Here is a 54208-nt window from a genome sequence, read left to right as displayed (position 1 = left end):
AACAGGCGAGGCTCCCGCTGAAGGGGCCATGCGCACCGTCGGCGTGCGGCCGGAGGATCTGCTGGCGGCCACCGAGGCCGCGATCGGCACGGCGCCGGCGCGTGTCAACAGCATCGTCTTTCACGGTCGCACGCTGCGCCTGCATGCCGAACTCGGGCAGGGCGCACCTGTCGTTATCGACGCGCCGCGCCAGGCCGAGGGTTTTCAATTCAGCGTCGGCGACGTCGCGCATATCAGCCTGCGCCGTGGCGCCAACTGCCCAGTGCTGCCGGGCTAGGCTCATCGACGTAACAATCGGAGCACACATTCGCGCCGTTTGGGCCACAAGCAGTCCATGGCCGCAAATGTGACGACTGGGCGACCCATGATTTTCTCGAGGTCATGGACATCATCGGGTATGGGGCTTGGTGGGTTGAGGGCCAAGTTCGGGTCGGCGGTTGGCCTGGCCTATCTGGGACCCTCCTGCCGGTCGTGAACAAACAAGAACATGAAATTAAGTATGATTTGACTGCCATGGAATATATTCCTAAATCTGATCGATGCCGGAACCTAGCAGCCGACCGCGCCGAAATGTGCAAACCCTGTGCCTGGCGCACGACGTCGGGCAACTCGTTCGCGTCCGATGCCGGAACTGCAACATCACTCGGCACTACCTGCCCGGCGACCTCGCAAAGCTGGTCGGTGACATTCCCTTTTGGGATGTGGAACGGCATATGCGGTGTGAACGCTGCAAACTACGCGAGCTTGACGCCGACATCATCCTTCCGAGTGCTGCTGAACGATTGAAAATTCATGTCAGGCGCCTTGTCGAGATCCGCATGGTTCGCCGGGTGATCTGGCGAGACGAGGGTTGAGAAGGGGCTGACACGGCGATTCTGCAACTTAGAAAAGTGATCCCTGGGCTGGCACGTGCTGCGGGAACTTGATCTGTGTGGCTGGTTTCTCGACGATCACCAACGCGTCGTCGAGCGCAGTCCGCTGCAAATGCCGTGCTTCTGACCATGGCGCTGTCAGCCAGGCCTCGGTCTCTTCCGACGTCGTCAGGATCACCGGCATGGCCTTCTCATGGATCGGCGCGATGAGCGCATTAGGCCTGGTTGTCATGAAGGCATACAACTCGAAGTCACCAGGACCATCCTTGACTTTCCGCACGCCATGCCAACTGGTCCAAAAACCGGCGAAGAAAAACAAAGGTCGGCTTTGGTCTCGGGCAAACCAATAATTGCGCTGGATTCCTGTTTCCGGGTCCTTGTCGTTCGGTGTGGGGCTGGGTTCTGCAAAGCTGGTCACGGGCACGACGCATCGATGCTCGACGCCGACAAACTGTTGCCAGTGCGAATATTGCGGATTGCGAACGTTCGTGGTGCCGTAGTCGGCCCTAGCTTTCATGCGCTCTGGCGGCGTTGGCAAACCCCAAAGCAGTTTCGCCAGCTCACGCGTCCCGTCTGGCGTATTGCGAACAACCGGGCCGGCCTGATTTGGATAGATGTCGACCGAAGGTTCAAGGTTGCCGATGACGTCGCGCAGTGTGCGTGTCCATTGGCGGACCGCCTCTTGCGTTGTGGTGATGTTGTAGAGGTTGCACATTTACCTAGGATCGCGGAAATGGCTCGTGTCCGCAACCGAATGTGCGGGGATCCGGTCCCGCGATATCATCCTGACGTGACGTGTCAGCTACGACCGGCCAGACGATGGCAAGCCAGCAACCTGTCCCCTATTTGCAATGCGTCGGAACAGGAGGAACACAAATGACCATCGCGGAAATTGCCAAGGATTTCACCGAACTGCTCAAGCAGGGCGAACACGAAGCGGCCGCCGAAAAATACAATGCCGACGATATCGTCAGCCTCGAAGCCATGGAGGGGCCGATGGCCATCGCCCGTGGCAAGGAGGCTCTCAGGCAGAAGGGCCAGTGGTGGCAGGAGAACAATGAAGTGCATGGCGGCTCGGTCGAGGGGCCCTATGTCAACGGCGACCAGTTCGCGGTGCGCTTCAAGTTCGACATAACGCCCAAGGCTACCGGCGAGCGTGTCACCATGGACGAAGTTGGCCTGTACACGGTCAAGAACGGCAAGATTGCCGAAGAGCGCTTCTACTATTGAGGCCGGAGCGGCTTTAGGGAGCTTGCTCCCTTCGCAGTTGGGTGGAGATCAGGGTGGCGGTCAAGACGATGTCTTGGCCGCCACGTGCGAGGTTCAGATCGTCTTCACATACGCCAAACCAGCCGCTCGTTCGGCACGATTTCGAGAAAGCAGCAATGGCGGTCGTTGACCTCATTGCGGTCTCGCGACTGCATGCGCGTCCGGAACAGTCCGCCGGGGCACCGATGCGGCCGCTGGCAAAGTGCGCTGAGCGTCCTTAGTCTGCGATCAGATTCGAATCCGAAGGGCGGCCACTGTTTTGACGATCACCATCTACGGCATCACCACCTGCGACACCGTCAAGAAGGCGCGCGTCTGGCTGGAGGGCCATGACGTTGCCTACCGGTTTCACGATTTCAGGGCAGAGGGGCTGGACGCCAAGCGGCTCGACGGCTGGGTTGGCAAGGTCGGCTGGGAAAAGCTGCTCAACAAGGCAAGCACGACGTTCCGCGAACTGGCTGACAAGGACAAGCAGGGTCTGGATGAAAAGAAGGCCAAGGCGTTGATGCTGGCCAAGCCGACCATGATCAAGCGGCCGGTGCTGGAGGTCGGCGAGCGCGTCCTCGTCGGCTTCAAGCCGGATGTTTATGAGCAGGCGGTAGGCGAAAAGTAGAGCCAACGGAACTGCGAAGCTGCCAATCTCCCCCTTGCGGGGGAGATGGCCGGCAGGCCAGAGGGGGGTGCGAAGGATCGCCATCCTTGAAGAAATTATTCTGATGCAAAGCTGTCGAAGCATCTTGCCGGGAGTGGTTGCCAGGTCGGTGGGACAGCACCCCCTCTGCCCTGCCGGGCATCTCCCCCGCAAGGGGGGAGATTGGCCAATCGCCGACCTTGCAGATTGTGGGCGCCCTTCAATCCGTCTTTCTGAGATACGCCGCCAGCGCCAACGCATTGTTGTGGGCCTCGTCATGCGCGCCATAGAGCAGCGTCACCTTGCCGTGGCGAAGCAGGCCGCGCAATTTGTCCACTGCCTCGCCGTTTCCATCCAGCTCAGCGCGATACCGCTTCCGAAACTCAGCCCAGCGCGACGCCTCATGGCCGAACCATTTGCGCAAATCATCGCTCGGCGCGATCTCCTTCAGCCACAGCGTCAGCGCCGCGTCTTGCTTGCTGACGCCACGTGGCCAGATTCGGTCGACCAGAACCCGCTGCCCATCGTCGGGCGCGGGTGGTTCGTAGATCCGCTTGACCGCCAGATCGAAGGCCATCGGACCCTCCGCAAACCGGTCAGGCCCACTCGCCCTTGCGCATGACGGGCACGCGGGCGCCGTCCTTGTGGACGCCATCGATATCGATCTTGTCCGAACCGATCATCCAGTCGATGTGGATGAAACTCTTGTTGCCGCCACGTGCGGCGATCTCGTCCTGGCTGAGCGAGGCGCCGTCGACGAAGCACTTCGAATAGCACTGGCCGAGGGCGATGTGACAGGCGGCGTTCTCGTCGAACAGCGTGTTGAAGAACAACAGCCCGCTCGCCGAAATCGGCGAGGAATGCGGCACCAACGCCACCTCGCCGAGACGGCGCGCGCCCTCATCGGTGTCGAGCACCTTCTTAAGCACGTCCTCGCCCTTCGAAGCCTTGGCCTCGACGATCCTGCCTTCTTCGAAGCGCACCGATATATCGTCGATCAGCGTGCCCTGATAGGACAGCGGCTTGGTCGACCTAACATGGCCCTCGACGCGCCTTGCATGCGGCGTGGTGAAGACCTCTTCGGTCGGGATGTTGGGATTGCAGGTGATGCCGTTCTTGGCGGTCGAAGCGCCGCCCATCCATTCATGGCCGTCCGCCAGCCCGACGGTCAGGTCGGTACCCGGCCCGGTGAAGTGCAGCGCATGGAAATTATGGCGGTTGAGCCATTCGGTCCGGCTGCGAAGCGCTGCGTTGTGCGCCTTCCAGTTGCCGATCGGATCCTCCACATCCACCCGCGAAGCGGCGAAGATGGCATCGGCGAGCTTCACCACCGCAACATCGTCGGCATCGCCGGGGAACACCTGCCTGGCCCAGGCGAGGTCCGGATAGGCGACGATGTTCCAGTTGATGTCGAAGCCGGTGATCTTCTCCAGCGCCGGCTGATAGGCCATCGAATTGGCCTTGTTGGCGCGCGCCACTTTCGCCGGGTCCTGTGCCGACAAAAGCGACGGATCCTCGCCGCGCACGGCAAGCCTGGCCGCATTGTCGGCAAAGGCTTTCGCCATGCCTTCGTAGAGCCAGCCGGCGGCGCGGTCGAAGCTCGCATCGGCGCCAAAGCGATAGCGCGCCAGCGTCATCTCGTCGTCGTTGAAGATCGGCGTCACCAGTCCGGCGCCGGCCTTGTACGCATGCTCGACGATCCGCCTGGTCAGCGGCAATGCCGCGATCGACGATGTCACCACCAGATCCTGTCCCGGCTGCAGTTGCAGCCCAATCTTGATGGCGACCTCCGCCAGCCTGTCGAGCTTCACCGGGTCGATCGATGCGGAAACGCCGCGCGAATGTGTGGTCATGATCCTGCCTGTCGTAGTTTGATATCCGACTTTACATAGACCGGTGCCACGGTCGTTTCCACCGCGATCGCGCCGGTAGCGCCCGTGGTCGTAGACCCGAACTGCTCCATGGTCGCCTCGATCTCTTCCTTGATCCAGGCCTTGAAGTCCCGGACCTTGCGGCTTTCGGTCTTGGCAGAGGAGGTCACCAGCCAATAACCGAGGCCGCTCTGGGCGCGGATTCCGAAAGGCGCCACCAGCCGGCCATCGGCGAGCGCATCGGCGGTGAGCAGTTGCCAGCCCAGCATCACGCCATGGCCGGCAATCGCCGATTCCAGGCACAGCATCGGGTCGGTGAAACGCGCGCCCTTCAAGAAGGTGACCGGCGGGACACCGGCCGTCTCGAACCAACTGTCCCAACTGATCATCGCCCGCTCGTCGGTGATCGCGCAGGTCTGGGCAAGGTCCTCGATCGACCTCAGTTTTCTGGCGATCGCCGGCGCGCAGACCGGGAAGACTTCCTGCGCCAGGAGCAGTTCCTTGCGTCCGCCCGGCCACTTGCCGTCACCAAGCCGGATGGCGATGTCGATGTCGGAATGATCGAGATCGGCCAGCCGCACCGAAGCGTCGATGCGCAACAGCACGTTGGGATGCCGGGCGAAGTGACGCGACAGTCGCGGCAGCAGCCATTTTGAGGCAAAGGCCGGCGCCACCGAAACCACCAGGGTGCATTGCGTGGCTTCGTCCGCCAGCGCCACGGCGTGGGCAAGCTCGCGAAATCCAGCACCAAGGCGGGGCGCGAAGAGGGCGCCGAATTCGGTCAGCACGAGACCGCTCGCCGTTCGCTCGAACAGCGTCTGGCCGAGTTGCTTCTCGGTACGGCTTATCTGCTGGCTGACGGCGCTGACGGACACGTTGAGTTCACTAGCGGCGGCCGCCAGAGATCCAAGACGGGCAACGGTTTCGACGGCGCGGAGGCCGTTGAGATGGACGCGGTTGAGCATGGTCATTGAGATTTTCTAAACCGGCCCGGCCGAAATCTCAATTGAAACACCCGTCGAAACGGCAGATTTTATGCAAGGGAAGACAGACCCGCGGAGCCAAAAATGCTAAGGATCTTGTCGTCGTCGCTGAAGGTGTTTTTCGCTGCAGGTTCGGCATATGGGCCCCGCCGCGAGAGCGAGGCGCAGGGATGGCTGGCCGATCCGCTTTCGCATCCCGTGCTGAACGCCATGTCGGAGCGCGAACTTGGCGACGTGCCGTTCAGGCTGACGGCGCGGCGAACCGTGCATGAAACCGCTTCATTGCGAACCGGTTTCGGTGGGCGCTGCTGAGCGGGCGCCAAGCGGTCCGGCTTGAGGAAAGTCGAGGCGAGGGTCGCACTGGCCTAACGGATGGCGGATTGTTTCAGCGATCACGGCAATTATTGTGCGCTGCAATGACATCAGCCACCTCGACAGCGCTCCGTTTTACCTTCGCCGGCATGATTGCCATGGCCGTTGCCATGGGCATCGGCCGCTTTGTCTACACACCGATCCTGCCCGGCATGATGCAGGAACTGCATCTGTCGCCGGCCGATGCCGGATGGATCGCCTCCGCCAACTATCTCGGCTATCTCATTGGCGCATTGGCGGCGGCGGGTGGCTGGGCGCATGGGCGCGAACGCCAGCTGATGTTGGTGGGGCTCGGCGCCAGTGTGGTCCTGGCCGCGCTGATGGGGCTGACCGATATGATGGCCGCCTTTCTCGTTGTCCGCTTTCTGGCCGGCCTGGCCAGCGCCTTCGTCATGGTGTTCATGGCCAGCATCGTTTTCAGCCATATCGCGGCTGCCGGCCGCGGCGACCTGCAGGCGTGGCACTTCGGCGGCGTTGGCCTCGGCATCGCAATCTCCGCGGCGATGATGGCGGTGCTGGTCACCGAACATGCCGGCTGGGCGGCGGGCTGGTTGTGGTCGGCGGCAATCTCGGCTTGCGGTTTCGTACTCGTGGCGCTGATGGTCGACGAGGGTCCGCTCACCAATGGCGAAGTCGCCCGCGAGCCGGCATTGCAGATGGACCGGTCATTGATCAAGGTCATCATTGCCTACGGCCTGTTCGGCTTCGGCTACGTGGTGACGGCGACATTCCTGGTCGCCATCGTCCGGCAAGGCGGCGGCAGCCGCGTCTTCGAGACCATGGTCTGGATGGTCGCCGGTCTTGCCGGCTTTCCCTCGACCTGGCTCTGGCAGAAGATCGCCGCTCGGACCGGCCTCTATGCCGCCTATGCGCTGGCATGCTTCATCGAGGTCGTCGGCGTCACCGCCAGCGTCGCCATCGGCGGACGTACCGGGCCGCTGCTCGGCGGCGTGCTGCTCGGCGGCACCTTCATAGCCATCACCGCATTTGGCCTCCAGGCTGCCAGACAGCTTGCACCGCGGGCGCCGCGGCGGATCTTTGCCCTGATGACGGCTGTGTTCGGCGTAGGCCAGATCATCGGCCCCATCGCCGCCGGGCTGCTGGCGCAAATGTCCGGCGATTTCTTCCTCGCCTCGATCGCCGCCGCCATCATGCTGGTCGTCTCCGGCGGCCTCACATGGTCGGCTGCGCCAAAATCGCCATGATTGTGGGGTTGCTCGGTGCGGGCATCGGGCACGGGCATTTTCTTTCCAGCTAATGTGTGACTTTATGCCCGCCGTAGTCAGCTGATTTGCGCCTAGATCGAGGAATTCGTCACAGTGTTCGTATCATTTTTCCCGCAGCCGAAGCTCTTCTTCACTTCGGCCGCCGCCTGGAGCCTTGCGGCGATCCTGTTCTGGTTTTTCGGTGGTGAACAATTGGGCGCGGTTTTCGGACTGCCGCCGGCTGCCGCTGACGCGCCACCCATTATCGGCATCGCCATTCTCATGTCGCCGCCGTTTCTATGGTTTTATCTCTATTTCGCGTTTTGCGTGGCCGTCTTCTATGCGTTTTGGAGCTGGTATTCGCCACATCCCTGGCAGCGCTGGTCGATCCTGATGACCGCAGTCATCCTGTTCTTCATCTATTTCAATGTGCAGGTCAGTGTCGCCGTCAATGCCTGGTACGGGCCTTTCTTCGACTATGTGCAGGGATTGATGTCGGGGACAGGAAAGTCGACGAACGGTGAATTTTATATCGGATTGGCAGATTTTTCGTGGCTCGCGTTGGTCGGCATGAATGTGCAGGTGGTCAATGCCTTCATCGTCAGCCACTGGATCTTCCGCTGGCGCACGGCGATGAATAACTATTTTGTCGAGAACTGGGGTAGGCTTCGACATATCGAGGGTGCTTCGCAGCGTATCCAGGAAGACACGATGCGGTTCTCGCAGATCATGGAGGATCTCGGCTCCAGCTTCGTCCAGTCGATCATGACCCTGATCGCATTCCTGCCGGTCATGATCCAGTTGCAGGCTCACATCAGCGAGTTGCCGATTGTCGGCACGATCCCGCAGCCATTAGTGGTCGCAGCCCTTGCCTGGTGTCTGTTCGGAACGATCTCGGTCATGATTGCCGGCCTGAAGCTTCCGGGACTGCAGTTCCGCAACCAGCGTGTAGAGGCCGCCTATCGCAAGGAACTCGTCTACGGCGAGGATCACGCAGACAGGGCTCAGCCAGCCACCACTGCCGAGCTGTTCGCGAACGTTCGTCACAATTATTTCAGGCTCTATTTCCACTACATTTATTTCAACGTCGTCCGTTACACATACCTGCAGGCCGACAACATTTTCTCGCTGCTGATCCTGGGTCCGTCGCTGGTTGCGCACAAGATAACGTTCGGCGCGCTGAACCAGATTTCGAATGCATTCGGTAAAGTGACGGGGTCGCTGCAGTTTCTGCTCACCTCCTGGTCGACCATCGTCGAGCTTCAATCGGTCCACAAACGCCTGCGCGCCTTCGAGGCGACCCTGCTCGGCGAGCCGCTGCCGGACATCGACCAGCGCTATCTGGCAAAACAGGGCGTTGAAGATCCGGCCTAAAGGCCGAGGTTGGAAATCGAACCGGGTTGGCGGCTCAGCCGCCGACCGAAGCCTGCTTCTGGGCAGCGTCTTGCCGCGAGACATAGTCGCGAAAACTGATGCATTCGACATCGGCTTTGACGCAGACCTCGCCGGCAAAGCGCTCCAGCGCATTCCAATAGGCGCCGTCATTCATCAGCGCGAAATGGAAGCCGAGCTCCAGCGGAATGCGCTTGCCCGCATACTGCTTGTCGAAGGCGGCGCGGAAGGCATCATAGGTGCGGTTCGCGAACTCGTTCGACTTGCTTGGCTGCTCGAAGCCGCCGGAATGCCTGACATAGAGATTGTAATCCATGGCGATCACCAGCCTTGACTTCGGTCCTTCCGGAATCTGCGGCAACGAAAACTGCATGATGCCGTTGCCGGCCACCGGCCGGGCGGGCCCCTGCGAGACGCCGCTCGCGTCGAACTGATAGCCGGCCGCCGCCAGCGCCTCGTAGAGGGCCTTGTTCGCCGACAGATACGGGGCGCGAAAGCCGACCACCGCATGCCGCGCGAAGTTGCGCCAGCCCTGGGGTTCGGGCGCAACGCCGTTGATCGCATAGGCGTTCTCAAGAATGCGTTCGAACGAACTGAACTCTTTCAGCCAATCGGCCTTGCTCCAGTCCTTGCCGTCGAAATGGCCGCAGCCATGGCCGGCGATGTCGTGACCCTCGGAGGCGGCAAGGCCGATCTGTTCGAGCCGCTCGGTGACTTCCTGTTTCGAGGCGGCAAAGCCGATATTGGATTTGCCGGCGCTTTTGCCGGGTGCGTTGTATTGCATGCGTGTTTCTGGCGACAGCAGGAAGACGCAGGAGAGAAAGTAGGTGAAGTGCGCGCCGGTGCGCTCTGCCAGTGCCCGGCTACGCTTCCACTGCGAAATGTCGCGGGCGCTGTCGAACGAGATGATGACGGCCTGCTTGGGCTTTGCCGGCCTTGGCGGCGCGGGCGGATCGGCCAGAGCCTGCCCGGCAGTGGCGAGCGCAGCGAGGGAAAAGGTAGCAAAACGGAACGGAAGGTACATCGGCAATCTGATCTGCGCTTTTCTGAGCTGCACTTTGGGGGGAGACGTCTGGAAGCCGGCTATCCTCGAAATGTGGCGCTGGTGCGATTGGCCTTTTCGGCTGCTTGCCCGGGGCAAACATCCGTTTGCCCTAGGGAATGGGCGATTTTCCGGTTGAACCCCTTCCATGCCGACAAAATTTCGCTAAAACGCGGGCTGACAAAGGCCCGACCGGGCAGGAATGGTTTTGATTGATGTCTGACGACAGTTTTATCCGTGAAGTCAACGACGAGATGCGTCGCGACCAGGCGCAGGCGCTGTGGGACCGCTTCGGTCCCGCCTTGCTTGTCCTCGCGATCCTCGTGGTGCTCGGCACCGCCGCCTTCGTCGGCTATCGCTATTGGGACGAGACGCGCGCCAACCGCTCCGGCGATGCCTTCTCGCAGGCGCTGAAGCTTGCCAATGATGGCAAGAACGATGAAGCGCTGACCGCGCTCGATCAGTTGGAGACGGATGGCTACGGCGCCTATCCGTTGCTCGCCCGCATGCGCGGCGCAACCGTCAAGGCCGACAAGGGCGATGTCGCCGCCGCCGTCAAGGATTTCGACGATGTCGCCGCCGACACCGCCATTCCCCAGGGCATTCGCGACATGGCACGTCTCAGGGCAGCGCTCCTGCTTGTCGACCACGGTTCCTTCGCCGACGTCTCCAGCCGTGTCGAGGCGCTTACATCGGACACCAACACCTTGCGCCATACGGCGCGCGAGGCCCTCGGCCTTTCTGCCTGGAAGGAAGGCAAGACCCAGGACGCGCTAAAGCTGTTCGACCAGATCGCCGCCGATGACGGCGCCCCTCGCAACACCCGCGAGCGCGCAACGTTGATGTCCGAGCTGATCCGTGGGTCGGGCAGTGCGTCGTGACCTTCAAAGCCGCCATCATCGGCAGACCTAACGTCGGCAAATCGACCCTTTTCAATCGGCTGGTGGGAAGGAAGCTGGCGCTTGTCGACGACACGCCCGGCGTCACCCGCGACCGCCGCGTCCATGCCGCCAAGCTTTACGACCTGCATTTCGACGTCATCGACACCGCCGGCTTCGAGGATGCCGCCGCCTCGACCTTGCCGGGCCGCATGCGCGCGCAGACCGAGATCGCCATCCGCGAGGCGGACCTGATCTTCTTCACCATCGACGCCAAGTCCGGCCTGCTGCCCGACGACAGGACCTTCGCCGAGATCGTGCGCAAGTCCGGCAAGCCCGTGGTGCTGGTCGCCAACAAGGCTGAGGCGAAAGGTGCCCAGGGCGGCATGCTGGAGGCCTGGGAACTCGGCCTTGGCGAGCCGATCCCGGTTTCGGCCGAGCACGGCCAGGGCATGCCCGATTTGCGCGATGCCGTGATCGAAGCGCTCGGCGAAGCGCGTGCTTTCGGCGAAAATGAAGCTGGCGAAGACGAAGAAGTCGCTGCCGGCGAGGTTCTGATCGGCGAGGATATCGCCGATCCGGATGCCGAGCACAGCTATGACGATACCAAGCCGATGCGCATCGCCGTCGTCGGCCGTCCCAATGCCGGCAAGTCGACGTTGATCAACGCGCTGATCGGCGAAGAACGGCTGCTGACCGGACCGGAAGCCGGCATCACCCGCGATTCCATCTCCGTCGACTGGGATTGGCATGGCCGCCGCCTGAAACTGTTCGACACGGCCGGCATGCGCCGCAAGGCCAGGATCCACGAAAAGCTGGAAGTGATGTCGGTGCAGGATGGCCTGCGCGCCATCCGATTCGCCGAGATCGTCATCATCGTGCTCGACGCCACCATCCCCTTCGAGAAGCAGGATCTGCAGATCGCCGACCTGATCATCCGCGAAGGTCGCGCGCCGGTGATCGCCTTCAACAAATGGGACCTGATCGACCATCCCCAGGAGCTTCTGGCCGAATTGCGCGAGAAGACGGAACGGCTGCTGCCGCAGGCGCGGGGCCTTCAGGCCGTGCCCGTATCGGCCGAGACCGGCCGCGGCCTCGACAAGCTGATGGATGCCGTCATCAGGACCCATAAGGTGTGGAACAGCCGCGTTTCCACCGGCAAGCTCAACCGCTGGCTGGAAGGCATCCTGGCGCACCACCCGCCGCCCGCCGTGGCCGGGCGCCGGCTGAAGGTCAAATACGTCACCCAGGCCAAGACCCGGCCGCCGGGTTTCATCGTTCAGTGCTCGCGTCCCGATGCGATGCCGCAATCCTATGTCCGCTATCTCTCCAACAGCCTGCGCGAAGCCTTCGACATGCCCGGCGTGCCGATCCGCATTGCGCTGCGCACCTCGGACAACCCATTCGCCGGCAGGTCCAAGAAACGCAGTTAAGCGTCGGCGCCCGTCTGGCGATCACGCCACGTCGCGCAAGCCGCTGTCGCTGGCCTGCGCATTTTTAGGCAATGCCTGCCGCGCTCCATCCAGCAATATGTCGGCGAGGCGGGCCGTCACTGGCTCGGCTTCAGCGTCCTTGCGATACAGGAATAGCGCCAGCTTAGGCAGCGCCGGCAATCCGGCGATCTCCGGCGTCATCGCGCTGACGCTGGCTGGCAGGCCGATATCGGTGCGGATCGTCAGCCCCAGCCCCGCCGCAACGGCCGCCCAGATGCCGCCAAGGCTCGGGCTGGAAAACGACATTCGCCAGGACAGGCCGGCGCGGTCGAGCGTTTCGGTTGCAACCGTGCGCAAAAGGCATGGCGCTTCGAGCGCCACCAGCGGCAGTGGCTCAGCGTGGCGCAGGCTGGTCTCGATGCGCTTTGCCGGGCCGATCCAGCGCATCTGCACATCGGCGACATGTTCGCTGTAGGGCAGCGTCTCTCCGCTGTGCCAGGCAAGCGCGATGTCGAGATTGCCTGATAGGATCCGTTCGGCAAGCTCGTGGCTGCGCGCGATCCTGGCTTCGATCTTGACCTTGGGATGGGCGCGGGCGAAGCGACCGAGCACGTCAGGCAGCACCGCCTCGCCGAAATCCTCCTGCAGGCCAAGCCTTGCCCAGCCTTCCAGTTCGACATCGTGGATGGCGGATGCCGCTTCGTCATTGAGCTCGATCAGCCGGCGCGCATAGCCGAGCATGGTCTCGCCGGCCTCGGTCAAGGCGAGGCCGCGCCCCGACTTGCGGAAGATCGGCGTCGCCGCCTGTTCTTCCAGTTTCTTCAATTGCGCACTGACCGCCGACGTCGACCGGCCAAGCCGATCGGCCGCCTTGGCGAAGCTGCCCAGCTCCATGCCGGTGACGAAACTGCGGAGGACGTCGAGGTCGAATGTCACGCGTCGCATAGATAATCCCGATTTTCAGGATAGTTTGTTTAAAACTTCCTGATTTTAAGGATGAAACTACGGCGCTAGAGACAGACCGTCAAGGCCCAGGCCGCTGGCCAAGCACGGGAAACAAATCATGTCCGCTATCGTCAATTGCACCGATCGACAGTCGCCGGGACTTTTGAAAGACACGGCTGCCGGCTCCGCCGGGAAGGCATTCAAGCCCGGCCATCGCTGGAAAGTTCTCGGCATGGGCGTTGCCGCCAATGCCAGCTTCTCTGCCACCTTCGCCGGCATACCGGCAACGGCGGTCGTGCTGCGCCAGGGGTATCATTTGGCCAACGCCGAACTCGGTCTGGCACTCGGCCTTCTCGGGCTGGGGGTTGCACTCAGCGAACTGCCATGGGGCCTGCTCACCGATCGCTGGGGCGATCGCCGCGTGCTTCTGACCGGGCTTGGCGCCACGGCTGCGTGGCTCTTCGTCATGGCGATGCTGGTTGTGCCGACAAAGGCCGGGATTCCCGATGTCACGCTGCTCTGCGCGAGCCTGCTTATCACAGGACTGCTCGGCGGCAGCGTCAACGGTTCGAGCGGCCGTGCCATCATGGGCTGGTTCCGGGAAAACGAGCGCGGCTTTGCCATGAGCATCAGGCAGACGGCGGTGCCGCTCGGCGGCGGTCTTGGCGCGCTCATTTTGCCCTCGCTTGCCCTGGCTTTCGGCTTTGCCGCGGTTTTCGGCGTCCTGGCGGGTGCATCCGCCCTCTCTGCCCTGTTCGCTTGGCGCTGGCTGCACGAGCCGCCGACGACGGACGAGGGCCATCGCGCTGCGGCGGCTGTGCCCGGACCGGCGCCGCTGCGCAATCGCGACGTTTGGCGTATCGCGACCGCCATCGGCCTGCTCTGCTTTCCGCAGGTGGCGGTGCTCACCTTCGCCTCCGTGTTCCTGAACGACTTCGTCGGTCTGGGAACGGCAGCGATCAGTGCGAGCCTCGCCGCCGTGCAGATCGGTGCCATGGTCATGCGCATCTGGAGCGGCCGCTTCACCGACCGCCACGGCAACCGCCGCCAGTTCCTTCGCCTCTGCAGTGCGCTGAGCGCACTTGCCTTCGCCGTGCTTTGGCTGCTGGTCTTGGTCAGTTCCGCCATGTCAGGCGGACAATTCTTGCTGATGGCGGCCCTTCCCGCTGTGCTTATTGTCGCAGGAGTCTCGGTCTCCGCCTGGCACGGCGTCGCCTATACCGAGCTTGCCACGCTTGCCGGTGCCGGCCATGTCGGAACCGCGCTCAGCCTTGCCAACAGCTTCGTTTTCGTCGGCTTCTTCCTGGTGCCGGTGGCCATTCCGGGCCTCTTGCACCTCTGGTCATGGTCCGGCGTCTGGCTGTCTGCCGCCATTTGCGCGCTGATCGCCTGGCCGATCTTCCTGCGGCCGGCCTGAAGGCTCGCCGCAAAACCGCCCGAGTTCGGAACCACGACCTCGGGCAGACCGGGAAAACCCGATCGAACCCGTTAACGTCCCATCAAGGTTAATGCATCATTTTGCTCTCCAGTGGGGTCTGTAGCGTTCCTGGAGAGAGTTCCGTGCATCGACGTGTGTTGACGCGGCTTGTTGCCGCCGCCGGTGAGAGACGTGGCTTTTTGGCTCCGTTCGTCGTCGGCCTCGGCATCTGGATCGGCTTTCCGACCGTCGCCGCCTACCAGGACATGACGAGCCTCGTTTCCGGCCTCGAAGCATCGAGCACCCGCTGGAATTCCTATGTCGAGAAATCCGTCGCCGGCTCGACCCACGCGGCCGAAATGCCCTTTGTCGATTCCGATGTCACCGACTCCATCTCCGGATCGGGTGTCCACCTGGCCGGCGTCGGCAACGTCTCTTTTCGCGGCAAGGGCGGCAAGGTAAGCGCCACGCCCGACGAGGATCGCGTCACGCGCGCCGACAAAAAGGGCCGCATCGTTATGGTGTCGCCCGTCGCACCGCCGAAGAACTTCAATGCCGGCTCGATCTTCGAGCGCACCTCCTCCTTGCTGCGGCCCAGCATGGACAGCGGCCTGAAGATGGCCTTCGCCAAGCCGCAGATCAAAGGCAAGGAAATCCAGATCGCCGCGGCATTCCATGCGCGCGAGGACAAAAAGCCCGATCCCGGCGTGCCGGCGATGCTTGCCGCACTGGTCAACAACGACCATCCGGACGTGCTGGCGACCGCCTATGCGCAGTCCGAGCCCGATTATGCCAAGGCATCGCCGTTCGAAGCGCTGCTTCAGGACGAGCAGCCCAATGAGGGCCGCTTCATTCCGCCGATGGTCAAGGGCGATCATTCGTGGATCCAGAACCCGCTGCCCGCCAGTGTCTTCTCCAAACCGGAACAGGCATGCCTGGCGAATGGCATCTATTTCGAGGCGAGGAGCGAATCCGTACGTGGTCAGGCCGCCGTCGCCCAGGTCATACTCAACCGCGTCCGCAACCCGACCTATCCGAATTCGATCTGCGGCGTCGTCTACCAGAACGACAGCTGGTTCAACCGTTGCCAGTTCTCCTTTGCCTGCGACGGCAGGAAGAAGCGCATCGACAGTCCTGCGGCCTACAAGACCGCCCAGGATATCGCCATGGCCGTCACCGCCGGCAAGATATTCATCCCTGAGGTCGGATCGTCGACCCACTATTACGCCCAATATGTCCATCCCGGCTGGGCGCGCACGATGGAGAAGATGACCAAGATCGGCCTGCATATCTTCTATCGGACCTATGGCGGCGGCTGGAGCTGAGCGCGCAACAGATCGCTGATCTTTGGCACGGCGCGCTGTCGATCGAAGAGCCATTGCTCGGGGGATTCGCGCAACGCATCCCCGTCATCGTGGCGGGCACGATGTCGCACCTTTCTAATCCATTGATTTTGCTGCCTAAAATACATGGCAATGAACTTCCGCCCGTGGCTTGACGGGCGCAAACCCTCTAACTATGTTGCCGGCGACTTTAGAAGCGGACGGACGGTGACGGTCTGACCGGGCAGGGGGGTTGCGATGGCCGACAAGAATGGGCCAGGCGGAACCGGAGAAACCGGCCGCGGCAAGCAGCATGAACCCGACATCCGCGACGACGATCTTGAGCGCCGCCGGCGTGACCTTGAAGCATCGCTCGCGACAAGGCGGCCGGACCGGCTCGAGGGGAAAGACGACGCGAAAGCGGGCAGTGTGGCCGGTTATGGCCAGGCGCTCAAACTCTCTAGCGAGTTTATCGCCGGGGTGGTGGTGGGTGCCGGCATCGGCTGGATCATCGACCGTCTGGCGGGAACATCGCCATGGGGTCTGATCGTGTTTCTGCTGCTTGGTTTTGGCGCCGGCGTGCTCAATGTGATGCGTTCCGCGGGCGTTGTGGCAGAATTCGGACAGGGCGACAGATCGCGCCGTGACCAGGACGACAAGAAATGACCGCGCTTCATGGCGGTAATGGTAACGAGGCCGTACGCGGCATTGACGGGGTTTGAACGTGGCAGCTGACAAGGTCGATCCGATCCACCAGTTCCATATCAACAAGCTGATTCCGATCGACATCGGCGGCTACGATCTGTCATTCACCAATTCGGCATTGTTCATGGTCGCGACAGTTGTCGTCGCGGCAGCGTTTCTGTTTCTCACGACGTCGAGCCGCAGCCTGGTTCCGGGCCGCCTTCAGTCGGTCTCCGAGATGGCATACGAGTTCGTTGGCAACATGTTGCGCGATGCCGCCGGCACGCAGGGCATGAAGTTCTTCCCTCTTGTGTTTTCGCTGTTCATGTTCGTGCTGGTCGCCAACCTGCTTGGCCTGTTCCCGTATTTCTTCACCGTCACCAGCCACATCATCGTCACTTTCGGTCTGGCCATCCTGGTGATTGCGACCGTGGTCGTCTACGGCTTCATGAAGCATGGTTTTGGCTTCCTCAAGCTGTTCGTGCCGCATGGCGTGCCGGTGTTCCTGCTGCCGCTGGTGGTGCTGATCGAGGTGATCTCCTTCGTGTCGCGCCCGGTCAGCCTCTCGGTTCGTCTGTTCGCCAACATGCTCGCCGGCCACATCACGCTGAAGGTGTTCTCCGGGTTCGTCGTCAGCCTGAGCGCGCTCGGCGCGGTTGGCGTCGCCGGTTCGATCCTGCCGCTGGCAATGGCGGTGGCGCTGACGGCACTGGAACTGCTGGTCGCCTTCCTGCAGGCCTACGTCTTTGCCGTGTTGACCTGCATGTATCTCAACGACGCCCTGCACCCCGGGCACTGAGAAAAATTTCCGGCCCAAGAGTTTCCAGCATTGGCGCCGGATGAAATCGCAACGGAATTTTTAGATCCAAAGGAGTTGAACAAATGGACGCAGAAGCAGCAAAGTACATCGGCGCCGGCATCGCTTGCCTGGGCATGGGTGGCGCGGGCATTGGCCTCGGCAACATCTTCGGCAGCTACCTGGCGGGCGCGCTGCGCAACCCGTCGGCTGCTGATGGCCAGTTCGGCCGTCTGATCTTCGGCTTCGCGGTGACCGAAGCTCTGGGCATCTTCTCGCTTCTGATCGCGCTTCTGGCCCTGTTCGGCTGAGCCCCTCTTTGGCTAAGCCATGAGAAGATTGGACGGGTCGGCCGCGCAAGCGGCGGGCCCGAATTTCGGGGATAGTCCATGTTCGTGACATCTGCCTTCGCGCAAGAGTCCGCGCCTGCCGATACCAGCCACGCTGCGACGGAAGGCGAGACGCAATCCGGCACCAGCGTGCCTGCAGAAGCGCACGGCACGTTTCCGCCATTCGATCCTGCGACGTTCCCGTCGCAGCTTCTGTGGCTGGCGATCACTTTCGGGCTGTTTTATCTCTTCCTGAAGCGGGTGGTGATGCCGCGCGTCGGGGGCATCATCGATGTCCGCAACGACCGCATCAGCCAGGATCTCGACCAGGCAGCCAAGTTGAAGGGCGAGGCCGACGCCGCTGTTGCTGCCTACGAGCAGGAATTGGCGGAAGCCAAGACCAAGGCCAACGCGATCGGCCAGCAGGCCAACGATGCGGCCAAGGCCGAGGCCGAGACCGCACGCAAGAAGGTCGAGGCCGCGCTCGATGCGAAGCTTGGCGAGGCCGAGGCCCGCATTTCTTCCATCAAGGCCAATGCGATGAAGGAAGTCGGCAGCATCGCCGAGGATACCGCTTCGGCGATCGTCGAGGCCCTGGTCGGCGGCAAGGCCAGCAAGGCCGAGATCGCGGCCGCGGTCAAATCCGTGGCCCGGTGAGGAGCGCATCATGGACTACACCTCTCTCGCAACGCTCTGGGCCACGGTAGCTCTGGTTATCTTCCTCGGCGTTGCAATCTACATCAAGGTACCTGGCCTGATCGCCAAGGCGCTCGACGCGCGCGCCGACAGGATCAGCAACGAGCTGGACGAAGCGCGCCGGCTGCGCGAGGAGGCCCAGCAATTGCTTGGCCAATACCAGCGCAAGCGCAAGGAAGCCGAGCAGGAGGCCGCCGCCATCGTCGCCGCCGCCAAGCGCGAAGCCGACATGCTTGCCGCGGACGCGCACAAGAAGACCGAGGACTATGTCGTCAGGCGCACCGCGCTTGCCGAACAGAAGATCGGCCAGGCCGAGCGTGACGCCATCAGTGAAGTCCGCGCCAGCGCCGTCGATATCGCCGTCGAGGCCGCACGCACGCTGCTCGCCGGCAAGATCGACGCCAAGGCGGGTGCCGAGCTGTTCAAGGCCTCGCTCGTGGACGTGAAGTCGAAACTGAACTAGACGATCCGTCTAGCCAATCATTGAAGCCGCCCGGGAAACCTGGCGGCTTTTTTGCTGTGGAAAACCAGATTGGCGGGGCGGCCGAGCGCGTAATCTCCCTCCTTGAGGGGGAGATGGCCGGCAGGCCAGAGGGGGTCGCCGCGCATGAAGCGCTGGCCTGATCTTTGCTGAAAAATGGCGTCGTGCCCAGTCGAGCCGACCCCCTCTGTCGCCTTCGGCGACATCTCCCCCTCGAGGGGGGAGATCGGCTGACATCGCCGTGGCTCACTCCAATCCGACCAGGCTCTCGTCTTCCACCACTTCCACCCCGCCCAATCTGAACGGCGCGAATGACACGCGGTGCAGCCGCGGCACGGGACCATGAGCCTCGATCGCGGTGCGATGGCGGACCGTGGCGTAGCCCATGTGGGACTCGAAGCCATAGCGGTCGTGATGGTTGCCGCAGCCGCACATCATGCGGTCGCGCATCACCTTGGCGACGATCGAGGCGGCGGCGATCGATTGCGAACGCTGGTCGCCCTTGATCAGCGCGCGCCCCGCGCAGGGCAGGCCCGGGGGCACGTCGCGCCCGTCGGCGAGGGCGAGCTTCGGTTGAACCGACAGCCCGACCAGGGCACGGCGCATCGCCTCCAGGCTTGCCTTTAGGATGTTGCTGCCGTCGATGCCCTCGGCGCTGATCGAGGCCATTGAGACCGCCTGCGCGGAGCCGAGAATGAGCAGGAACAGGGCCTCGCGCTGCAAATGGGTGAGGCGCTTGGAATCGTCCAGCCCGTCAGGAATGTTGGCGGGATCGAGCACCACCGCCGCGGCCACCACCGGTCCGGCCAAGGGACCGCGGCCGGCCTCATCCATGCCCGCAACCGGCCACAGACCGTCAGCCATCGCCTTCGTCTCGAAGGAGAAGTCGGGCTTCTCGATGATCTCAAAGAGAGGCGGAGAATCAGAACGCGCGCGAGCCATGTTGCGGCGAGGTTCGCATCGGCTCCGATTCTCCGCAAGTCCCTCCGGGTCGGGTGGGGCGCCGGACCGGGAGGGCACCGTCTGCAGGCCGGGGCGGGCCGGACGGGATTCCTGTGCTGCGGCAGATCAAGCCGCCGCAGTGAATTGCATTCTCAAAGCAGCGTCAGCTGCAATTGGTCTTTGGCAGCAGCAACGAACTGGTCGGTCCGCAACGTGCGCCGTTCGGCATTGAGGCCGAGCCGCTTGGCTGCGATCTCGAAGCGCCGGCCGATCTGCCAGGCATAGGGACCGGCGCCCTTCATGCGCTTGCCCCATTCCGAATCGTAGTCCTTGCCGTCACGCATCGATCGGATCAGCGACATCACGTGGCGGTAGCGATCGGGGTAGTGGCGCAGCAGCCAATCCTTGAAGATCGGGCTGACCTCCAGCGGCAGGCGCAGCACGACATAACCCGCCTCGCGCGCACCGGCGGCGCGTGCCGAATCGAGGATGCGTTCCATCTCCGGATCGGTCAATCCGGGAATGATCGGCGCCACCATGACCGACGCTGGAATGCCGGCATCCGAAAGCTGCCGGATCGCCTCCAGCCGCCTGGTGGGCGTCGACGCGCGCGGCTCCATGGTGCGCGCCAGCATGCGATCGAGCGTCGTCACCGACAGCGCCACCTTGGCCAGCCCCCGCTCAGCCATGCGCGACAGGATATCGATGTCGCGCGTCACCAAAGCGGATTTGGTGACGATGCCGACCGGATGACCGCGCGCCTCCAGCACTTCGAGGATCTCGCGCATGATCCGGTATTGCTTCTCGATTGGCTGGTAGGGGTCGGTGTTGGTGCCGATAGCGATGGTTCGTGGCTGGTAACCGTCCTTCGACAGCTCCTTGTCGAGCAAGCGCGCCGCATCTGGCTTGGCGAACAACTTGGATTCGAAATCCAGACCCGGCGACAGACCCATGAACGAGTGCGTCGGCCGGGCAAAACAATAGACACAGCCGTGCTCGCAACCGCGATAAGGGTTGATCGAACGATCGAAGGAGATATCGGGCGATTCGTTGCGGGTGATGATGGTGCGCGGCTTCTCGACCTGCACTTCGGTCTTGAAGGGCGGCAGTTCTTCCAGCGAATTCCAGCCATCGTCGAAAACATGCCGGCTGACCGGCTCGAACCGACCGGACGGATTGATGCCTGCCGACCTGCCGCGGTTGCGGTCCGGCCGGACACGCACGCCACTCTGCTCGATCATCGCATTGGCCATCTCGGCCCGTCCAGCTCCGAAAGCTGCAATGTCGGCGCGCACGATCTGTTCCATCTTCGCCCGCTCCCAAGGACTGTCCGTGTTGTGTCGAATCGCTCTGTTCATGAAATTATTCCTATTCTGTTGATGAGAACAAAGCAAGAACTTTTTATGGCTCGCTGGATAACTGGCGCTATGCCGCGCTTTCCGCTATCGGCTAACGATGCTTAGTGTTCTCATCGAAACCTGCAATGACGAGGAAGGGCTTACCCGCACGCTCGCCTCGCTGATTGGCGGCGCGGTTGAGGGCGTGGTGCGTGACGTCATCGTCTGTGACACGGGCTCTACCGACCAGACGCATCGTGTGGCCGAGCATGCCGGCTGTCACTACGTGACGGGCGGCATCGCCACGGGGATCCGGCAAGCCAAGGGGGACTGGTTGCTGCTCCTGGAGCCGGGCGCACGATTGATGGAGGGCTGGATCGACGCGGTCGTCGACCATACGGCCAGGCAAACCATGGCGGCACGGTTTTCGCGGGCGCGCGGCAGCCGCAAGCCGTTCCTGGCTCGCGTCTTTTCCGCAAACCGTGCCTTGGCCGACGGATTGCTGATCAGCAAGCGTCAGGCCTCGGCCAGGAGTGCCGTCAGCGCCGAGGCCATCGCCCGCGGCCTCGCGACAAAGCGGCTCGACATTTGGATGGCGCCGGCGAAGCGGGAACGCCGCTCTCCGCGCTGAGTTTTTTGCACCTGCTCTGGTCATTGTGCATTGCACAAAATCTGACACGCGGTTAGCTTCCGGACAAAGCGGGTGAGTTGGGTTTGGGTCATGCCGAGTGGTGAACACCGATGCAGCATTGGTGGTGCCCTTATATCGAGGACCCGATGAACCTTCCAACGCCCGACAAATCCGGCACGGCCAGCCTAGAGGCCATTGCGCGCAACGGCAGTCTGCTGCGGCGTATCGCCGTGCGCATTCCAACCTATCTGACGGACCTGCGGGAAAACCCTGCCTGGCTGCCGATGTTTGTGCTGGCGCGCACTATGCCCGGGCGCCGCATGCATTGGCTGGGCGCAAAACGCGCCCGTCCGGTCGCGGATACGGGGGATACGATGTTCGCCGGTGTCGAACGTGAGGCAGTAGTCGAAGCGCTGCGGACCGACGGGCTGTTTTCGGGCCTCGTCCTGCCGTCTGATATCCATGAGGAGATCGCCGATTTCGCCCAGCGCACGCCTTGCTTCGGCAATTTCGACCGCCGTCTCGAATTCATGCCGGATGAACATGCGGAAGCTGAGAAGCGCTTTGGCCGCTCGCTGCTCAGCGGGCACTTTTTCGAGCGAATCCTTGATTGCGAGGCGGCGCTCGCCATCCAGCGCGACCCGCTGCTTCTAGACATTGCCGCGCACTATCTCGGCGGTCAGGCAAAACTGATCACGACGCGGGTCTGGTGGAGTTTTCCGACGGGTGCCGCTTCGGACGCCGACAAGAACCTCGCCTCGCTCGGCAAGTATCATTTCGACCTCGACGATTGGCGCATGCTGAAATTCTTTTTCTACCTCAAGCCGGTCGATGCCGAGACCGGTCCACACGTCTATGTGCGAGGCAGCCACAAGCGACGCAGCCTCAAGCATCAACTCACCCTCCTCGTCGGCCATTCCGCGCGAGAGGTCCTGGATGTCTATGGCGAGCAGAGCCCGGTGACATTGACTGGAGAAGCAGGACTAGGTTTCGTCGAGGACCCCTTCGGCTTCCACATGGGCACCGTGCCGTCGCGCAGGCCGAGGTTGATGATGGAAGTCGGCTTCGGCGTATCGCCGCCGTCGCGCCGCCGCTTTCATGGCGAGCCGGTCATCCGCTGAGAGCTGACGACCCGAAGTTCATCTCGACAGGCATCCGGTGAGCACGGCGCCGGGCTTTGCGCAGCGCCCGTGGAGCCGCCGCTTGGCCTCGGCTTTTAGGGAGCCGATTTGCCGCGCCGCAGATGCTCGTCCAGACGCGGCATGATCTCTACGAAGTTGCACGGCATGTGCCGGTAGTCGAGCTGCGCCTTCAGGATGCCGTCCCAGGCGTCCCTGCAGGCGCCGGGTGAGCCCGGCAGCACGAAGACGAAAGTGGCGTTGACGACGCCGCCGGTCGCCCGGCTCTGGACCGTCGAGGTGCCGATCTTGTCGTAGGAGATGCGGTGGAACACTTCCGAAAAGCCGTCCATGCGCTTTTCGAAGATTGGCTCCAGCGCTTCCGGCGTCACGTCGCGCCCGGTGAAGCCGGTGCCGCCGGTGGTGATGACGACATCGATATCCTTGTCCCGCGACCACGCCAGAACCGTGTCGCGGATTTTCTCGCGGTCGTCGGTGACGATATCGCGGGCAGCCAGTATGTGGCCGGCCTCGGCGATGCGGTCGGCCAGCGTCTGGCCGGATTTGTCGTCGGCAAGGCTGCGCGTGTCGGAAACGGTCAGCACCGCGATGCGTATGGGGATGAAGGAACGGCTCTCGTCAATTCTGGCCATCAGCTCCCTCCGAGGCGATGCTACGCGTCGCGGCGACGAACCAGTCGGGCTGGCGACCACGGATCTCGGCGGCGGCGCGCTTGGCGACATTGCCGGTTTCGAACAAGCCGAAGCACGTGGCGCCCGACCCGGACATGCGTGAAAAACCCGATCCAGCCTTGTTAAGCCAGGAAAGCGCCCTGCCGATAGCGGGTTGCATCGCTACGGCTGCCGGCTCGAGATCGTTGCGGGTGATCTCCAGCCAGTTGCGCAGGCTGTGGAAGTCGATGCTGCGCGGCAGCGGCGGTAGCGCTTCATTGTCGCGACGGGCAAGCGCTGCGAAGATGTCGGCCGTCAAGACCGACCTGCCCGGATTGACCAGCACCAGCCCCAGCGTCGAAAAATCCGGCACCATCGAAAGCTCGTCACCAATGCCGCGCGCTACCAACGGCTTAGCCGCCAGGCACATTGGCACGTCGGCGCCAAGCGAGAGGCCGATCCGCGCCAGCTCGATGCCGTCGATGTCCAGGGCCCATATCTCAACCAGCCCGCGCAGCACGGCTGCCGCGTCGCTCGAACCGCCGCCGACGCCGGAGGCAACCGGCAGGTTCTTTTCGAGCTTTATCGAGACAGGCGGGGTTTTGTCTTGCCCGACCGCCTGTCGCAGGGCATCGCGCGCCCTAAGCACCAGATTGCTGGCGTCGACAGGGACGGCCAGCGCGTAGCGGCCTGACACGACAAAATCATCATTTTCAGCCGCCGCGATTTCGACCCTATCGCCAAAACGGGTGAACACCGCTAGGCTCTCGATCAGATGATAGCCGTCAGGGCGCCTGCCGGTGACATGCAGCGCAAGATTGATCTTGGCGTGCGCATGCCAGGTGCGTGAACCGGTGTCGATGTCCACCGCGTCAGTCACATGTGAAATGATGCTCAGTCCTTGGCCAGCCGGTATTCGCCGGTCTTCGGATCCTTGACCAGCGTCCCCATCGCGCCATTGGCCGCCTGCTTTTCGGTGCGCCGCACCTTGGCGGTCACGCGCTCGGCCTCGCGGACGAAAGTGCGGTAGCCGAAATAGGCGGCGACGCCAACGACGGTGAAGAAAATGATCTGCGGCATGCCAAAACTCCTCCCACGCTGGGCCGGCGAAGGCGGCCGGTAGGTCGGTTGATACATGTCGCCCAAAGGTGGATCGGGTTTTGGGAAAACGACATGCATAAGATTTCAAGCTTCTTATGCTAGACGGTTTCGCCGGGTTTTCAAAGCCCGAAGCGCGCCCATAATGCGCGCTCTTCCGCCGCATCGATCACCCCGCTGGCGGCCGCGGCGGCGATGTCGGGCACCGAAAAGCCCATTCTCGAGCCGAATAGGCCGAAGCGGCCGAGGAGACCGCGCGGTGCCGTGATCAGCCGGAGCTGCGTCTTCTCCCCGAAGCGGGTCTTCAGCACCGTCCGCATGTCGCCGAGCGCATCGACCAGGCCGAGCTCAAGGCCCTTGATGCCCGTCCAGAACAGGCCGGTGAACAGGTCCGGATCGTCCTTCAGCTTGGTGCCGCGCCGCTCCTTGACGAGGTCGATGAACGTGCCGTGCACCTCAAGTTGCAACGCCTTCAGCCGTTCGACGTCTTCCTTCTTCTCCGGCTTGAACGGATCGAGCACTGCCTTGTTCTGGCCGGCAGTGTGGACACGGCGCTCGATCCCGATCTTCTTCATCAGTTCCGGGAAGCCGAACGAGGCCGACACCACGCCGATCGAACCGACGATGGAGGACGGATCGGCGAAGATCTCGTCGCCGGCGACCGCGATCATATAGCCGCCCGATGCCGCAACGTCCTCGACGAAGACCAGCACCTTTTTGTCCTTTTCGCTCGCCAGGTCGCGGATGCGCTTGAAGATCAGCCGCGACTGCACCGGCGAGCCGCCGGGCGAATTGATCGAGATGGCGACCGCCGGCGCGTCGTAGGAAAACGCTTTCTCGATGAGGCCGGCGGTGGAGGCCAGGGACAGGGTCGGCCGGAACTGGCCGCCACCGGCCATGATGGTACCGTGCAGCCGGATGACCGGAATGGTGACGACGGTGGAGCGCCAGGATTTCGGCAGCAGGCGGTTGATAAGTCGTTTCACGAGGGCACGGTCTCCGGTCGATGGGTTGCTGGCATGTAGGGATTCCCCGGCCAACAGCAATGTGGGCCCCAAGAATAGCTCAATCTCCGAACAAAGAGGCAAGCCCGTTGGTGATCATTTCACTGCGCTCATCAGGACCGTTGCCCGACTGCGCGTGCAGCATCAGCGGCGGCCGGATGGCAAGTCTTCCCCGTGCGCCGAGCGCCGCCCGCACAATGATGCGGATCGCCGCCGCGTCTGGGCGCGGGTGGACGGCAAGCATCTCGGCATCGCCGAAGCGGCCGGCGATTGCATCGAGAATCGAGCCGAGCTGTTCGGGTCGGGCGATGACGGCAAGCCGGCCACGCGGCCTGACCACCGCCGCGGCGCTCCGGATCCAGCTCTCGAACGCTCCATCCTCCATGACATGCGCTTCCTTTCGCAGGCGATCGGATGTGGCGCGGTCCCGCGCGGCGTTGAAAGGCGGGTTCATGATGACGAAGTCGAAGTCGTTGTCGGCGAGGCCGGCGGACGCCCGCGCCCGGCCCGATACGGTAACATCAGCGACGACCACCGAGGCGCGATCGCTGAGATGGGCATTGCCGGGATGGGCAAGGGTGGCCGCAGCGAAGGCCGCCATTTCCGGCGCGCGTTCGACAAGCACGGCCTCGGCCGCCAGGCAGCGCGACAGCACCGCCAGGCCCGCAGCCCCGGCTCCGGCGCCGAAATCGGCCAGACGCCCGCCAAAGGAAGATGGCACGGACGCGGCCAGCATCATCGCATCCATGCCGGCGCGATGGCCGCCTTGCTTGGGCTGCACGAGCCAGAACCGGCCGCGATGGAAAGCATCGACCGTATGGGCCGGTGGGTCCGGGATAAGGCTGGCCGGCGCGGCGGGCATTATTCTCCACGGATCTCGTTGGCGATGCCGGCATCCGTCAGGATGCGCCGTGCCGCGTCGGCCTTGTCGGCGTCGACCATGACGCGCCGCGGCAGGATGCCGAGCGAGCCGTCGAGCACGCTCATGTTCTGGTCGGCTACGAAGCAGCCGATGCCGGCATCGCGCATAAGCGATTCGACAAAGGAGATAATGACGGCGTCGTTGGTGCGAATGAGCTCTATCATCGGGCGAAACTCTCAGTTTGCAGCGCTGATGTAAACGGGTAGGTGGATTGCCCTGGCAAAGCAGAACTTCCTTCGCCGCCAGTTGACAGCCTGTCATCGCCGCCGCGCCAATTCGCCTCTTGCCGTGGATGTGCCTGCCGCCCTAGAGTCCAAGCAGGGATTAAGGGTGCCGTCGCACGCGTTATACCAAGACGGGAGTGATTGTCGTGGGTGTCGTTCTCAACATCGAAAACGGGAAGCGGGAGCCCGCCTCCATCAAGGAGATGATCGATCTGACTGCGGCCGATATGGGGCGCGTCAACGAATTGATCCTGTCCAAGGCCGGCTCCGACGTCGAGATGATCCCCGAAATTGCCAACCATCTGATCTCGTCCGGCGGTAAACGATTGCGGCCGATGCTGACGCTCGCCGCGGCACAGATGTTCGGCTATGCCGGCGAGGGCCACGTCAAGCTCGCCACGGCAGTTGAATTCATGCATACGGCGACGCTTCTCCATGACGACGTCGTCGACGAAAGCGGCATGCGCCGTGGCAAGAAGACCGCCCGTATGATCTGGGGCAACCAGGCGAGCGTGCTGGTCGGAGACTTCCTGCTCGGCCAGGCCTTCCGCATGATGGTCGATGTCGGCTCGCTGGAGGCGCTCGACATCCTGTCGAGCGCGGCTTCGATCATCGCCGAGGGCGAGGTGATGCAGCTTGCCGCCGCCAAGAACCTGGAGACCACCGAGGACGAACATTTCGCCGTCATCAAGGCCAAGACCGCGGCGCTGTTTTCTGCGGCTGCCGAAGTCGGTCCGGTCATTGCCTTGGCGACGCGTAACGACCGTGCGGCGCTGCGCTCCTATGGCATGAACCTCGGTCTTGCGTTCCAGCTGATCGACGACGCGCTGGATTATGGCGGCACCAGCAAGGATCTGGGCAAGAATGTCGGCGACGATTTCCGCGAGGGCAAGGTGACGCTGCCGGTCATCCTCGCCTACCGGCGCGGCACCAAGGCTGAGCGCACCTTCTGGAAGCGTTCCATCGAGGACAATGCCACCGATGACGCCGGCCTGGAAAAAGCGATCGGCCTGATGACACGCCACGGCGCCATCGCCGACACGATCGGGCGCGCCCGCCATTTCGGCGAGATCGCCCGCGATGCGCTGGCGCCGCTGGAAGCGACGCCGCAGAAATCGGCGCTGATCGACGTCATCGATTTCTGCATAAGCCGGGTGAACTGAAGGCTGGACTTTAGCGACGCTTCCTCTGGCTTACGCTGGAAGTTTGCGAATTCGGTCCCGCCGTCTCGACAAGCTGCCTCGCCGCAAATTATCTATAAAAGATGGCAAAGGGCACAGACGACACCATCGCGGTCCGCATCAGCAAGGTACTGGCGGACCGCATCATCTCCGGCGCGATCGAGCCGGGGGCCAGGCTTCGGCAGGATCATATCGCCGAGGAATTCCAGACAAGCCATGTTCCCGTACGCGAAGCGTTTCGCCGTCTCGAGGCGCAAGGGCTGGCCGTCGGTGAGCCGCGCCGCGGCGTACGTGTCGCGGCTTTCGACCTGAGCGAGGTCAAGGAGGTCGCAGAAATGCGCGCCGCGCTCGAAGTGTTGGCGCTGCGCCACGCCGCGCCGCATCTGACATCGGCCATTCTCGACCTTGCCGAGGAAGCGACCAGGGCCGGCGACAAATCTCGCGACGTACGGTCTTGGGAAGAAGCCAACCGCGCCTTCCACCGGTTGATCCTGTCGCCGTGCGGCATGCCGCGCCTGCTCGCCACCATCGACGACCTGCACGCGGCAAGTGCCCGCTTCCTGTTCGCGGCTTGGCGCTCGGAGTGGGAGACTCGCACCGACCAGGATCATCGCGCGATACTCACCGCCTTGCGGCAGGGAAACACCGAATCGGCAGCCGCGACACTGGGGCGGCATGTCCAATGGATCGGCCGCAAGCCGGTCAGGACGGCCTCTGGCACGACGCGCGAGGCCTTTGCCATCGTGGGCTAGGACGACACCTTGCTCAGGCAGGGCTTGCTATCTCGGGGGATTTGTGGATTCGATAATAGATCGAAAAGAGAAATTATCTATAATTTGCAATCGATCAAAGGAATCCCATGACAGACGTTCCATTCTCGTCCAGCAAGCCCTCGTTCAGTCCGCTCCGGCTTCAGGGCCGCTCTCTTGCCTGGCAGGTTGGAGCCGTCGTGCTCGGCACGCTGTTCCTGGCGCTGTCGTCCTACATCGAAGTACCGATGTTGCCGGTTCCGGTGACCATGCAGACCTTCGCCGTGACGTTGATCGGCGCGCTCTATGGCTGGCGGCTTGGCGCCGTTACCATCGCCGCTTGGCTGGTCGAAGGTGCGGTCGGCTTTCCGGTGCTGGCCGGAGGCGCCGCCGGCGTCCAGCATTTCGTCGGACCAACAGGTGGCTATCTCTTCGCTTTCCCAATCGTCGGCGCCTTGGTCGGCTGGCTGGCCGAACGCGGATGGAACGGCAACCGGGTGATGCTTGCCTTCGCCGCCATGCTGCTCGGCAACCTTGCCTGCCTGGTTCTCGGCACCATGTGGCTCGCCATCATGATCGGCGCCGAACAGGCCATCACCTTCGGCTTCCTGCCATTCATCGTCGGCGGTCTGCTGAAGTCGGCGCTCGGTGCCGCGACACTCATGGCTCTCCCCGGCAGAGCGAAGCCGGCCAATCCGTGACGATCAGGCTGCGCGCCCATCACCTCCTTTGCCTGCTCACCTATGTGGGCAAGGGATACAGTCCCGCCTTCACCGCCAACTATGACGGGATCGCGGAGCGCCTGAGCCGGGGCGAGGGCATCCTCCTCGTTTCCGGCCCGGACGATGTCTGCGGCCCGTTGCTCGACGAGCCGGAGCCGCATTGTCTCAACGAGAGCGTCTTCGAGCGCGATCGGCTAGCGGCACAGGATTTGGAGGAATTGCTGGCGCGCCCAATCCGCGTCGGCGCCAGCCTCGATCTCGATGCGTCGATGCTGGCCCGGATGCGGCGGGCGTTTTCCGCTGGCCGCCTACGCAAGGCCTGCGGCGGCTGCGAATGGAGCGGGCTGTGCAGCACGATTGCGGCTGGCGGATATGGTGACACGCTGGTGCAGGGGTCTGCCTCCACAGGCGAACACTGATCCCACAGGCGAACACTGATATTGGCGTCGAGCCCTGCGGTCGAATCTGTGATATGCTCCGATCCGCGCGAGGCCATGGCCGAAATTCAAGATCGGAAAACTGTTGCCCGTCGCCATGATTTGTTAATCGGGTGCCCGGATTGTAAATTCGAGGCGGATTGAAGCGCGACCCCAAAAAGGCCATGCTTTATCATGAAGATGGAGTCTACGCCGATCCCGCTGATGCGGAGATGGGCCTGGCTGAAAGGAATACGATGCGGCAAGGACGTGCGCGCTGGCTGACAAGGCTGGCAATTGTGACCGGCATGACGATCTCGGCTCTGCCGGCCTATGCCAAGCAAACCACCGAACCGGTCAAGATCACGTCGTTCTCGGGCGCTTATCTGGCGGCCCGGATCGCCGAAGGCGACAACGACCTCGACAGCGCCATCGGCTATTACAAGCAGGCATTGGCCTTCGACCCGAGCGACACCGGCCTGCAGCAAAGCTTGATGCTGTCGCTGATCGCGCAAGGCCGCTTCGACGAGTCCCTGGTCTATGCCGACAAGCTCAAGGAAGTTCCCGATGTCGAGCGCTTCTCGCGCCTGGCGCTGGCCGTCGATTCCTTCCACAAGAAGGATTTCACCAAGGTACAATACTGGCTCAAGCTGTCGGTGGAATCCGATCTCGACCGGCTGCTCTCCGGGGTCATGTCCGGCTGGGCGCAGCAAGGCGCCGGTGAGGCCGCCGATGCGATGACCTCCATCGACAAGTTGCAGGGGCCGGATTGGTTCGGTCTGTTCAAGTCGTTCCACCGCGCATTGATTGCCGATGCGTCCGGTATGCCCGAAAAGGCTGATGCGATCTACGCCGCGACCATGCAGGATACGGCCGCCGGTGGTGCGGCTCCCGAAACCTGGATGCGCAATGCGCAGGCCTACGCCTCGTTCCTGGCTCGCAAGGGCGACAAGACCAAGGCAATGTCGGTGCTCGATCAGGCCGAGGCGTTTTCGCCCGGCAAGCTGGAAATCGTCGCCATGCGCGACAAGATCGCCAAGGGCGACAAGATCGCGCCCTTCGCTGCCGGTCCGTCGGACGGCGCCTCAGAGATTCTGCTTGATCTCGCCACCGCGCTCAACCGTGGCGGCGGCGAGCCGTTCGTCCGTCTCTATCTGCAGTATGCTCTGGCGTTGAAGCCCGACAGCGATGCGGCACTGGTGCAACTCGCTGCGGTGTCCGAGCAGTTGAAGGACGGCGAGGGCGCCATCGCGCTCTATCGGCGGATCCCCGCTACTTCGCCGCTGAAGGAGCTTTCGGAGCTGCAGCTCGGCCTCAACCTTGCCGATCTCGACCGTCATGAGGAGGCGATCACCCATCTGAAGGCCTTCGTCGACGCCCACCCCGACGACATGCGCGCCTATCTGGCGCTCGGGGGTGTCTATTCCTCGAAGGAGGATTTCCGCGCGGCCGCCAATCTCTACGACAAGGCTGTCGAGGCGCTGAAGACGCCGACCGCGGCCAACTGGAACATCTTCTACCAGCGTGGCATCGCCTATGAGCGGCTGAAGGAATGGCCCAAGGCCGAGCCGAACTTCCGCAAGGCGTTGGAATTGGTCCCCGACCAGCCGCAGGTGCTGAACTATCTCGGCTATTCCTGGGTCGACATGAACATGAACCTCAAGGAAGGCCTGGCGATGATCCAGAAGGCCGTCGACCTCAGGCCAAGCGACGGTTACATCGTCGATTCGCTGGGGTGGGCCTATTTCCGCCTTGGCCGATTCGACGATGCCGTGCGCGAAATGGAACGCGCCGTGTCGCTGAAGCCGGAAGATCCGGTTCTCAACGACCACCTTGGCGATGCTTACTGGCGCGTCGGCCGCAAACTGGAAGCCACCTTCCAGTGGAACCAGGCCCGCGACCTGAAGCCCGATCCCGATGTGCTGGCCAACTTGCAACAGAAGCTGATGAAGGGCCTGCCGCCGATCGAATCCAACACGGCGCAGGAAACCCCGAAGGTCAAGCCAGAGCCGGTGCCCGCCCCGAAGGGGTGAAATCGGTTTTTTTTGAATGCAACGGGGCTCTTCGGAGCCCCGTTTCGTTTGTGGATGGCTGTTGCGCCCCCGACAGGCGCCGATAGGCTCGGAATTGCCTCAGAATAGCTTCCGGTAGACGACGAAGCCGGAACGTTCGCCGATCCTGTCATAGAGCTTCATCGCGGTCTGGTTGGTCTCGTGCGTCAACCAGTACACCCTGCCTGAGCCGGCGGCCTGGGCGCGCTCGTAGACGCCCTCAATCAGCGCACGGCCAATGCCTTTGCCGCGGGAGGCCTGTGTGGTGAAGAGGTCCTGCAGATAGCAATTCGGCGCGATCGCCGTGGTGCTGCGATGGAAGAGATAGTGCACGAGGCCGAGAAGCTGTCCCTCGCTCTCGGCGACCAGCGCATGAACCGGCTCATAGGCATCGAAGAAACGGGACCACGTCATCGCCGTGATCTCGCCCGGCAGGGCTGTTTCAGCCGAGCGGCCATAAAATGCATTGTAGCCGTCCCACAGCGGCAGCCACTGGTCGAAGTCCTGACGCGTGACGGGGCGGATGACGAGTGGGCTGGGCATGGTTGACCTGTTGTCATTGAGGTGGACGCATCGAACAGACCTCAGGTGCCCAAGGCTGGCAATGGACCAGCCGCTCGCAAAGCTTTCAACTGTACGTTCGCGGGGGACGGCGGGCGCCTTGCTTGACGCCTCGCCGCCGGGTCACTAGGACGTGCCGGCAAGCTAGCCTGTGCTGCCGAGGCCCCCGTGACGATTGAAATCCCCGCCCATATGCATCCCAGCCGCTCGTTCCAGGGGCTGATCCTGACCTTGCACAATTACTGGGCGGCCTATGGCTGCGTCATCCTGCAGCCCTACGACATGGAAGTCGGCGCCGGCACCTTTCACCCGGCAACGACGCTGCGCGCGCTCGGACCGAAGCGCTGGAACGCCGCCTACGTCCAGCCCTCGCGCCGGCCCAAGGACGGGCGTTACGGCGAGAACCCGAACCGGCTGCAGCACTATTACCAGTATCAGGTGATCCTGAAGCCGAATCCGCCCAATTTGCAGGAGCTCTATCTCGGCTCGCTGGCGGCGATCGGCGTCGATCCGCTGCTGCACGACATTCGCTTTGTCGAGGACGATTGGGAAAGCCCGACGCTGGGCGCCTGGGGCCTCGGCTGGGAATGCTGGTGCGATGGCATGGAAGTCTCGCAGTTCACCTACTTCCAGCAGGTCTGCGGCATCGAATGCGCGCCGGTGGCCGGCGAACTCACCTACGGGCTGGAGCGGCTGGCCATGTATGTGCAGGGCGTCGACAATGTCTACGACCTCAATTTCAACGGCCGCGAAGGCGCCGACAAGGTCACCTATGGCGATGTCTTCCTGCAGGCCGAGCAGGAATATTCGCGCCACAATTTCGAATACGCCAACACGGCGATGCTGTTGCGCCACTTCGAGGATGCCGAGACCGAGTGCAAGGCGCTGCTCGATGCCGGTGCGCCGGCGTCGAACGACAATGCGCCGATGCATCGCATGGTTTTCCCGGCCTACGACCAGTGCATCAAGGCCAGTCATGTCTTCAATCTGCTCGATGCACGCGGCGTGATTTCCGTCACCGAACGGCAGAGCTATATCCTGCGGGTGCGCAATCTGGCGAAAGCCTGCGGGGAGGCATTTTTGAAGACGCAGGCAGGCGGCTTGGCGGCCTGAGCTTCAGGCCAGCTTCATCATCGCGAGCGAAGCGTGAATCGGCATCGCGTTCTGAGTGCCGGTACCGTCGATCGTGCGCAATGCCTGCCGCACGCCCGGCATCGAGAAGGCGCCGTGGACCTGTCCGGTGAAGCAGGCGCCGAGCGCGAGGATCTGCAGAAGTCTGGATGCCGTTTTCATGGTCGTTGAGCCAATGGTTCCCTGCCTGAGCGTGTGTCGCTTCAGCGCTGAGTTCGGTTCATGGAAATCTTTGATCCAAGGACGAGCGGGATCGTCTCGTCCCGACAGGGGCGCCAAAATTTGTGGAAAGGGTGACAGCGGCCAGCCGAGTTGCTATGCCCCGCCCGGACCTCTCTCCCGCATGAGCTGACCCTGATGCCTGACCTGCTTCTAGAACTTCGCTCCGAGGAAATCCCCGCCCGCATGCAGCGCAAGGCGGCGGGTGATCTCAGGAAGATGCTGACCGACGGTCTGGTCGAGGCGGGGCTGACCTATGAGGCGGCACGCGAGTACTGGACGCCGCGGCGCCTGACGCTCGATATCAGGGGCCTGACCGCACGGTCCAAAGATATAAGCGAGGAGATCAAGGGGCCTTCGACTTCGGCGCCCGAACAGGCGGTGCAAGGTTTTCTGCGCAAGGCAGGGCTGGCATCCGTCGCCGAGGCGCATGTCCATTCCGACCCAAAGAAGGGCGACTTCTACGTCGCCCATATTTCGAAGCCGGGCAGGGCGGCGGAAGACATCATCGCCGAGCTGGTGCCTGATATCATCCGCAATTTTCCATGGCCGAAATCGATGCGTTGGGGCCCAGCCTCGGCCAAGCCCGGCTCGCTGCGTTGGGTGCGGCCGTTGCAATCTATCCTGTGCACCTTCGGCCCGGAGACCGAGGAGCCGGTGGTGGTCGATTTCGAGATCGACGGCATCCGCTCGGGCAACATCACCTATGGCCACCGCTTCCATGCGCCTGATGCCATCACGGTGCGCCGCTTCGGCGACTATGTTTCCAAGCTGGAAGCGGCGAAGGTCGTGCTCGATGCCGACCGCCGCAAGGAGATCATACTTGCCGACGCCCGCAACCTTGCCTTCGCCAACGGGCTCGACCTGGTCGAGGACGAAGGGCTGCTGGAAGAAGTGTCGGGACTGGTGGAATGGCCGGTCGTGCTGATGGGCGAATTCGAGCAGGCTTTCCTGGCCATTCCGGCCGAAGTGATTCGCCTGACCATCCGCGCCAACCAGAAGTGCTTTGTGACATCGCGCCCGATCTCCCCCCTTGAGGGGGAGATGTCGGCGAGGCCGACAGAGGGGGTCGCCTCGCGTGAAGCGCTGGCGCCATCTGCGCCGAGCCTAGTCGAACCGACCCCCTCTGGCCTGCCGGCCATCTCCCCCTCGAGGGGGGAGATCAGCCAGCTTTCCAACCGCTTCATCCTCACCGCCAACATCGAGGCCAAGGATGGCGGCAAGGAGATCGCCCACGGCAACGGCAAGGTGGTGCGCGCGCGCCTGTCCGACGCGCTCTATTTCTGGACGACCGACCAGGGCGATCTGCCTGATCTCGGTGAACTCCAGGCATCGGCAAAAAAATTCGGGCTCGACCTGGGCAAGCCGCTCGACCAGCGCATGGCGCGCCTCGACCATCTCGGCGTGACTTTCCACGCCAAGCTCGGCACACAGGGCGAGCGGGTGGAGCGGATCAAGCATCTGGCCGAAGAACTGGCGCCCATCGTGGCGCAGTCGATCTCCCCCCTCGAGGGGGAGATGGCCGGCAGGCCAGAGGGGGTCGCCGCGCCTGAAGCGCCGGCATCCTCTGACCGCGATAGGGCGTCGCGTCCCGTCGTACCGACCCCCTCTGTCGCCTTCGGCGACATCTCCCCCTCGAGGGGGGAGATTAGTGCGCTTGCCGCCCGCGCCGCTGTCTTGGCTAAGGCCGATCTCACCACTGAAGTCGTCGGCGAGTTTCCGGAACTGCAGGGCGCCATGGGTCGCAAATACGCTTTGCTGCAGGGCGAACACCCATCCGTGGCCGCGGCCATCGAGGAACATTACAAGCCGCAGGGCCCTTCCGACCGCGTACCGAGCGATCCGGTTTCGATCACCGTGGCGCTCGCCGACAAGCTCGACACGCTGGCTGGCTTCTGGGCCATCGACGAGAAGCCCACAGGGTCGAAGGACCCCTATGCGTTGCGTAGAGCGGCGCTGGGTGTGGTGAGGATCATACTGGAAAACAGGATCAGGATTTCGCTGGATGTCGCCATCGCAGCGACGGTGGCCTCGGCCCTCACCGCATATGAACGATCGGGAGAGGGGGTTGAGTGCCGTGGTCTGGTGGCGATGCTCGATTCCCGCATACGCGACTACAAGGGAGCAAGCCAGTTGTTGTCGGAAGCTGGCTTGATCTCCAACTTGTTGAAGGGTGGATTGGCCAAAGCAAATTCGGAAACCATCGGCGCCGCCGATCAGGAACGAGAGTTCTTCGACGGCCAGCGAATGATGGAATTGGAAGCATCACTTTCGCCATTCATCGCCGATCTCCTCGCCTTCTTCCACGACCGCCTCAAAGTCCACCTCCGCGATCAGGGCGCTCGGCACGACTTGATCGATGCAGTGCTGGCGACAAGTTCGCGCCCGATCTCCCCCCTAGAGGGGGAGATGTCGGCGAAGCCGACAGAGGGGGGCGCTGTCCCGCCGTCCTCTCAGCGCCAAGCGCCCCCCTCTGCCCTTCCGGGCATCTCCCCCTCAAGGGGGGAGATTGGCCAATCGTCCAATGACGACCTGCTCCAGATCGTGCGCCGCGTCGAAGCGCTGGGCGCCTTCCTCGACTCGGAGGACGGCAGGAACCTGCTCGCCGGAACCAAGCGCGCGGCCAACATCCTGGCCGCCGAGGAGAAGAAGAAAACGGTGATTGCCGAGACTGTTGAGCCGGCTCTGTTGCGCGAGGATGCCGAGAAATCTCTGTTTGCGGCGGTGAGTCAGGCTGAGAAGCAAGCAGGCGAAGCGATTCAAAACGATGACTTTTCCGCCGCCTTGCTGGCACTTAGCGTGTTGCGCGAACCGGTTGATTCATTCTTTGAGCATGTTCTCGTGAATGATGAAGACCAGGCCGTGCGCGGCAACCGCCTGGCGCTGCTCGCCCGCATCCGCGCGGCCACCGGTCAGGTGGCGGATTTCTCGAAGATTGCCGGTTAAGGACTGAAAAAATATCTTCCAGCCGGCCGTTCGAGCCGGCTTACAGTCATATGACGATGATCTCTCCGTGGCAAAAGGGGCATGTTCCCAAACCCCACGGAGGCTTCCATGAATTCCGATCACGACATCGATGTGACAGAAGAAACTCCCGCCGAGGCGCTCGAATCCACTTCCGAAACCATCCTCGATCATGCCGCGGCCGCCGCGGTCGAAGCCGCTGACCTCTCGGATGACGACGAAGACGTTGAAGATGAGGAAGAAGGCGACGACGGCGTGAAGGCCGAAGGCGACGAAGAGTCCGAAGAGGACGACGACAACGAAGAAGCGGCCTGATTTTCGGCCGCCGTTTCTGTGGATGGATGGCGGGGCGGCGCTGAAGAGCCGCCCCGTCTGTCAGTCGTTCCGCATCCTTCAGTTTTCCAGGACGCTGACGCGCACGCTGTTTTCGTAGACGTCGACCTGGATCAGCGGTTCGCCATTGACGATTGCGCGCTTGGTCGATGAACTCATCGCGCCGCCACGCTCCAGCATGCGTTGCAGATCGGCGCGCTGGTCGTTGGTCCTGAACCAGCCATCACCCTCGTCGTCGCTGTCGCGGCGGTGGAACTTGTGCCAGTTGGCGCGGTCCTGCCGTACCATTTGCGCGGCATTGTCCAGCGCATAGCCGTCACTCGCCTGATGGTCCCGATCGGAAATGCGAGCGACATAGGATCCCAGCATCTCATCGGCATGAGCCGTGCCGCCAAGCAATGAAGCCAGCAGAAGCCCTGCCGCGGTAACGGCTTTGAATTTTCTCATGATCTAACCCCCTTGCCCCTAACGATGAAATCCCGTCTCCCGGGGCCGCTCGACGCGATAGCGTCCAGCGGCTGACATAAAACTGAAACGGCCTGGCAATGGTGCGCCGGGCGCCAGACGGCAGTCAAGCCACGCATCAATGCCAGGCGATCGTGAGCCGAAGCTATTTGGAATAGCCATTGGGAGGCATCCGCTGACCGGGCGCCGGCGCCGGGGCGTTCGGCGGGGCGGATTGGTTCTCGGCATTGCCCGACGGGGCTGCGGAGGCGGTGGCCGTTGCCGGCACAGTGCCTGCCGCTGGCTCGGTGCCTGTGGCTGGCGCAGCAGCTGCGGCGGGTTCGGCGGTTGGCGTCGGAGCCGAGAAGGCAGGACCGGCAATGCCGCCGCGAATGACCATCGGGCTTGGCTGGAAGCCATGCCTGGCCTCCGGCTTGTCCGGGATCGCTGCCACCTTTTCATCGGTGACGCCGGGCTGGGCATCACCGACCGCCACCACCGACTTCGCATCGCTGGCCTTAGGTGCGCCCAGCTTGATGATCGACGGTGTCGCGGACGACGCGCCCGGGAAAACGAGAGACGAGGCCTGAGCCCCGCCGGTTGCCACCGCAAGAACTATACCCAGCAGGATACGCACAGACACGATGACCTCTCCCCTTTGCCCAGAGACTGCACAATAGCAGGCCCGAATTGATACCGGCTTTCGTGGAAGCATAGCATTTTAGGAATTGATAAATCGCCAAAGCCCAGGCTTGTCCGACAATGCCTTGCCATAACAGTCGACTTGCCCAACGGCCGCCATCGTACTACGCAACCCGCATCTGCGAGGTGACGAGAGTGGCTGAAATTCTTGCCGTCGGCGAGGCGATGGAGCAGGCGCTGGCGCTGCTCAGGGGTGGCGATGTCGTCGCCATCCCGACGGAAACCGTCTACGGGCTGGCCGGCGATGCCACCAACGGCATCGGTGTGGCGCGCATCTTCGAAGCCAAGGGACGGCCGCGCTTCAACCCGCTTATCGCCCATGTCGGCGATATGGCGATGGCAGAACGCCACGCGCTGTTCGATCCGCTGTCGAAGAAACTGGCGCTGACATTCTGGCCCGGTCCGCTGACGCTGGTGCTGCCGCAACGGCCCGGCAACGGCATCCATCCGCTGGTCACTGCCGGGCTCGATACGATTGCCTTGCGCATGCCGAGGGGTTTTGGCGCTGACCTGATCGCCAGGCTCGGCCACCCGCTTGCCGCGCCCAGCGCTAATTCATCCGGCAAGATCAGCGCAACGACCGCGCAGGCGGTGGCGGCGGATCTCGGCGCGCGGATCAAGCTGGTCGTCGATGGCGGCGCGACCCCGGTCGGGCTGGAATCGACCATTATCAAGGTCGAGGGCGCAGCATTGCGGCTGCTGAGGCCCGGTGGCATCGCCGCCGAGGAGATCGAGGCGGCCGTCGGCATGGAGCTGTTGCGCGGCGGTGCCACCGACATCGAGGCGCCAGGGATGCTTGGCTCGCACTATGCGCCGGGCGCTGCGATGCGGCTCAACGCCGGGACGGTCGGTGCGGGCGAAGCCCTGCTCGGCTTCGGCGGCCAACGGGCGGCAGGCTGGCGAAACGCCGCCGCGTTCCTCAATTTATCCGAAGCCGGAGACCTGCGCGAGGCGGCGAGCAACCTGTTCGCTTTTATGCAAGAGCTTGACTGCAGCGGCGCGCTGACCATCGCCGTCGAGCCGGTTCCGTTCGACGGGCTGGGCGAGGCGATCAACGATCGGCTTTCGCGTGCCGCCGCCCCTCGTGACAACATGCTGCCCACGACATAGTTTTCCGCATGACCGAAAATTCAGCCAAACTGGATCCCGCTCTCATTGATCGCTTCGCGGCGATCGTCGGCGACAAATATGCGCTGCGTGACGAGCAGGATATCGCGCCTTACCTCATTGAGCGGCGCGGGCTCTGGCACGGCGTGACATCGCTGGTGCTGCGGCCGGGCAGCGTCGACGAGGTCAGCCTGATCATGCGGCTGGCGACCGAGACAGCAACGCCGGTCGTGCCGCAAAGCGGCAACACCGGGCTGGTCGGCGCCCAGGTGCCGGACAGGTCCGGCCGCGAGATCATCCTGTCGCTTTCGCGGCTGAACCGCATCCGCGAGATCGATGTCCTGTCCAACACGGTGACGGTCGAGGCCGGCGTCATCCTGCAGACGCTGCAGGAGGCGGCCGATGCCGCCGACCGGCTGTTTCCGCTGTCGCTGGCCGCGCAAGGCTCCTGCCAGATCGGCGGCAACCTGTCGTCCAACGCTGGCGGCACCGGCGTGCTTGCCTATGGCAATGCGCGCGAACTCTGCCTCGGCGTCGAAGTGGTGCTGCCGACCGGTGAGGTATTCGACGATCTGCGTAAGCTGAAGAAGGACAACACCGGCTACGATTTGAAGAACCTGTTCGTTGGCGCCGAAGGCACGCTCGGCGTCATCACCGCCGCCGTGCTCAAGCTGTTCCCGAAGCCGAAGGGTCGGGAAGTCGCATTCGTCGGCCTGTCGTCGCCCGAAGCCGCGCTCTCCCTGTTTAGCCTGGCGATGGACCGCGCCGGGGCAGCACTGACCGCCTTCGAACTGATCGGCAAGCGGCCATACGACTTCACGCTGGCGCATGCCCAGGGCGTGGTGCGACCCTTGGTCGACGATTGGCCGTGGTATGTGCTGATGCAGATTTCGTCCGGCCGTTCATCGGAAGATTCGAGAGCGTTGATCGAGGACGTGCTCTCGGCGGGCCTCGAGCAGGAATTCGTCGGCGACGCTGTTATCGCGGCAAGTCTCGGGCAGGGCGATGCCTTCTGGATTTTCCGCGAGGTGTTGCCGGAGGCGCAGAAACCAGAGGGTGCCTCGATCAAGCACGACATTTCGGTGCCTATTGCATCGATCCCGCGCTTCATCGAAGAAGCCGCCGGCGCGGTGGCGTCGGTGAGCGCCGGGGCCCGCGTGGTCTGCTTCGGCCATATGGGCGATGGCAATCTCCACTATAACATCTCGCGGCCCGTCGACGGCGACGACGAGGCGTTTCTCGCCCTCTATCATCCTATGAACAAGGCGGTGCACGACGTGGTGCGCAGCCTGCACGGTTCGATCTCTGCCGAGCACGGCATCGGCCAGTTGAAGCGCGACGAACTGATCGCCACCGCGCCACCGATAGCGATCGATCTGATGCGCAGGGTGAAGGCCGCCTTCGACCCGGCCGGCATCATGAATCCCGGTAAGGTTATCTGATCCTTTCAACTTCTTGTGGCTGGTGGCATTCCGATAACCATCCCTGAGATCAGCAAAATTTAACCGACTTTCTTAAGCGGGGCGGTAAGGAGCCCGCGCTACTGTCTCCATACAAACGAGGCTGGAAAAACCGGCCCGGAGAGAACCGGACACCGGCTCTCAGGAGACAGACAGGAAGGCAATCCATGAACACCGGACTGAAGCCAGTCTGGGCGGGACGCAACATGCGTCTCGACCCATTTCGCCTGCCGCAAGTGGTGAGCTACGCGACCCGCGACGACTACGGCGACGTGACCTTCACCATCGACCAGCGTGGCGCCGTGATCCGCCGCCTGCTCGAGATGAGCGGCCTGCCCGCGATCATCGTTCTGCCCGCCAATGCGTTCCGCGGCGTTGCCGCCCGCGCCATGGAGGACCCGGACGGCAATGTCACGGTGACCCTGGAACTCCTGCACAACGATCCGATGCTATCGGTGCCGCTGCTGGTGGCCGACGATCTCGACGATGTCGCCGCCGACTGGCGCGCCTGGGCCGACGCCTACCGTCTGCCGATGCTGCTGATCGAATCGGACGGCGTTGCCCGTACACTGGAAGAATCGCTTGGCGCCGCCATCAAGACGCTGCCGCCGCAGGATCGCCGCAAGGGCCGCGTTTCCAATACGCGCCGCCCGCGCTTCCTCGCTCGCCGCAGGGCAGGCGCCCTCGGTCTCAGGCTGGTCATCGACGGCCAGGAAATCATTTCGCGGGAGTAGGAAGGGACCCTTCCTCCTTCCACAAGGGAACGGAAAAGGTAAGAAGCCGCTACACCAGCGGCTTCAGCGCCACCCACACAGCGCCGCCGATCAGGCCGAGGAAGATCAGCCAGCCGACCTGGTTGTTCGACCTGAACAGCCGCAGGCATTGGTCCGGATTGTCGATATCCAGAACCGCGATCTGCCGGGCCATATGTGCACCGGCGGCGATCAGTCCAGCCAGCGCCACCACCGGAGCCTGCGCCGACGCGAAGGCGATGGCAAAGCAGATCAGCGCGCCGCCATAGAGTCCTGCCAGCCACGATTTGGTGTTGTCGCCGAACAAGCGTGCCGTCGAGCGCACGCCGACAATGGCGTCATCTTCCTTGTCTTGATGCGCGTAGATCGTGTCGTAGCCGATCACCCACAGGATCGAGCCGATATAGAGCATGATTGCAGGCCCATCGAGATCGCCGAACTCGACCGCCCACCCCATAAGCGCGCCCCAGGAAAAGGCAAGGCCGAGTACAAGTTGCGGCCAATTGGTTATCCGCTTCATGAATGGATAGATGGCGATGATTGCCAGTGAGCAGATGCCGAGCAGGATGGCGAAGCTGTTGAACTGTATGAGCACCGCGAGGCCGACCAGCGCCTGCAGCGCAACAAACAGCCACGCCCGCCGGCGCGTCGCCTTGCCCGACGGCAGCGGCCGCGAGCGCGTGCGTTCGACCTGGTTGTCGATGTCCTGATCGACGAGATCGTTGTAGGTGCAGCCGGCGCCGCGCATGGCGATGGCGCCGGCCAGGAACAGCACGAGATACCAAGGCGCCGGCAGCAGCGACAGCAGCGGGTCGCCGGGGCGCGGATAGGCGCTCGCCGCAAGGGCCGCAGACCACCAGCACGGCCACAGCAGCAACTGCCAGCCGATCGGCCTGTCCCACCGGGCAAGTTGCGCATAGGGCCATAACGAGCGTGGCAGCACGCGATAGACCCAATGGCCGTTCGGCGCATCGGCGACACGGCCCTGGGCCGCCTTCGACTGGATAGGTTCCATGTCCATGGAGTGGCAGCAGCGGCGGAAACCGTCAAGCGGCAAGCGCGGGAGCGGGGTCCGTCAGCCTTTCACGAGGCAAAGATGTCGCGGCTGGCGAACCACCCCTTCGCCACGTCGATGAAGGACAGCGCCGCATTCGACACGCGCTGATGCGAGTCATAGGTGAGCAGGATCCGCTGCATCGGCAGCGGATCGGACAGCGGCTTGCGGACAAGCGGCAGCCCGTCATAGCTGCGGTCGCCGTACGGACGGGTATAGCTGACCGCAACGCCGAAGCCGTTGGCCACCATGCTGCGCTGCAGTTCGAACGAGCTCGTCGTCATGTCGGCCACCGGCGACAGGCCGCGGCTGCGGAACAGGTCGAGCATGTGCTGCCAGCTGTGCGGCTGGTCCGTGGTGATCAGCGGATAGGCGGCCAGATCCGCAAGGCTGACCGATGGGCGATCCGCCAGGGCATGGCCTGCCGGCAACAGCGCATGCGGACGAAGTTCGCCCAGCAGGATGCGAGCGAAATGTGTCGGCAGGCTGAGGTCATAGGTGAGGCCGAGATCGATGGCCGCATCGCCGAGCCGTCGTCCCAGCGTCTCGAAGGTCTCGTCGCGTACGACCACCTTGACGTCCGGATGGCGTTCGGAAAAGGCGCGGAGCAGGGCCGGCGCGAAGAACGGCGCCAGGTCCTCGAAGCATCCCAGCACCAGTTCTCCACTGACAGCCGATTTGCCTGAACCAAGGCCGATGAGTTCGTCCGTTTCGGTGAGAACCTGTCTTGCCTTGGCCACGACGGCGCGACCGAACGATGTCGGTGACACCCCGCTTCCGCCCTGGCGGACGAACAGCTTCTGGCCGAAATTCTTCTCGACCGCGTCGATGGCCACCGAAATCGACGGCTGAGATAAGTTCAGCACCTTTGCCGCGCCGGTGACGCTGCCGTGACGAGCCACGGCGACAAGGTAACGCAATTGGGTGAGGGTCACGTTCATAGGACTGTCCTATGTATCAGATGGAAAGTTATTATTTTACTGAATGAATGCTGCTTGCGATAGTCGGTGTGCTGCCAAGAGGAGAACGCCATGGCTTCCGCAACCGACACCCAAGCAATCGATGCAAAGACAATCGCCGACTATCACCGTGACGGAGCGGTCTGCATCCGAGGCGCCTTCAAGGGCTGGGTCGACACGATTGCCGCCGGCATCGAGCGCAACATGCAGAACCGCAGCGCCGCCGCGTCTGATATCGCCAACGGTCGCGGCAGTTTCTTCGACGACTATTGCAACTGGGAGCGCATTCCCGAATTCGTCAGTGTGGTGCGGGAATCGCCCGCCGCCGAATTGGCGGCGGCGGTCATGCAGTCGCGCACCGCGCAGTTCTTCCACGACCATGTGCTGGTCAAGGAACCCGGCACGCAGAAGCCGACGCCCTGGCATCAGGACATTCCTTACTACTTTGTCGATGGCCAGCAGACGGTAAGCTTCTGGATTCCCATCGATCCGGTGAAGGAGGCGACGCTGCGGCTGATCGCCGGTTCGCACAAATGGGACAAGATGATCCTGCCGGTGCGCTGGCTCGACGACAGCAATTTTTATGCCGGCGAGGGTGACTACCTGCCGGTGCCCGATCCCGACAAGGATCCGTCGTTGAAGGTGCTCGAATGGGAAATGGAGCCGGGCGACGCCATCCTGTTCGACTTCAGGACCGCGCATGGCGCGCGCGGCAATCTGACGGCGGCGCGACGTCGGGCGCTGTCGCTGCGCTGGGTCGGTGACGATGCGCGCTACGTCGAACGGCCGGGTCGCACCTCGCCGCCCTATCATGGCCATGGCATGCGGCCGGGGCAGAAATTGCGCGAGGACTGGTTCCCGATCGTCTACGAGGGCTGAGCAGCGCCGGAACTTGTTCGGCGGATACCGCCGCCGAAGTTCGGCATGTGGTACCGTTCCCGTGCGCAAATTCCGATCAAAGCACCCTGATGCCTTGACCCGTCGTCCAGAGAGCAATAGCGGGTGCTCAAAGAGATCGGCATCAAGAGGTGGCCATGAACGTTCTTCTTCTCGGCTCCGGTGGCCGCGAACATGCGCTCGCCTGGAAGATCGCCGCGTCACCGCTACTGACCAGGCTCTACGCCGCTCCCGGCAATCCGGGTATCGGCGGCGAGGCCGAATTGGTGAAGCTGGATATAGCCGACCATGCCGCTGTAACCGTCTTCTGCAAGGAGAAAAAAATCGACCTCGTCGTCGTCGGCCCGGAAGGGCCGCTGGTCGCCGGCATTGCCGATTATTTGCGCGCGCAAGCCATTCGTGTCTTCGGCCCATCCAAGGCGGCCGCGCAACTGGAAGGTTCGAAGGGTTTTACCAAGGATCTCTGTGCCCAATACAACATCCCGACCGCTGCCTATGGCCGCTTCGGCGATCTCGCGACCGCCAAGGCCTATGTCGAGAAGATGGGCGCGCCGATCGTCATCAAGGCCGATGGGCTCGCCGCCGGCAAGGGCGTCACGGTCGCCATGACGCTGGATGAGGCGCGGGCCGCACTCGATGCCTGTTTCGACGGTTCCTTTGGTGCCGCCGGCGCGGAGGTGGTGGTCGAGGAGTTCATGACCGGCGAAGAGGCAAGCTTCTTCTGCCTCTGCGACGGTAACACCGCGCTGCCCTTCGGCACCGCGCAGGATCACAAGCGCGTTGGCGATGGCGACACCGGTCCCAACACCGGTGGCATGGGCGCCTACTCGCCAGCTCCGGTGATGACGCCGCAGATGGTCGAACGCACCATGCGCGAGATCGTCGAGCCGACCATGCGCGGCATGGCCGAACTGGGTGCGCCCTTCGCCGGCGTACTGTTCGCCGGGCTGATGATATCAGATAAGGGGCCGAAGCTGATCGAATACAACACCCGGTTCGGCGATCCGGAATGCCAGGTGCTGATGATGCGGCTGAAGGACGATCTGCTGGTTCTGCTCAACGCGGCAACCGACGGGCAGCTTGCCCATACTTCGGTGCGTTGGCGCGACGAGGCCGCACTTACCGTGGTGATGGCGGCCCGGGGCTATCCGGGCACGCCGGAAAAGGGGTCGGTCATCCGCGGCGTCGAAGACGCGGCGGGCGACGGTGTCGAGATCTTCCACGCCGGTACCGCCATCAATGGCGGCGCGCTGGTCGCCAATGGCGGCCGCGTCCTCAATGTCACGGCGACGGGAAGCACCGTCGGCGAGGCGCAGAGACGAGCCTACGCCGCGCTCGACCGCATCGACTGGCCGGATGGCTTCTGCCGCCGCGACATTGGCTGGCAGGCCGTTGCGCGCGAGCAGTCAAACTGAAGGTCTCTTTGGAGAGACGGCAGTCTACCGCTGGCCGCGATCGATCTCGGTCGAAGCGGTGCTGAGTGGATCGGCGGCGGCAAAGGCGGCGTCGAGTTGCGCCGGAAAACGCTGTTCCGTCCGCTTCCAGGCGACATATTGGACAATGCCGAAGTCAGGCCGTCGCGGCACCGTCTTCACGACAGGCATGCGGAAACCGTCGCGAAATTTCGTCCAGCGCGTGCCCAACGCCACAACCATGTCCTCGAAGGTCGGCGGCGCCGCCACCGAGGCGTAGGTGATGGTGACATTGCCGGCAAGGCCGGCTTCGCGTGAGACGGGAAGTGGTATCGAGGCGAGATAGTCGGGCGGCACGTCGATGAGCCCACCGAACGGCCATTGCGCGCGCAGCGTGGCGGCATCCGTCGGCGCGACATTGACGTCGATGTCCTTGGGTGTACCGGCGACCCTGTAAGGGCAGCGGAACCTGCCGCAATTGGCTCGCGCCGAAAACTGCCACAGTGCGTAGCCCTGCCAGTTGCCCATCGGAAAATGCACGTCGATGTCGTTGATGTAGCGGGCATACCAGAGTGGCAACCGCGACAGGAGCCGGTATCTGTAGCTGTTGTCGGCAATGTACTGGGCTGTCTTGCCGTTGGTGTAGATGACCGGGAAGCGGCCGACGCGCCGATGCACCTGGCGGACGAACTCCTCGGCATCGTCCAGTGACATCCATTGTGAAGGATCGTTGCCCTCGATGTCGAGGGCCATGAGATCGTTCGGTGCGGGCTCGGCGAAATCGAGGAAGCTGTTGGCCTGCTCGACCGGATTGCCGGGGCGGGCGAGATGGTAGGCGCCCCATTTCAGGCCGAGTGCCTTGGCGACAACCCGGCGGGTCTGGAAGAGTTCGCGCGTCACTGCGTGGCGTTTCCACAATGCCTTGCAGAGCTTCACCTCGGTGTCATCACCCAAACAGTAATAGGGCGGCGGCATACCGTCGGACGCCTTGTTGATGAACCCGACCACCCGCTTGTCGGTGGCGAGCTGGGCCCAGTCGATGGAATTATACTCGTAGGCGTCGACGACTAGGGCGCGATCGGCGTTCTTCCAGGGCTCGGAAAAATCCGAAGCCCTTGCCGCCATCGACAGCGCCATCGTCGCCGCGAAAGCGAGGAGCGCTGTGCGGCGAAGGAGGTGCGCCGTCCTTTTCAAACAGGGATCCCCGTTGATCAAAGACAGATGCTGAACCGCTATGGTTAAGGAAGTGCTTCAGCCAGGAGCCGCGGTTATGCGGCCTTTGGCGGATCGACGATGAAGGCGAAAGTTACCGAGATTCAACGACCAGCCGTTTGTGGGCATTTGCGGCTTTGCGTAGCGCTTCATTCGGTTCCGGCGGGTTCACAATCGCTTCCACCAACGCCATCTGATCCTTGATCGAAAGGTGGATGATGTCGGCCTCTTCATTGAAGGGCTGAGCTGCCTCCTGGTCTGCTTCGAGGCCGGTACCGGTCTGTTTGTTTGGCATCGTGATCACCTTGATCCGGTCGTCATCGCCGGACAAGCGGCTGAACCTCAAACGGGTCGGGCGCCGGCTCCCGGCGCAGCGTGCCTTCGGCCGCGCGTTTGCGGTGGTGGGCCAGCGAACATTGCGGCGAGCACAATATGCCGCGATCCGACCAATAAGCGGCGCCGTTTTCCAGCCTGCCTTGATAATACCGGAACCCTGCCGCGCGGTAGGGTAGGCCGCATTCGATGCAGCGATAGGCGTCGGGTCTGGCAAGCATGGGGCGGTTCCGGTCGGCTGGTCCTGGTCTGTCGCCGGTCGATTTGATCCGGCTTCGATTGATTTAATACGTGCCGCAGCGATTGCAAAATCCGCGTGACAAAATTTGACGCTTACGTAAAAAGAAGAAGGGAGCCCGCCCAAAGGCGGATGGTTTCGCAGCGGCGCTGGCTTTAGGGTCGGCGTGGCTGATGCATCAGGAGGATCGAGCGGCATGTATCGGGCACCGGTCGAGGACATCGCGTTCACCCTGAAGCACGTGGCGGGCATGAAATCCGCCCTTGAGGCCGGCACCTTCGGCGATCTCGGCGAGGATCTGGTCGATGCCGTCCTTGCCGAGGCTGGCCGTTTCGCCACCGAGGAGGTGGCACCGCTCTACAAGATCGGCGACCAACAAGGTGCGCTGCTGAAGGGGGCGGCCGTCACCACGCCGCCCGGCTGGAAGGAACTCTATCGCCGCTGGATCGATGGCGGCTGGAATGCACTGTCCGGGCCTGAAGCCTATGGCGGCCAGGCTCTGCCGACCATGCTCGGCGTCGCCGCGCTCGAAATGTGGAACTCCGCCGCCATGGCTTTCGGCATCGGCCCGACACTGACCATGGGTGCGGTCGAAGCTCTCGACAAACACGCCTCCGAAGACCTCAAGGCAAAATATCTCGAAAAGCTTGTGTCCGGCGAATGGATGGGCACGATGAACCTGACCGAGCCGCAGGCGGGTTCGGACCTCGCCGCCTTGCGCGCCCGTGCCGAGCCGGCCGGTGACGGCAGCTACCGCATCTTCGGCCAGAAAATCTTCATCACCTATGGCGAGCACGATTTCACCGACAACATCATCCACCTGGTGTTGGCGCGGTTGCCCGACGCACCGGCCGGCACGCGCGGCATCTCGCTGTTCCTGGTGCCGAAATTCCTGGTCGGCGACGATGGCTCGCTCGGTGCCCGCAACGACGTCTTCTGTTCCGGCCTGGAGCACAAGCTCGGCATCCATGCTTCGCCGACCTGCACCATGATCTATGGTGATGGCTTCCAGGGCGCCAAGCCGGGCGCCATCGGCTGGCTGATCGGCGAGGAGAACAAGGGCCTCGCCTGCATGTTCACGATGATGAACAATGCGCGGCTGTGCGTCGGCATGCAGGGCGTCGCGGTCGCCGAGGCCGCAACGCAGAAGGCGATTGCCTATGCCAATGAGCGCCGACAAGGCAAGGCGGCAAGCTACGCTGGCGCCGGCATGGCGCCGATCGTCCATCACCCCGACGTGCAGCGCAATCTCCTGACCATGAAGGCGCTGACGCAGATCGCACGCGCGATCAGCTATTCCTGTGCCTATGCCATCGACCTGGCACGCGTCTCGGACGGCGACGAGGCGGCGCATTGGCGCGACCGGGCCAACCTGCTGACGCCGCTGGCCAAGGCTTTCTCGACCGATGTCGGTGTCGAAGTTGCCTCGCTCGGCGTCCAGGTGCACGGCGGCATGGGCTTCATCGAGGAGACGGGCGCGGCGGCCCTCTACCGCGATGCCCGCATCGCGCCGATCTATGAGGGCACCAACGGCATCCAGGCGATCGACCTGGTGATGCGCAAGCTGCCGCTCGGCGGCGACGACCACGTGCATGGCTTCATAGCCGAACTGGCTGCGGTGGCAGGAGCGGTGCGAACCTCGAACCTGCAGGGTTTTGGCCGCACCGCCGATGCTCTCGACGCAGCACTTGCCGATCTGACGCAAGCGACCCGCTTCCTGCAGAAACTGGCGGCCGATGGCCGACCGGACGAGGCGCTGGCAGGTGCTACGCCCTATCTCAGGCTGATCTCGCTTGCCGCCGGCGGCGCCTATCTGGCGCAGGGCGCTCTTGCCGATCAGAGCCGCATCGCACTTTGCCGCTTCTTCGCCGAAAACCTGATCGGCGAGGTCGGTGCCTTGAAGGATCGCGTTGTCGAAGGCGCCGAGAGCCTTGCCGCCGCCGGCAAGACGCTGGTTTCTGCCTGACGTTCACAAGGAATAGACCGTGACAGACCACATCCTCGTCGAGCGCCAGGGCGCCATCCAGATCATCCGCATGAACCGGCCTGACAAGAAGAACGCGCTGACGCGCGCCATGTATGCGAAAATGTCAAAAACCCTGGCCGAAGGCGACGCCGATCCTGCGGTCCGCGTCCATGTCTTCCTGGGCGTGCCCGGCGCCTTCTCCTCCGGCAACGATCTAGCCGATTTCATGGTCGTCGCCACCGGCGGGGATGGCGGCACCGAGGTCTGGGACTTCCTGATGGCGCTGGCCAGGGTCGAGAAGCCCATCGTCTCCGGCGTCGACGGCATCGCGGTAGGCATCGGCACGACGCTCAACCTGCATTGCGATCTGACCTTCGCCACACCGCGCACAGTGTTCAGGACGCCTTTCGTCGACCTCGGTCTCGTGCCCGAGGCGGGATCCAGCCTTTTGGCGCCGCGAATCCTGGGACAGCAAGGAGCGTTTGCGCTGCTCGGCCTCGGCGAGGGCCTTTCGGCCGAACGGGCGAAGGTCGCCGGCTTGATCTACGAGGTGGTCGAGGAAGCAGCACTCGAAGCCGCGGTGCTGGCGGCGGCCGGCCAGATCGCGGCCAAGCCACCGCAGGCGCTGAAGATCGCCCGCGAGCTGATGCGTGGCTCGCGCGATGACCTCGTCACCCGTATCGGCGAGGAGAACGAGTATTTTCGCGAGCGGCTGAAATCGGATGAGGCGCGCGCCGCGCTGACGGCATTTATGACCAGGAAGAAGGCCTGAGCCTCTCTTTCACGGATAAAGCCTGGTCTTGTCCCAGCCGCCTTTCGCATTGCGGGAAAAGACGACACGGTCGTGTAGCCGGAATGGCCTGTCGTGCCAGAATTCGATCGTCTGAGGGACAATGCGAAAGCCCGACCAGTGCTTTGGCCTGGGGATCTCGCCGATTGCATGGCGCGCCGTGTATTCGGCCACCGCCTTCTCCAGGGCGAAACGGCTTTCCAGCGGCCGCGACTGTTTCGAGGCCCAGGCGCCGATGCGGCTGCCGCGCGGCCGCGTTGCATAATAGGCGTCGGCCTCGGCGTCGCTGACGATCTCCACCGGTCCGCGAATGCGCACTTGCCGGCGCAGCGATTTCCAATGGAAGCACATCGCCGCCTTCATGCTGCCAAGAATTTCCTGGCCCTTGGCGCTCTCGAAATTCGTATAGAAGACAAACCCGCTCTCATCGAACCCCTTGAGCAGAACCATGCGCACATTCGGCATGCCGTCGGCATCGACGGTCGCCAGCGCCACGCCGTTGGGATCGTTCATTTCGCTCTTCGTGGCGTCCTCAAGCCATGCGGCAAAGAGGCGAAAGGGCTCCGCAGCCTCGGTAAAGTCACCGCTTGTTAACTCTGTGTCACTCATAGTTTTTCTCAATTTGTCACGTAGCCCAAATTATCACGAAGCCAGGGGGAGGTTGCCGATTGTCGCGTATTGCGCGAGCTTTTGACAGCAGGCAATGGGGCGTTATCGCTTCGGCCAGCACGAAAGTCGCGATCGTGGCAGTCGCGTTGCCGCTTGCCGCCTGTGGCGCCGGTGGCTTCAGCCTGGAAAAGGCCGAAGTCGACCGCTCCATCCTGACCAACAGCACATCTGTCTCGGCCGTGCCTGCCAATTTGGATCGCGATTCCGACCAGACGACGATCGGCAACGCGGTGTCCTCGGCCGACATCGAACAGCTCGGCGGACAGGCAGTGCCGTGGGCCAATGCCGGCACCGGGTCACGCGGTTCCATCACCGGACTGGCGGAGTTGAAGGACAAGGGCCAGACATGCCGCCGTTTCAAGGTCTCACGCGAAAGCTTTGACGGCGTCGCCATGTTCGAAGGCGAACTGTGCCTGGCCAGCGCCGGCGGCTGGCGCATGCAGGACTTCAGGGCGCTCTGAGCGTGACCCGAAAGTCGGTTGGGTCGCTCGGCGAGTCCTTCTCGCCGCCCGGCGCGTCGCCAACCTTGCCGATATCGCGATATCGGCTGCGATCGGTTCCTTCCGGGTCGACAAAAAAATCCCTCGCCAATCTTCAACCGCCGACTTTCGGATCAAGCTATGATCTTCCGTTTTTGATATGCTGTTCGAGCACTGGAATTTCTTCCTATGCGAGCGCATATAGGGAGCAACCAGAGACTCAACTCTTCTCCAGGGCAGTAAGCATGCGCGACCCCTATGAGGTGCTGGGCGTTGCCAAGAACGCATCGGCCAAGGACATAAAATCGGCGTATCGGAAACTCGCCAAGAAGCATCATCCGGATCAGAACCCGAATGATCCCAAGGCGAAGGACCGTTTTGCCGCGGCCAACCAGGCCTATGAGATCGTCGGCGACGAAAAGAATCGCGCCGCTTTCGATCGCGGCGAAATCGACGCCGACGGCAAGCCGCGGTTCCAGGGCTTCGAGGGCGCTGCCGGTGGCGGCGATCCCTTCGGAGGATTTCGCCGGCAGCAAGGTCCTGGCGGTTCGCGATTCGAATTCCGCTCTGGCCGCCCGGGCGGCGATCCGTTCGACGGCAACAGCGACATCTTCAGCCAGATTTTCGGCGATGCTTTTTCTGGCGTGCGTGGCGCCGGGATGGGAGATCGCCGCCAGCCCGCGACTGCTGCCGACCTGAATGTGACGCTCGACGTTACCATCGAGGAAGCGGCGACCGCCGAAAAAGTGACGGCGATGTTCCCCGACGGCCGCAAGGTGGCCGTCAAGTTGCCGGCCTATGTCGAGGACGGCCAGACCATCCGGCTGAAGGGGCAGGGCGATCAAGGGCCAGGCCTGCCGGGCGACGCGCTGGTCAAGATCCATCTTCGCCGGCATCCGCGCTACCGCATCGAGGGCCGCGACCTGCACGCCGATCTGCCGGTGACGCTGGCGGATGCCGTGCTCGGCGCCAAGGTTCCCGTCGATACACCGACCGGCCGGCTCGCGGTCAACATCCCCGCCTGGTCGAGCTCCGACAAGGTCCTGCGGCTGAAGGGCAGGGGCCTGCCGGAAAAGGCCGGCGGCCACGGCGATCTCTACGCCCATGTCCGGATCATGCTGCCGGAGGGCGGCGATAGCGCACTCGAAGCGCTGTTGCGCAGTCAAAAAGGCTGATCGGCGGCTCTTGTCCCCCGAACTGTCCAGTTTGAGCGCTTGAAGGGGCTCTGTGCCTGTGCGATAGGGCACTCCACAAAGCAGAAATCTTGCGGAGAGCGCTCACATGGCGGGTGGACAGGGCCTAATGGCCGGCAAGCGCGGCCTTATTCTTGGCGTCGCCAACAACAGGTCGATCGCCTATGGCATCGCCAAGGCCTGTGTCGACCACGGCGCCGAGATCGCGCTGACCTATCAGGGCGAGGCATTCAAAAAGCGTGTCGAGCCGCTGGCGGCGGAACTGGGCGCCTTTGTCGCCGGCCATTGCGACGTGACCGATCCGGCGAGCCTGGACGAGGTTTTCGCCAATGTCGCCAGGCACTGGGGCAAGCTTGATTTCCTCGTCCACGCCATTGCCTTCTCCGACAAGGACGAACTGACCGGCCGTTATGTCGAAACGACGCGCGACAATTTCCTGCGCACCATGGACATTTCGGTCTATTCCTTCACCACCATTGCCAAGCGCGCCGAGGCGCTGATGGCCAATGGCGGCTCGCTGCTGACCCTGACCTACTACGGCGCCGAAAAGGTGATGCCGCATTACAACGTCATGGGTGTCGCAAAGGCGGCGCTCGAGGCCAGCGTGCGCTACCTGGCCGTCGACCTCGGCGCAAAGAAGATCCGCGTCAACGCCATCTCGGCTGGCCCGATCAAGACGCTTGCCGCTTCCGGCATCGGCGATTTCCGCTACATTCTGAAGTGGAACGAGTATAATTCGCCGCTGAAGCAAACGGTGACGCAGGAGGAAGTCGGCGATTCCGGCGTTTATTTCCTGTCCGATCTGTCGCGCGGCGTCACCGGTGAAGTGCATCACGTCGATTCGGGCTACCACGTCGTCGGCATGAAGGCGGTCGATGCGCCTGATATCTCGACGGTCAAGGACTAACCCACCAACCGTCATCCGTCCCGATCCCGCACCGGAAGACTTGATGTACCCGCTGGTTTATATCGTGCGCCACGGCCAAACCGCGTGGAACGCCGAATTCCGGCTTCAGGGGCAGGCCGACACCGATCTCAATGCTCTTGGCCGCGAGCAGGCGACCCGAAACGGTCGTCGGCTAGCCGAACTGGTCCAAAATCCCGAAGATTTCGATTTCGTCGCCAGCCCCATGAAACGGACGCGCGAAACGATTCAGCGCATCCGCGTCGCGATGGAGCTTGATCCAGGCGCCTATCGAACGGATCCACGCCTCGTCGAAGTCAATTTCGGTGATTGGCAGGGATTTACCTTCCCCGAGCTCGAGGCGCGATATCCCGGAGCGGGCAGGACGCGCGCTCTGGACAAATGGAACTTTCGGCCACCCGGCGACGGCGCGGAGAGTTACCAGATGCTGCTCGAACGCGTGAGGCCATATTTCGACGCGATCGAACGCCAGACGATCTGCGTTACCCATGGCGGCGTCATGCGCGCCTTGTTTCGCTTCGTGCTCGATGTGGCAGAGGACGAGGCGGCGAACCTGGAAATACGGCACGATCGTTTGCTCAAGCTCGAAGGCAAGAGCCTGGAGTGGCTTTAGGGCACCAATTCCCTAGTTCGTGTCGCTGTCCGGCAACTGCATATCGGTGACGACATTCTCGCCATTGTTCACGTCATAAGCGATGACGATGTCCATGCCCGGCTTCAGCGC

The 54208-nt window shown here is 63.1% G+C and carries 63 protein-coding genes (1 of these 63 cut by a window edge); 37 read left to right on the top strand and 26 right to left on the bottom strand.

Annotation, left to right across the window (positions count from 1 at the left end):
- Positions 1 to 277 carry the 3' end of an ABC transporter ATP-binding protein gene (locus NKI20_RS17620; protein ID WP_352832401.1) on the top strand. 809 nt of this gene lie to the left of the window's left edge, so 277 of the gene's 1086 nt are visible here — the last part of the coding sequence; its start codon lies beyond the left edge, outside the window; it ends in the stop codon at positions 275 to 277.
- 104 nt (positions 278 to 381) lie between these two features.
- Positions 382 to 786, top strand: a complete 405-nt coding sequence (locus NKI20_RS17615; protein WP_352832398.1) for a hypothetical protein — start codon at positions 382 to 384, stop codon at positions 784 to 786.
- A gap of 96 nt (positions 787 to 882) precedes the next feature.
- Here the strand turns inward: NKI20_RS17615 and NKI20_RS17610 are convergent, their stop codons facing one another.
- The gene (locus NKI20_RS17610) at positions 883 to 1587 is read right to left on the bottom strand and encodes an SOS response-associated peptidase (RefSeq protein ID WP_352832395.1); all 705 of its coding nucleotides are present in this window, start codon (positions 1585 to 1587) and stop codon (positions 883 to 885) included.
- A 161-nt stretch (positions 1588 to 1748) separates the two neighbouring features.
- Here NKI20_RS17610 and NKI20_RS17605 point away from each other — a divergent pair, with 161 nt between their 5' ends.
- Positions 1749 to 2102, top strand: a complete 354-nt coding sequence (locus NKI20_RS17605; protein ID WP_023759048.1) for a nuclear transport factor 2 family protein — start codon at positions 1749 to 1751, stop codon at positions 2100 to 2102.
- A 104-nt stretch (positions 2103 to 2206) separates the two neighbouring features.
- On the opposite strand, the gene NKI20_RS17600 is transcribed toward NKI20_RS17605, so the two are convergent.
- Positions 2207 to 2311 (bottom strand): SRPBCC family protein, encoded by a 105-nt coding sequence (locus NKI20_RS17600; RefSeq protein ID WP_280948949.1) that lies wholly within the window; start codon positions 2309 to 2311, stop codon positions 2207 to 2209.
- Positions 2312 to 2400: 89 nt separating this feature from the next.
- Between NKI20_RS17600 and NKI20_RS17595 the strand changes: the two genes are divergently transcribed.
- Positions 2401 to 2754, top strand: coding sequence for an ArsC family reductase (locus tag NKI20_RS17595; protein WP_352832392.1), 354 nt, complete (start codon positions 2401 to 2403; stop codon positions 2752 to 2754).
- A 238-nt stretch (positions 2755 to 2992) separates the two neighbouring features.
- Here the strand turns inward: NKI20_RS17595 and NKI20_RS17590 are convergent, their stop codons facing one another.
- From NKI20_RS17590 to NKI20_RS17580, 3 genes are read right to left on the bottom strand one after another with little or no spacing between them, the layout of a single operon-like run.
- Entirely contained in the window at positions 2993 to 3349 is a 357-nt protein-coding gene (locus NKI20_RS17590; protein ID WP_352832389.1) for a DUF488 domain-containing protein, read from the bottom strand.
- Between the two features lie 19 nt (positions 3350 to 3368).
- Entirely contained in the window at positions 3369 to 4625 is a 1257-nt protein-coding gene (locus NKI20_RS17585; RefSeq protein ID WP_352832387.1) for an aminopeptidase, read from the bottom strand.
- Entirely contained in the window at positions 4622 to 5614 is a 993-nt protein-coding gene (locus NKI20_RS17580) for a LysR substrate-binding domain-containing protein (RefSeq protein ID WP_352832384.1), read from the bottom strand. Before NKI20_RS17580 ends, NKI20_RS17585 begins: the two co-directional genes overlap by 4 nt.
- Positions 5615 to 5710: 96 nt before the next feature.
- Between NKI20_RS17580 and NKI20_RS17575 the strand changes: the two genes are divergently transcribed.
- The 3 genes from NKI20_RS17575 (at position 5711) to sbmA (ending at position 8577) form a co-directional block, all read left to right on the top strand.
- Complete coding sequence (locus NKI20_RS17575; RefSeq protein WP_352832382.1) at positions 5711 to 5938, top strand: hypothetical protein; 228 nt, start codon at positions 5711 to 5713, stop codon at positions 5936 to 5938.
- A 104-nt stretch (positions 5939 to 6042) separates the two neighbouring features.
- Positions 6043 to 7203 carry a YbfB/YjiJ family MFS transporter gene (locus tag NKI20_RS17570; protein ID WP_352832379.1) on the top strand — a complete coding sequence of 387 codons (1161 nt, stop codon included), beginning with the start codon at positions 6043 to 6045 and terminating at the stop codon, positions 7201 to 7203.
- Between the two features lie 114 nt (positions 7204 to 7317).
- On the top strand, positions 7318 to 8577 hold the full coding sequence (sbmA, locus tag NKI20_RS17565; protein WP_352729141.1) for a peptide antibiotic transporter SbmA: 1260 nt from the start codon (positions 7318 to 7320) through the stop codon (positions 8575 to 8577).
- Positions 8578 to 8611: 34 nt separating this feature from the next.
- On the opposite strand, the gene NKI20_RS17560 is transcribed toward sbmA, so the two are convergent.
- Positions 8612 to 9619 (bottom strand): polysaccharide deacetylase family protein, encoded by a 1008-nt coding sequence (locus NKI20_RS17560; protein ID WP_352832458.1) that lies wholly within the window; start codon positions 9617 to 9619, stop codon positions 8612 to 8614.
- 233 nt (positions 9620 to 9852) lie between these two features.
- Here NKI20_RS17560 and NKI20_RS17555 point away from each other — a divergent pair, with 233 nt between their 5' ends.
- Positions 9853 to 10518 (top strand): tetratricopeptide repeat protein, encoded by a 666-nt coding sequence (locus NKI20_RS17555; RefSeq protein WP_352832375.1) that lies wholly within the window; start codon positions 9853 to 9855, stop codon positions 10516 to 10518.
- A complete protein-coding gene (der, locus tag NKI20_RS17550) occupies positions 10515 to 11948 on the top strand; it encodes a ribosome biogenesis GTPase Der (protein ID WP_352832373.1) in 1434 nt (477 codons plus the stop codon). Before NKI20_RS17555 ends, der begins: the two co-directional genes overlap by 4 nt.
- Before the next feature lie 21 nt (positions 11949 to 11969).
- Here der and NKI20_RS17545 read toward each other — a convergent pair whose 3' ends face one another.
- Positions 11970 to 12893 (bottom strand): LysR substrate-binding domain-containing protein, encoded by a 924-nt coding sequence (locus NKI20_RS17545; protein WP_352832370.1) that lies wholly within the window; start codon positions 12891 to 12893, stop codon positions 11970 to 11972.
- A 118-nt stretch (positions 12894 to 13011) separates the two neighbouring features.
- Here NKI20_RS17545 and NKI20_RS17540 point away from each other — a divergent pair, with 118 nt between their 5' ends.
- The 7 genes from NKI20_RS17540 to NKI20_RS17510 all read left to right on the top strand — a co-directional run bounded on the left by NKI20_RS17540 (position 13012) and on the right by NKI20_RS17510 (position 18600).
- Positions 13012 to 14310: an MFS transporter gene (locus NKI20_RS17540; RefSeq protein ID WP_352832367.1), complete on the top strand. Its 1299-nt coding sequence runs from the start codon at positions 13012 to 13014 to the stop codon at positions 14308 to 14310.
- A gap of 143 nt (positions 14311 to 14453) precedes the next feature.
- Positions 14454 to 15635 carry a cell wall hydrolase gene (locus tag NKI20_RS17535; RefSeq protein ID WP_023759061.1) on the top strand — a complete coding sequence of 394 codons (1182 nt, stop codon included), beginning with the start codon at positions 14454 to 14456 and terminating at the stop codon, positions 15633 to 15635.
- A 255-nt stretch (positions 15636 to 15890) separates the two neighbouring features.
- Positions 15891 to 16298, top strand: a complete 408-nt coding sequence (locus tag NKI20_RS17530; protein ID WP_023759062.1) for an AtpZ/AtpI family protein — start codon at positions 15891 to 15893, stop codon at positions 16296 to 16298.
- A gap of 58 nt (positions 16299 to 16356) precedes the next feature.
- A complete protein-coding gene (locus NKI20_RS17525; protein ID WP_352487594.1) occupies positions 16357 to 17115 on the top strand; it encodes a F0F1 ATP synthase subunit A in 759 nt (252 codons plus the stop codon).
- An 83-nt stretch (positions 17116 to 17198) separates the two neighbouring features.
- Positions 17199 to 17423 carry a F0F1 ATP synthase subunit C gene (locus tag NKI20_RS17520; protein ID WP_006206606.1) on the top strand — a complete coding sequence of 75 codons (225 nt, stop codon included), beginning with the start codon at positions 17199 to 17201 and terminating at the stop codon, positions 17421 to 17423.
- Positions 17424 to 17501: 78 nt separating this feature from the next.
- Positions 17502 to 18098 (top strand): F0F1 ATP synthase subunit B, encoded by a 597-nt coding sequence (locus tag NKI20_RS17515; protein ID WP_023759064.1) that lies wholly within the window; start codon positions 17502 to 17504, stop codon positions 18096 to 18098.
- Between the two features lie 10 nt (positions 18099 to 18108).
- The gene (locus NKI20_RS17510) at positions 18109 to 18600 is read left to right on the top strand and encodes a F0F1 ATP synthase subunit B (protein ID WP_023759065.1); all 492 of its coding nucleotides are present in this window, start codon (positions 18109 to 18111) and stop codon (positions 18598 to 18600) included.
- Positions 18601 to 18864: 264 nt separating this feature from the next.
- On the opposite strand, the gene rnhB is transcribed toward NKI20_RS17510, so the two are convergent.
- Together rnhB and NKI20_RS17500 are read right to left on the bottom strand one after the other, a co-directional pair.
- A complete protein-coding gene (gene rnhB / locus NKI20_RS17505) occupies positions 18865 to 19560 on the bottom strand; it encodes a ribonuclease HII (RefSeq protein WP_023759067.1) in 696 nt (231 codons plus the stop codon).
- A 152-nt stretch (positions 19561 to 19712) separates the two neighbouring features.
- The gene (locus NKI20_RS17500; RefSeq protein WP_023759068.1) at positions 19713 to 20867 is read right to left on the bottom strand and encodes a PA0069 family radical SAM protein; all 1155 of its coding nucleotides are present in this window, start codon (positions 20865 to 20867) and stop codon (positions 19713 to 19715) included.
- Between the two features lie 148 nt (positions 20868 to 21015).
- Between NKI20_RS17500 and NKI20_RS17495 the strand changes: the two genes are divergently transcribed.
- Together NKI20_RS17495 and NKI20_RS17490 are read left to right on the top strand one after the other, a co-directional pair.
- Positions 21016 to 21528 (top strand): glycosyltransferase, encoded by a 513-nt coding sequence (locus NKI20_RS17495; protein WP_352832362.1) that lies wholly within the window; start codon positions 21016 to 21018, stop codon positions 21526 to 21528.
- A gap of 146 nt (positions 21529 to 21674) precedes the next feature.
- Entirely contained in the window at positions 21675 to 22649 is a 975-nt protein-coding gene (locus NKI20_RS17490; protein WP_023759070.1) for a hypothetical protein, read from the top strand.
- A gap of 95 nt (positions 22650 to 22744) precedes the next feature.
- Here the strand turns inward: NKI20_RS17490 and moaB are convergent, their stop codons facing one another.
- The 6 genes from moaB to NKI20_RS17460 form a co-directional block, all read right to left on the bottom strand.
- Positions 22745 to 23299, bottom strand: a complete 555-nt coding sequence (gene moaB, locus NKI20_RS17485) for a molybdenum cofactor biosynthesis protein B (RefSeq protein WP_023759071.1) — start codon at positions 23297 to 23299, stop codon at positions 22745 to 22747.
- On the bottom strand, positions 23286 to 24185 hold the full coding sequence (locus NKI20_RS17480; protein WP_352832455.1) for a 4-(cytidine 5'-diphospho)-2-C-methyl-D-erythritol kinase: 900 nt from the start codon (positions 24183 to 24185) through the stop codon (positions 23286 to 23288). Before NKI20_RS17480 ends, moaB begins: the two co-directional genes overlap by 14 nt.
- A gap of 26 nt (positions 24186 to 24211) precedes the next feature.
- Positions 24212 to 24397 (bottom strand): membrane protein, encoded by a 186-nt coding sequence (locus tag NKI20_RS17475; RefSeq protein WP_013896713.1) that lies wholly within the window; start codon positions 24395 to 24397, stop codon positions 24212 to 24214.
- Positions 24398 to 24537: 140 nt separating this feature from the next.
- Positions 24538 to 25401: a S49 family peptidase gene (locus NKI20_RS17470; protein ID WP_352832357.1), complete on the bottom strand. Its 864-nt coding sequence runs from the start codon at positions 25399 to 25401 to the stop codon at positions 24538 to 24540.
- A 79-nt stretch (positions 25402 to 25480) separates the two neighbouring features.
- On the bottom strand, positions 25481 to 26281 hold the full coding sequence (locus tag NKI20_RS17465) for a tRNA1(Val) (adenine(37)-N6)-methyltransferase (RefSeq protein WP_352832354.1): 801 nt from the start codon (positions 26279 to 26281) through the stop codon (positions 25481 to 25483).
- Positions 26281 to 26505, bottom strand: coding sequence for a putative signal transducing protein (locus NKI20_RS17460; protein WP_352832351.1), 225 nt, complete (start codon positions 26503 to 26505; stop codon positions 26281 to 26283). Before NKI20_RS17460 ends, NKI20_RS17465 begins: the two co-directional genes overlap by 1 nt.
- Before the next feature lie 206 nt (positions 26506 to 26711).
- Between NKI20_RS17460 and NKI20_RS17455 the strand changes: the two genes are divergently transcribed.
- From NKI20_RS17455 to NKI20_RS17435, 5 genes are all read left to right on the top strand, one after another.
- The gene (locus NKI20_RS17455) at positions 26712 to 27728 is read left to right on the top strand and encodes a polyprenyl synthetase family protein (protein ID WP_023759076.1); all 1017 of its coding nucleotides are present in this window, start codon (positions 26712 to 26714) and stop codon (positions 27726 to 27728) included.
- 101 nt (positions 27729 to 27829) lie between these two features.
- On the top strand, positions 27830 to 28498 hold the full coding sequence (locus tag NKI20_RS17450) for a GntR family transcriptional regulator (RefSeq protein WP_023759077.1): 669 nt from the start codon (positions 27830 to 27832) through the stop codon (positions 28496 to 28498).
- Between the two features lie 107 nt (positions 28499 to 28605).
- Positions 28606 to 29196 (top strand): biotin transporter BioY, encoded by a 591-nt coding sequence (locus NKI20_RS17445; protein WP_352832347.1) that lies wholly within the window; start codon positions 28606 to 28608, stop codon positions 29194 to 29196.
- The gene (locus NKI20_RS17440; RefSeq protein ID WP_352832343.1) at positions 29193 to 29636 is read left to right on the top strand and encodes a DUF1284 domain-containing protein; all 444 of its coding nucleotides are present in this window, start codon (positions 29193 to 29195) and stop codon (positions 29634 to 29636) included. Before NKI20_RS17445 ends, NKI20_RS17440 begins: the two co-directional genes overlap by 4 nt.
- Before the next feature lie 254 nt (positions 29637 to 29890).
- On the top strand, positions 29891 to 31666 hold the full coding sequence (locus NKI20_RS17435; RefSeq protein ID WP_352832452.1) for a tetratricopeptide repeat protein: 1776 nt from the start codon (positions 29891 to 29893) through the stop codon (positions 31664 to 31666).
- 99 nt (positions 31667 to 31765) lie between these two features.
- Here the strand turns inward: NKI20_RS17435 and NKI20_RS17430 are convergent, their stop codons facing one another.
- Positions 31766 to 32227, bottom strand: coding sequence for a GNAT family N-acetyltransferase (locus NKI20_RS17430; RefSeq protein ID WP_352832340.1), 462 nt, complete (start codon positions 32225 to 32227; stop codon positions 31766 to 31768).
- Positions 32228 to 32437: 210 nt separating this feature from the next.
- On the opposite strand from NKI20_RS17430, the gene NKI20_RS17425 reads away from it, so the two are divergent.
- A complete protein-coding gene (locus NKI20_RS17425) occupies positions 32438 to 33358 on the top strand; it encodes a glycine--tRNA ligase subunit alpha (RefSeq protein ID WP_352832450.1) in 921 nt (306 codons plus the stop codon).
- Between the two features lie 3 nt (positions 33359 to 33361).
- Here the strand turns inward: NKI20_RS17425 and NKI20_RS17420 are convergent, their stop codons facing one another.
- Positions 33362 to 33538: a hypothetical protein gene (locus NKI20_RS17420; RefSeq protein ID WP_352600390.1), complete on the bottom strand. Its 177-nt coding sequence runs from the start codon at positions 33536 to 33538 to the stop codon at positions 33362 to 33364.
- Positions 33539 to 33733: 195 nt separating this feature from the next.
- Between NKI20_RS17420 and NKI20_RS17415 the strand changes: the two genes are divergently transcribed.
- On the top strand, positions 33734 to 36541 hold the full coding sequence (locus NKI20_RS17415) for a glycine--tRNA ligase subunit beta (protein WP_352832337.1): 2808 nt from the start codon (positions 33734 to 33736) through the stop codon (positions 36539 to 36541).
- Between the two features lie 108 nt (positions 36542 to 36649).
- Positions 36650 to 36874 (top strand): ATPase, encoded by a 225-nt coding sequence (locus NKI20_RS17410; RefSeq protein WP_352832334.1) that lies wholly within the window; start codon positions 36650 to 36652, stop codon positions 36872 to 36874.
- Positions 36875 to 36952: 78 nt separating this feature from the next.
- Here NKI20_RS17410 and NKI20_RS17405 read toward each other — a convergent pair whose 3' ends face one another.
- Together NKI20_RS17405 and NKI20_RS17400 are read right to left on the bottom strand one after the other, a co-directional pair.
- Positions 36953 to 37339, bottom strand: coding sequence for a hypothetical protein (locus tag NKI20_RS17405; protein ID WP_352487352.1), 387 nt, complete (start codon positions 37337 to 37339; stop codon positions 36953 to 36955).
- Positions 37340 to 37502: 163 nt separating this feature from the next.
- On the bottom strand, positions 37503 to 37979 hold the full coding sequence (locus NKI20_RS17400) for a hypothetical protein (RefSeq protein ID WP_352600384.1): 477 nt from the start codon (positions 37977 to 37979) through the stop codon (positions 37503 to 37505).
- A 194-nt stretch (positions 37980 to 38173) separates the two neighbouring features.
- Between NKI20_RS17400 and NKI20_RS17395 the strand changes: the two genes are divergently transcribed.
- The 3 genes from NKI20_RS17395 (at position 38174) to NKI20_RS17385 (ending at position 41339) form a co-directional block, all read left to right on the top strand.
- Positions 38174 to 39148 carry an L-threonylcarbamoyladenylate synthase gene (locus NKI20_RS17395; protein WP_352600382.1) on the top strand — a complete coding sequence of 325 codons (975 nt, stop codon included), beginning with the start codon at positions 38174 to 38176 and terminating at the stop codon, positions 39146 to 39148.
- Positions 39149 to 39156: 8 nt separating this feature from the next.
- Positions 39157 to 40587 (top strand): FAD-binding oxidoreductase, encoded by a 1431-nt coding sequence (locus NKI20_RS17390; RefSeq protein WP_352600380.1) that lies wholly within the window; start codon positions 39157 to 39159, stop codon positions 40585 to 40587.
- Between the two features lie 185 nt (positions 40588 to 40772).
- Positions 40773 to 41339 (top strand): DUF6101 family protein, encoded by a 567-nt coding sequence (locus tag NKI20_RS17385; RefSeq protein WP_352600378.1) that lies wholly within the window; start codon positions 40773 to 40775, stop codon positions 41337 to 41339.
- A gap of 49 nt (positions 41340 to 41388) precedes the next feature.
- Here the strand turns inward: NKI20_RS17385 and ubiA are convergent, their stop codons facing one another.
- Entirely contained in the window at positions 41389 to 42372 is a 984-nt protein-coding gene (ubiA, locus tag NKI20_RS17380; protein ID WP_352600751.1) for a 4-hydroxybenzoate octaprenyltransferase, read from the bottom strand.
- Positions 42373 to 42440: 68 nt separating this feature from the next.
- Entirely contained in the window at positions 42441 to 43352 is a 912-nt protein-coding gene (locus tag NKI20_RS17375) for a LysR family transcriptional regulator (RefSeq protein WP_352832328.1), read from the bottom strand.
- Between the two features lie 90 nt (positions 43353 to 43442).
- On the opposite strand from NKI20_RS17375, the gene NKI20_RS17370 reads away from it, so the two are divergent.
- Complete coding sequence (locus NKI20_RS17370) at positions 43443 to 44249, top strand: phytanoyl-CoA dioxygenase family protein (protein ID WP_352832325.1); 807 nt, start codon at positions 43443 to 43445, stop codon at positions 44247 to 44249.
- Between the two features lie 155 nt (positions 44250 to 44404).
- Positions 44405 to 45682, top strand: coding sequence for a phosphoribosylamine--glycine ligase (purD, locus tag NKI20_RS17365; protein ID WP_023759095.1), 1278 nt, complete (start codon positions 44405 to 44407; stop codon positions 45680 to 45682).
- Between the two features lie 24 nt (positions 45683 to 45706).
- On the opposite strand, the gene NKI20_RS17360 is transcribed toward purD, so the two are convergent.
- The 3 genes from NKI20_RS17360 to NKI20_RS17350 form a co-directional block, all read right to left on the bottom strand.
- Positions 45707 to 46873, bottom strand: coding sequence for a glycoside hydrolase family 25 protein (locus NKI20_RS17360; protein ID WP_352832320.1), 1167 nt, complete (start codon positions 46871 to 46873; stop codon positions 45707 to 45709).
- A 112-nt stretch (positions 46874 to 46985) separates the two neighbouring features.
- Complete coding sequence (locus tag NKI20_RS17355) at positions 46986 to 47186, bottom strand: type II toxin-antitoxin system TacA family antitoxin (protein WP_352832447.1); 201 nt, start codon at positions 47184 to 47186, stop codon at positions 46986 to 46988.
- 22 nt (positions 47187 to 47208) lie between these two features.
- Positions 47209 to 47445 (bottom strand): hypothetical protein, encoded by a 237-nt coding sequence (locus NKI20_RS17350; RefSeq protein ID WP_352600366.1) that lies wholly within the window; start codon positions 47443 to 47445, stop codon positions 47209 to 47211.
- 213 nt (positions 47446 to 47658) lie between these two features.
- On the opposite strand from NKI20_RS17350, the gene NKI20_RS17345 reads away from it, so the two are divergent.
- A complete protein-coding gene (locus NKI20_RS17345; RefSeq protein ID WP_352600364.1) occupies positions 47659 to 49428 on the top strand; it encodes an acyl-CoA dehydrogenase family protein in 1770 nt (589 codons plus the stop codon).
- A gap of 19 nt (positions 49429 to 49447) precedes the next feature.
- A complete protein-coding gene (locus NKI20_RS17340) occupies positions 49448 to 50200 on the top strand; it encodes a crotonase/enoyl-CoA hydratase family protein (RefSeq protein WP_352600362.1) in 753 nt (250 codons plus the stop codon).
- A gap of 9 nt (positions 50201 to 50209) precedes the next feature.
- On the opposite strand, the gene pdxH is transcribed toward NKI20_RS17340, so the two are convergent.
- On the bottom strand, positions 50210 to 50827 hold the full coding sequence (gene pdxH, locus NKI20_RS17335) for a pyridoxamine 5'-phosphate oxidase (RefSeq protein WP_352832316.1): 618 nt from the start codon (positions 50825 to 50827) through the stop codon (positions 50210 to 50212).
- A gap of 59 nt (positions 50828 to 50886) precedes the next feature.
- On the opposite strand from pdxH, the gene NKI20_RS17330 reads away from it, so the two are divergent.
- From NKI20_RS17330 to NKI20_RS17315, 4 genes are all read left to right on the top strand, one after another.
- Positions 50887 to 51348, top strand: coding sequence for an RT0821/Lpp0805 family surface protein (locus tag NKI20_RS17330; protein WP_352832313.1), 462 nt, complete (start codon positions 50887 to 50889; stop codon positions 51346 to 51348).
- Between the two features lie 263 nt (positions 51349 to 51611).
- On the top strand, positions 51612 to 52541 hold the full coding sequence (locus tag NKI20_RS17325) for a DnaJ C-terminal domain-containing protein (RefSeq protein ID WP_352832310.1): 930 nt from the start codon (positions 51612 to 51614) through the stop codon (positions 52539 to 52541).
- A gap of 106 nt (positions 52542 to 52647) precedes the next feature.
- Positions 52648 to 53466 carry an enoyl-ACP reductase FabI gene (fabI, locus tag NKI20_RS17320; protein WP_023759105.1) on the top strand — a complete coding sequence of 273 codons (819 nt, stop codon included), beginning with the start codon at positions 52648 to 52650 and terminating at the stop codon, positions 53464 to 53466.
- A 43-nt stretch (positions 53467 to 53509) separates the two neighbouring features.
- Positions 53510 to 54097 (top strand): histidine phosphatase family protein, encoded by a 588-nt coding sequence (locus tag NKI20_RS17315; protein WP_352832306.1) that lies wholly within the window; start codon positions 53510 to 53512, stop codon positions 54095 to 54097.
- A 12-nt stretch (positions 54098 to 54109) separates the two neighbouring features.
- Here the strand turns inward: NKI20_RS17315 and NKI20_RS17310 are convergent.
- Positions 54110 to 54208 (bottom strand): DUF1344 domain-containing protein (locus NKI20_RS17310; RefSeq protein WP_352729252.1); only part of this gene is annotated, 99 nt, incomplete at its 5' end.

It is taken from the genome of Mesorhizobium sp. M0830, from assembly GCF_040319965.1.
Taxonomy (GTDB): Bacteria; Pseudomonadota; Alphaproteobacteria; order Rhizobiales; family Rhizobiaceae; genus Mesorhizobium.
This window is presented reverse-complemented; position numbering and strand designations above follow the sequence as displayed.

Excerpts from the sequence above, each read along its gene's own strand:
- NKI20_RS17570 (WP_352832379.1), top strand. The coding sequence starts at position 6,043 with ATGACATCAGCCACCTCGACAGCGCTCCGTTTTACCTTCGCCGGCATG.
- NKI20_RS17560 (WP_352832458.1), bottom strand. The coding sequence starts at position 9,619 with ATGTACCTTCCGTTCCGTTTTGCTACCTTTTCCCTCGCTGCGCTCGCC.
- NKI20_RS17490 (WP_023759070.1), top strand. The coding sequence starts at position 21,675 with ATGAACCTTCCAACGCCCGACAAATCCGGCACGGCCAGCCTAGAGGCC.
- NKI20_RS17420 (WP_352600390.1), bottom strand. The coding sequence starts at position 33,538 with ATGAAAACGGCATCCAGACTTCTGCAGATCCTCGCGCTCGGCGCCTGC.
- NKI20_RS17500 (WP_023759068.1), bottom strand. The coding sequence starts at position 20,867 with ATGGAACAGATCGTGCGCGCCGACATTGCAGCTTTCGGAGCTGGACGG.
- NKI20_RS17385 (WP_352600378.1), top strand. The coding sequence starts at position 40,773 with ATGAACACCGGACTGAAGCCAGTCTGGGCGGGACGCAACATGCGTCTC.
- NKI20_RS17325 (WP_352832310.1), top strand. The coding sequence starts at position 51,612 with ATGCGCGACCCCTATGAGGTGCTGGGCGTTGCCAAGAACGCATCGGCC.
- NKI20_RS17585 (WP_352832387.1), bottom strand. The coding sequence starts at position 4,625 with ATGACCACACATTCGCGCGGCGTTTCCGCATCGATCGACCCGGTGAAG.
- NKI20_RS17555 (WP_352832375.1), top strand. The coding sequence starts at position 9,853 with ATGTCTGACGACAGTTTTATCCGTGAAGTCAACGACGAGATGCGTCGC.
- NKI20_RS17495 (WP_352832362.1), top strand. The coding sequence starts at position 21,016 with ATGCTTAGTGTTCTCATCGAAACCTGCAATGACGAGGAAGGGCTTACC.
- NKI20_RS17375 (WP_352832328.1), bottom strand. The coding sequence starts at position 43,352 with ATGAACGTGACCCTCACCCAATTGCGTTACCTTGTCGCCGTGGCTCGT.
- NKI20_RS17530 (WP_023759062.1), top strand. The coding sequence starts at position 15,891 with ATGGCCGACAAGAATGGGCCAGGCGGAACCGGAGAAACCGGCCGCGGC.
- NKI20_RS17435 (WP_352832452.1), top strand. The coding sequence starts at position 29,891 with ATGCGGCAAGGACGTGCGCGCTGGCTGACAAGGCTGGCAATTGTGACC.
- NKI20_RS17610 (WP_352832395.1), bottom strand. The coding sequence starts at position 1,587 with ATGTGCAACCTCTACAACATCACCACAACGCAAGAGGCGGTCCGCCAA.
- NKI20_RS17465 (WP_352832354.1), bottom strand. The coding sequence starts at position 26,281 with ATGCCCGCCGCGCCGGCCAGCCTTATCCCGGACCCACCGGCCCATACG.
- NKI20_RS17350 (WP_352600366.1), bottom strand. The coding sequence starts at position 47,445 with ATGCTTGCCAGACCCGACGCCTATCGCTGCATCGAATGCGGCCTACCC.
- pdxH (WP_352832316.1), bottom strand. The coding sequence starts at position 50,827 with ATGAGTGACACAGAGTTAACAAGCGGTGACTTTACCGAGGCTGCGGAG.
- NKI20_RS17355 (WP_352832447.1), bottom strand. The coding sequence starts at position 47,186 with ATGCCAAACAAACAGACCGGTACCGGCCTCGAAGCAGACCAGGAGGCA.
- NKI20_RS17475 (WP_013896713.1), bottom strand. The coding sequence starts at position 24,397 with ATGCCGCAGATCATTTTCTTCACCGTCGTTGGCGTCGCCGCCTATTTC.
- purD (WP_023759095.1), top strand. The coding sequence starts at position 44,405 with ATGAACGTTCTTCTTCTCGGCTCCGGTGGCCGCGAACATGCGCTCGCC.
- NKI20_RS17315 (WP_352832306.1), top strand. The coding sequence starts at position 53,510 with ATGTACCCGCTGGTTTATATCGTGCGCCACGGCCAAACCGCGTGGAAC.
- NKI20_RS17460 (WP_352832351.1), bottom strand. The coding sequence starts at position 26,505 with ATGATAGAGCTCATTCGCACCAACGACGCCGTCATTATCTCCTTTGTC.
- NKI20_RS17445 (WP_352832347.1), top strand. The coding sequence starts at position 28,606 with ATGACAGACGTTCCATTCTCGTCCAGCAAGCCCTCGTTCAGTCCGCTC.
- NKI20_RS17415 (WP_352832337.1), top strand. The coding sequence starts at position 33,734 with ATGCCTGACCTGCTTCTAGAACTTCGCTCCGAGGAAATCCCCGCCCGC.
- NKI20_RS17515 (WP_023759064.1), top strand. The coding sequence starts at position 17,502 with ATGTTCGTGACATCTGCCTTCGCGCAAGAGTCCGCGCCTGCCGATACC.
- NKI20_RS17615 (WP_352832398.1), top strand. The coding sequence starts at position 382 with ATGGACATCATCGGGTATGGGGCTTGGTGGGTTGAGGGCCAAGTTCGG.
- NKI20_RS17390 (WP_352600380.1), top strand. The coding sequence starts at position 39,157 with ATGACCGAAAATTCAGCCAAACTGGATCCCGCTCTCATTGATCGCTTC.
- NKI20_RS17510 (WP_023759065.1), top strand. The coding sequence starts at position 18,109 with ATGGACTACACCTCTCTCGCAACGCTCTGGGCCACGGTAGCTCTGGTT.
- NKI20_RS17590 (WP_352832389.1), bottom strand. The coding sequence starts at position 3,349 with ATGGCCTTCGATCTGGCGGTCAAGCGGATCTACGAACCACCCGCGCCC.
- NKI20_RS17545 (WP_352832370.1), bottom strand. The coding sequence starts at position 12,893 with ATGCGACGCGTGACATTCGACCTCGACGTCCTCCGCAGTTTCGTCACC.
- NKI20_RS17370 (WP_352832325.1), top strand. The coding sequence starts at position 43,443 with ATGGCTTCCGCAACCGACACCCAAGCAATCGATGCAAAGACAATCGCC.
- rnhB (WP_023759067.1), bottom strand. The coding sequence starts at position 19,560 with ATGGCTCGCGCGCGTTCTGATTCTCCGCCTCTCTTTGAGATCATCGAG.
- NKI20_RS17425 (WP_352832450.1), top strand. The coding sequence starts at position 32,438 with ATGCATCCCAGCCGCTCGTTCCAGGGGCTGATCCTGACCTTGCACAAT.
- NKI20_RS17520 (WP_006206606.1), top strand. The coding sequence starts at position 17,199 with ATGGACGCAGAAGCAGCAAAGTACATCGGCGCCGGCATCGCTTGCCTG.
- ubiA (WP_352600751.1), bottom strand. The coding sequence starts at position 42,372 with ATGGAACCTATCCAGTCGAAGGCGGCCCAGGGCCGTGTCGCCGATGCG.
- NKI20_RS17575 (WP_352832382.1), top strand. The coding sequence starts at position 5,711 with ATGCTAAGGATCTTGTCGTCGTCGCTGAAGGTGTTTTTCGCTGCAGGT.
- moaB (WP_023759071.1), bottom strand. The coding sequence starts at position 23,299 with ATGGCCAGAATTGACGAGAGCCGTTCCTTCATCCCCATACGCATCGCG.
- NKI20_RS17450 (WP_023759077.1), top strand. The coding sequence starts at position 27,830 with ATGGCAAAGGGCACAGACGACACCATCGCGGTCCGCATCAGCAAGGTA.
- NKI20_RS17580 (WP_352832384.1), bottom strand. The coding sequence starts at position 5,614 with ATGACCATGCTCAACCGCGTCCATCTCAACGGCCTCCGCGCCGTCGAA.
- NKI20_RS17410 (WP_352832334.1), top strand. The coding sequence starts at position 36,650 with ATGAATTCCGATCACGACATCGATGTGACAGAAGAAACTCCCGCCGAG.
- NKI20_RS17605 (WP_023759048.1), top strand. The coding sequence starts at position 1,749 with ATGACCATCGCGGAAATTGCCAAGGATTTCACCGAACTGCTCAAGCAG.
- fabI (WP_023759105.1), top strand. The coding sequence starts at position 52,648 with ATGGCGGGTGGACAGGGCCTAATGGCCGGCAAGCGCGGCCTTATTCTT.
- NKI20_RS17345 (WP_352600364.1), top strand. The coding sequence starts at position 47,659 with ATGTATCGGGCACCGGTCGAGGACATCGCGTTCACCCTGAAGCACGTG.
- NKI20_RS17405 (WP_352487352.1), bottom strand. The coding sequence starts at position 37,339 with ATGAGAAAATTCAAAGCCGTTACCGCGGCAGGGCTTCTGCTGGCTTCA.
- NKI20_RS17430 (WP_352832340.1), bottom strand. The coding sequence starts at position 32,227 with ATGCCCAGCCCACTCGTCATCCGCCCCGTCACGCGTCAGGACTTCGAC.
- NKI20_RS17540 (WP_352832367.1), top strand. The coding sequence starts at position 13,012 with ATGTCCGCTATCGTCAATTGCACCGATCGACAGTCGCCGGGACTTTTG.